This is a genomic window from Bradyrhizobium sp. 190 (assembly GCF_023073415.1).
GTDB lineage: Bacteria > Pseudomonadota > Alphaproteobacteria > Rhizobiales > Xanthobacteraceae > Bradyrhizobium.
The window spans coordinates 433780-491450 of the sequence record NZ_JADPJL010000012.1; the positions used below are offsets into that span (position 1 = coordinate 433780).

Sequence of the window (57671 nt, forward strand, 5' to 3'; positions counted from 1 at the left end):
AGGCTGGAATGATCGCGCTCTTTGTGCCCTCGGCGCACGCGCAGAAACTTTATGATCCTGGAGCAAACGACGCAGAGATTAAAATTGGGAATATTATGCCGTACAGTGGTCCCCTTTCGGCGTTGTCCGTCATCGCCAAATTCGAGGCTGCCTATCTTACGGCATTGAACGAGCGGGGAGGAATTAACGGCCGAAAGATCAAGTTCATCAGCTACGACGACGCTTACTCTCCGCCCAAGACCGTGGAGCAAGCTCGCAAGCTCGTGGAAAGCGACGAAGTTCTCTTCCTGTTTAGCGTCTTGGGAACGCCAACAAACTCCGCAATTCAGAAGTACACGAACGCAAGAAAGATACCGCATCTTTTTGTTGCATCAGGCGCAACGAAGTGGGGCGATCACAAAGGCTTTCCCTGGACCATTGGCTTTCAGCCGTCGTACCAAACCGAAGCTCGAATTTTCGCCAAGTACGTAAGCGAGGTAAAGCCGGGCGCCAAGATTGCCGTGTTCTATCAGAACGACGATTTCGGCAAGGATATGTTGAATAGCTTCAAGGAACGCCTGGCCGCGGGCGGCCCTACAATCGCAATTGAAGAGAGTTATGACGTCTCGGAGCCCACGATCGATACCCATGTCGTCAAGATGAAGGCATCGGGAGCAGACACGCTGATGATATTCGCAAGCACCAAATATGCCGCGCAAACCATCAAGAAAACAGCCGAGCTCGATTGGAAGCCGCTCAGGTTTTTAACGTACTCCAGCTCCTTCATTGAAAGCGTAATAAGGCCTGCTGGCTTTGAGGCCGCGCAGGGTATCATCTCCGCATCATACCTAAAGGATCCGTCCGATCCTCAATGGAACGAAGATGAAGGAATGAAGACCTTCAAGAATTTTTATGCAAAGCACGTCTCCGATTCAGTCAGGATGGACGACCAGTTGGCGGGAGTCGGTTACTCCTTGGCCCAAACGCTTGAGCAGGTAGTTCGGCAATGTGGCGACGACTTAACCCGGGCCAATATCATGAAGCAGGCAGCAAATCTCAAAGACTTTTCATTCGATCTCCTTCTGCCGGGCATCAAAGTCAACACCAGTCCAGTCGACTTCTATCCGATAAAGCAGATGAGACTGATGAGACTAGAAGGCGAAACCTGGAAGTTGTTCGGGCCTGCCATCAGCGAATGAACTTCGCTTTGGTCCTGGTGCCGGCGTGTCTATTGCAACCGTCACCTGCTGGAACGGCGGGGTAACGTCTTCCTCCTTGGGAGGGAGGCGGTCATAGGTTTTTGACAAGGATACTCAGTCGCCAAGGCGCTCGCGCCATCGGAACGTGGAGCTCAAGCTGGTCGGTAAACCGAAGCTCTAACTCCCCGGTGGAGGATGATATCCCGAAACGCTCTTCCGGCTTGTTTCCTGCTTGCGCAGAATTCAGCACATCCAAACCAGGAAGGCTTAGCTAAAATGACCGCAATGGATTTCCACTACTACGAGCCGTCCAAGGGCCATGGTCTGAAACATAACCCGCTCAACGCCCTGATCGCGCCGCGCCCGATCGGCTGGATTTCGTCTCGCGACGCGCAAGGTCAAGTCAATCTGGCGCCGTACAGCTTCTTCAACGCCTTCAACTACGATCCGCCCATTATCGGATTCTCGTCCAGCCCCTGGAAGGACAGCGTGCAAAATGCGTCCGAGACCGGCGAGTTCGTCTGGAATCTCGTAACGCGAGAACTCGGCGACAGGATGAACGAGACGTCCGCGCCAGTTGCCCATGACGTCGATGAATTTCCGCTGGCCGGGCTCACGGCCGTGCCGGGGCGCGTCGTCAATGTCCCACGCGTTGGTGAAAGTCGGGCAGCAATGGAGTGCAAAGTCATCGACATCGTCCAGCTTCGTAACCAAGCAGGCAAGAAGGTCGACGCTTGGCTGGTGTTGGGAGAAGTGGTCGCCGTGTACATCGATAAGCTGCTACTCGAAGACGGCGTCTACCAGACCGCCCGGGCCTATCCGATCATGCGCGCCGGAGGTCTGCACGACTATGTGCAGGTTTCGCCAGAAAACGTGTTCCGAATTATGCGGCTGGCTGGCGTCGGCAGCAAAGAGCACCACGGCACCTAGCTTGCGCCGGTGTTGAGGCGGCCGCGCTGCATCGAGGGGGCGAGTCCATCCCGTTGCAATACCGAACCACACGAGTTCGAATGACCAAGTGACTCTGCTGATCGCTGGATATTCTTCGAGGGCTAGCTAGGTCGTGAACGCATAAACGGGAACGTCCGCAACTGGTTGGTCGCGGACCGGCGCCTTAGGCTGGAGAGCGCGTATAGCCGCCGGCAGCTTGTGGAGCCGGCTTTCCCGAAAACGATGGTACTCTGGAAGTCGGAGGGCTTCTCACGTTCCAAGATAGTGCCGGGCAGGCTGAGAGCGACGAACGCGCGGCACCCCCGCTCAGGCTGCTGCCCCGCTCGCAATCACATGCCTAATCTGACGAACGTCACGCGCGGGCGGAGCGACGAATTGACGCTGATACTCTCGGCTGAATTGTGAGGCGCTTTCGTAGCCGACCGCAAACCGAGCGTCTGAGGCATTACTGCCGCCAGCTAAGAGTAGGTGACGAGCCTCCTGCAAGCGTGCCGCTACTTAAGTTAAGTCAGGCGGATGGGTCGGACGCCGTCCTCTTGGCGAACCTAACTCTTTGTTCACTGACTTCGGGCTTTATCGGGGAGCTGGCATCGGTTGAGCTTTCGACGACCTGCTCAGAGGCCGACGGCGGTCTCATCAAAAAACAGTTATGCGGGAACCTTCGAAAGGAAGGGCGTCAGGTGACGGGTTATCAGCTCACTCTGGGCCATTGCTCCAATATGATCGCACTCCGGCAAACTGAAGAAAGTCGCGTTCTGAAGCTCGGAAGCGCATTGCCGAACTTGTTCGAGACGCGGGTCGAGCTCTCCCGCAAATAGCAGGCAGGGCATCGTCATCGACGGTAAGAGGTCGGCATTGGATTCTCGATCTTGAGTCAGCGCGCGCAAGGCGTCGATGTCGTTAGCAAGCAGACGGGCTCGTCTCGCCGGTTTAAGGCCGGTGCCGTGGAGCCGATCCACCAACTTTGCAAACGCATCTCGGTCCTGAGGGAAACGATCACGGAAGGGCCGCATATCCTCGGCGTAGGGGTGAGACCCTCCGACAATAAGTGACCGGACCCGCGTCGGCGCATATCTTGCGAGACCAAATCCGATCCAGCCCCCTAGCGAGTACCCAAAATAGTCTACCTTCTGAAGACCGAGATCATCCAATACCGCGACGACGTCAGACGTACGCAGCGAGAGTTCATACGCTGAGGAATCGTGCGGCTTGTCGCTGTCGCCATGCCCCCTCGAGTCGAGCATGATCAGTTGATGATCAGCTTTCAACGCATCTGCGTAGCCGAGGTCAATCCAGTCTGCGCCACTGCCGGTGGTGCCGTGATGCAATACAAGCGCAGGACCATTTCCCATGGTCGCGTAATGAATGCGCACACCCCGATTATCAGCAAATGGCATTCCAAGCCTCCTATACCGCCGTTTCATGCATTAACAGGCCGGTACCATAACAAAAGGCTTACTTATCGGCTAAAGGAATGCGGCAAATTCGGATGCGCAGCCATCGCGATAATAGCCGCTGCCGGCTTGCACATGGTCATCGACGGCGCTGCGTCTCGCATTGTCCGCCTCGCGGATAGCGGGGATGGGGATGGCGGCTCGATCGATTTCTCTACCCAGCTGACGGGGCGCAGGTCGACCAGGCTTTGAAAAAGGTCACGAGGAAGCCGCGTGCGATCGCGTGAACGAATTTCATAAAAACGTTGGAGACTTGAGGCAACGACGCTCCGCCACGCAACTCCGGAATGGTGCGCATCGAAATTTTCGGTTATCTTTTCGGGCGCTCGATCGAAAGACGACGCGTAAATTCGAAAAGTTGGTTGCGAATATCCTTTTGGACGAGCATGTCACGTGTCGTTCCTACCAAAGAAACCGCGACCTCCACTTCCCCCTGCCAATTGGTTACGGGTGCGGAAAGAGCAAAAAGTCCAGGTATTACTCTTTCGTCCATTTCAGAAATACGATCCGTCCTAATCTTGGAAATTAGACGGTCGACGCTGTCGGGTTGGAGATCAAGGTCGGGCAATGCCTTTCCCGACTCTAGCCAATGCTCCATTTCAAGCCTAAAGCGCGCCGCTGTAAGACGGCGAGGCAAGAATGAAAGAAAAATCCTCCCACTTGAAGAAGTGAGAAGAGGCAGGGTGCTTCCGAGTCCGAAAGATGTGATGGTGAAGTTCGGGCTCCGTTCCCACCTAACAATGGTGGCTCCATGTGTTCCCCAGACGGCAAGAAGGGCGGTGAGGCCTGTGGAGGCACTGAGTTCTTCAAGTCCATCTGCGGCGCGGTTGACGAAATCGTTTCGTCCTAGGGAGGCGAGACCGATTTTGACAGCCAGCGGTCCTAAGTCGTAACGCCCCAATTTACCTTGCTGGACGGCCAATCCGGCTCGCAGAAAACTTGCGAGGTAGCGATGCGCCTTGCTCGTCGGCAAGTTTGCTGCTCTCGCTAATTCTGTAAGGCTTACTGACGTGGGAAACGATGCTAATGTTCGTAACATCAAGAGCGCTGCATCGAGGGATTGAATTCCTCGCCGGGCCTTCAGATCAGGATCGGAGCTAATTAGTTCGTCGTCTCCGTCCAGATCTTCGTCCATCCGCAAGTGCTCTCCAGCGTCCTTGGCAACCTTCGCAACTGCGCGTTTCTTCATGGCAACCCTTCGGGGTCCGAGCACAAGTAAGTATGTAAAGTCTCGCTCATCAGCGTCTGGTCTTGATTCTGGACGCTGGGGCCACAATAGCGGAACGCTAGGATTGCCGCCAGAACCTTGGTCCTGCTTAAAGTGGCGGAGCAGGCGGGCATTAGTCTCGCGCCAGGTGCTGGACCCCCTCCATCTCTCGAAGCAGTTGGAGGTTGAGATCTGAACAGCCAATTGCCGGTTTAAGCGATTGGAGGGGCGGCCCGACGTTACCTAGGCGCGGTGGTCGTTGCCTTTTCTATCCGTTTTAGTTGACCGCATTCGCCAGGCCTCGGCTCGCCCCTCAGTCGCTTCACGTCGTCTCGGACAAGCAATCGCGGCGGCCGTGTTGATGATGGAACGCCATGGTTGCAAGGTGCCATGGCACGTTCATGGCTTGCTATTCGCGCTTCCACCGATCGAGTGGCACATCAAAATATTGATGCCGCGACTGAGCGCTTCGACAAGTCGCTCGCGTCGCCAAGCAATGCCGCGGGTTTCGCAGCTGGCTTTCGACGATGCTGCGCGGCATTCCAACGTCGTTTCAACAAAGTTTGCGCCGCGGCCAGTTCTCAAAGTTCTTGCCCGGCCAACCCGAGCTGCGCGTAGTCTCCCTACTACAGTCTTATTGCATATGATGCAATAGTCCGTCCTGCAAATACCGCGCCCCTCCGGTCTATTCGGCATCCGCGGCTCTCAATACTTGCCTGATTTTCGGCCGCGTGAGCCCTTCCGGGTTCTAAGCTAGCGGTGACAAGGATGCTATTGCGTTCGTCGGCAATTTTGTTCTATGGTGCAACTACTATGCTATTAGGCAATAATCCTAGCTGCTGAGCCGCGCAAAGATAGCGGGTTAGGCGTTGGAAAACTCAAGGCACGGGTCGTCTTCGGTCCTGTCAGGGATCACGTACCCACCGCTCAGTTGCGCTTCGCCAGCTCGGAAGGTTCAAGATGAAACTAGAGTTCGAGGGGCGGGTTGCGGTCGTTACGGGCGCAGCACAGGGTATCGGTCGCCAGGTTGCGGCCGACCTACAAGAGGCCGGAGCAAAGGTGCATGCTGTCGATTCCGACGCTGAGGGTGTTCGTGCCGTTGCCGACGAGTTGGGTTGCGCCGGTCATGTGGTCGACATTGCGAACCGCCAAGCATGCCACGATCTCGTTAACGGGATCGTAGAGACTTCTGGCAAGCTCGACATCCTTGTCCTAGTCGCCGGAGGCGTCTGCGGGCAGGTCGGTCTCAGTCTTGATGAGATCACCGAGGAAAGTTGGGCGCAAGTATTTCGCGCAAACGTCCAAAGCATTCTCTGGATTACTCAAGCCACCGCTCCTCACCTAATAAAGAAAGGCTGGGGCCGCATCGTAACGATCAGTTCAAACGCCGGCGTCCGGCCGGGACATGCGGTCGGCCTGTACTCGTACACATCGGCTAAGCATGGCGCCGTCGGACTAACGCGTCAGCTATCGGTTAGCCTGGCGCGTTTCGGCGTGACGGTAAATTCGATAGCCCCGGGGCTCGTGCTCTCAAGTCCCGCACCACGCAAAGTTTGGGAAGGCCTGGGATCGGAAGGACAGCAGCGCTTTCTCGAAGGCATGCATGCGGGTCGACTGGGTACTCCCAAGGATGTTTCCGCTGCCGCAATCTTCCTAGCGAGCGATCAAGCGAGCTGGATCACAGGTCAAGTTCTCTCAGTGGACGGCGGCAGACCTTAAATCGCTGACGCATTTCATTCATCGGCATGCGGCATGACACCAATCTACGATCAACACTCCCTCTTGATCCTACGTGAGGCCTACTATCACGTGCGCTCCTTCGAGAGCTTTCTGACTCGCCTCAATATTTCGAATTCGGTCTTGCAGGACAAGCTATGCGAGTTGATAAGTTTAGGGCTACTACGAGCGCTAACAGATCGCGAGCATTCCGCAGATCGAGAATTCGTCTTGACAGCGAAAGGGTTCGAGTTTCTTCCGATCGCTTTTTCGATACTGCGTCTGTTCGGGGAAGATGTGATGAATCGATGTGTCGGCGACATATCAAATGGAACGGTGTTTGACGGTGTAATGATCTGCGCGGATTGCGGCGAGACGCTCGCACGAGAAACCGTTGGGGCTCGGCATCAGCAGCGATGGAATGCGCAGTCCGATCGACAGCTGACGCAAGTTCCAGTTACGCCTTGCTGCGCAGCTCCTGACAGTGAGAATGTTGGGTCTCCACATTCATCGCCGGGATGTTAACGCTGGTCATACCGAATGCACGAGAAGACGAAGGTTCTGTCCCAGCGCTGCGGCCGTGAAGGCAAAGCAAGCTCTGCAGGACGTGCGAGAGCTCCTCGTAAGGTTTCTTTTCTCCCAGACTTGCCCGAGATCGGCGATCTCGGGCATTTTTTTGAATCAATTGAAGCTGGGTACGGATCATCGAACGGCGACCGTGAGAGGAAAAGGTCGCTCGCCGAAACGCTCCGTTACAACTGTTCCTGCAATTTCGATTCAGATCTCTTGCCTTCGAGATTGACAGTATACATTCAATCTGTATACGGTCGATCTAACTAGGGAGGTCGTTATGGATCACGCTATTCGAAGGACCCCGGAACGCGAGGCGTTCTACAAGAAGATCGACGGTGAAAATCTCTCCGCGCTCTGGAACGTGATGGGAGACCTGATCACGCCGGAGCCGAAGAGCGCCTGCCGGCCGCATCTGTGGAAGTTCGACGTCATCCGAGACTACATGACCGAGGCCGGCAAACTCATCACCGCCAAGGAGGCGGAGCGGCGCGTACTGGTGCTGGAGAACCCAGGCCTGCGCGGGCAGTCGAAAATCACCACGTCGCTCTATGCCGGCGTCCAGATGGTGGTGCCCGGCGATATCGCACCAGCCCACCGTCATAGCCAGTCGGCGCTGCGCTTCGTACTGGAAGGCAAGGGCGCCCATACGACCGTCGACGGGGAGTGTACCTCGATGGAGCCGGGCGACTTCATCATCACGCCTTCGATGACCTGGCACGATCATTCCAACGAAACGAATGAACCGATGTTCTGGCTCGACGGCCTCGACATTCCCGTCGTGCAGTTTTTCGACTGCTCCTTCGCGGAAGGGTCCAAGGAAGACCTGCAGATGATCACGAGGCCCGCTGGCGATAGCTTTGCGCGCTACGGCCACAATCTGCTGCCGGTGGACGTAAAGCGGACGTCGAAGACATCGCCGATCTTCAGCTATCCCTATGCTCACACCCGAGAGGCGCTGGAGAAGGCGAAAGCGCGCGATGAGTGGGATGCCTGCCACGGGCTGAAGCTGAAATTCAGCAATCCCGAGACTGGCGATTTCGCGATGCCGACCATCGGAACCTTCATCCAAATGCTCCCCGCGGGATTCAAGACTGCGCGCTATCGCTCCACCGACGCTACCGTTTTCGCTGCGATCGAGGGCAAAGGCCGCACCCGGATCGGCGACCAGACGTTCGAGTGGGGCCCCCGCGATGTGTTCGTGGTGCCGAGCTGGCAGTGGGTCACGCACGAAGCCGACGCGGATTCAGTGCTGTTCAGCTTCTCCGACCGGCCCGTGCAGCAGAAGCTGGATTTGTTCCGCGAGGATCGCGGCAACGCATGAAGGGGTAACCGTAAATGACCGACTATGTTTTCGCGCCGCCGGCTATCTCATCCGTTGCCGTTGAAGGCGAGCAGGCGCGCTTCCCCGTGCGCCGAATTTTCTGCGTGGGCCGAAATTATGCGGCGCACGTTCGCGAAATGGGCAAGGATCCCGACCGCGAACCGCCATTCTTCTTCACCAAACCGGCTGATGCTGTTGTCGACAGCGGCGCTGTAGTCCCGTATCCGCCGGAGACGAGCAACTTCCACTACGAAATAGAGCTTGTTGTTGCGATCGACAGGGAGGGCTTCGACTTGGCGCCAGCGGATGCACTCAACTACGTGTTCGGCTATGGCGTGGGGATCGACCTCACGCGCCGCGATCTTCAGTTCGAAGCGCGCGACAAGGGGCGACCGTGGGACTGGGGCAAGGCCTTTGATTTATCAGCTCCGATTGCGCCGCTGCGTAGAGTCAGTGCGGTATCCCACCTGAGCGCCGGCCGCATATGGCTCGCTGTCAACGAATCGTTAAAGCAAGACGCAGACCTAAAAGAACTGGTCTGGTCCGTTCCGGAAATCATTTCGATCCTTTCGCGCTCAATGGTTCTCAGGCCTGGCGATCTGATAATGACTGGTACTCCCGCGGGGGTAGGGGCGATCGTGGCGAATGACAAGGTAACCGGCGGTATAGATGGCCTTGGTAAAATTGAAATCACCATCGGATCGGCTCGCGCCGCAAGCTGATGTCGGCCCTTCCTTTGAAAAACAATCTCATATTGTTCGTACGTTGCGCATCGGCGGCTTAGCCGATACCTGGACCAGTCTTGCACGCATCCGAGTGACTTGGTTGCGTGCTGACTGAGTCTTGCGCTTTCGGCATCAGGTCGCGGTTACGGTGCTCAATGGCACTGGCGATCAGATTCCGATCTCATCTATTCGTCTAGAACGGCAAGAGGGGTCGCAGTAGCGGCCCTATCCGCCGCTGGCTCTGTTGCCCGGTCTACGTCACCGTTTATGCTCCAATGAATAGTTGATTGCATGTCATGCAATAATTCGTCCTCGATCCGGATAGCCGAGATCTCGCCGCTGCCCTGGATCGAGAGCGGTTAGTTTTCACCTAAAAATCCATTCAAAAAAAGCGCATTCCCATTTGCCCGAGCCCGCCGCGCTTTGGTCGTTTCGACCATTTTGAGCGCAACTGTGACGGCTATTGCCTGCCGCCAGTTATATGCTAATATGCAAACGATGGCCCATTATGCAACTCCGTAGAGGCGCGGGGCGAAACGACATGCACGTGCAATTCCAGGCTCTTGTCAGCCTGAATTCGCGTTGATGCATCAAATGATGGAGGGGACTTGGATGACGCGGGACAAACACCATGGGTCAATGCCGAAGTTCGAAAGGTCTAGGCCGAACCTTGGAGCATCTTCTGTGTGCATGAACGCCGTTCGAACCTGCGACATAGCGCTGAAAAGGCTAGGTCTCGTCAGAGTGACGAGCGTAATCGTCAGATTTGCACGCGCTGTCCGATCCTGCACTCTCGCCTTTGCCTTTCCTCGCGCAACAGACCAATCGATGTCTATGAACGAGCTGGCAACGGTAATAACGGCTGCAATACTCGCCCTCCTTGTGTCGTCGGCGCACGCGCAGAAGCATTATGATTCAGGAGCAAACGACGCAGAGATTAAAATTGGGAACATTATGCCCTACAGCGGGCCCCTTTCGTCGCTGTCCGTCATCGCAAAGGTCGAGGCGGCGTACTTTGCAGCATTGAACGAGCGCGGAGGAATTAATGGTCGAAAGATCAATTTCATCAGTTACGACGATGCTTTCTCTCCGCCCAAGACCGTAGAGCAAGCTCGCAAGCTCGTGGAAAGCGACGAGGTACTCCTGGTGTTCGGTGCCTTGGGGACACCTACAAACTCCGCGATTCAGAAGTACCTGAACGTGAAAAAGGTGCCTCATCTGTTTGTTGCATCCGGAGCAACAAAATGGGGTGATCCCACAGGCTTTCCCTGGTCCATTGGTTGGCAGCCGACGTACCAAACCGAGGCTCGCACTTACGCCAAGTACTTGAGCGAGGTAAAGCCGGGCGCGAAGATCGCGGTGTTCTATCAAAACGACGATTTCGGCAAGGAAGCCCTGAAAACCTACAAGGAAGGCCTCGCAGCGGGTGGCCCGACGATCGCAATTGAAGAAAGTTACGAGGTGTCGGAGCCCACGATCGATACCCATGTCGTCAAGATGAAGGCATCGGGTGCCGACACGCTGATGATATTCGCGAGCGCCAAATATGCTGCGCAAACCATCAAGAAAACGGCTGAACTCGATTGGAGGCCACTCAAGTTTGTAACGTATGCCAGCGCTTTGATCGAAAGCGTTATGAAGCCGGCTGGCCTGGATGCGGCGGAAGGCATCATCTCCTCGGCATACCTAAAGGATCCGTCCGATCCTCAATGGAAAGAGGACGAAGGAATGAAGACGTTCAAGAGCTTCCTTGCAAAGCACGTCTCTGACTCAGCCAAGATGGACGATCTGTTAGCGGCATTCGGCTACTCCATGGCTCAAACGCTCGAGCAAGTCATTCGCCAATGCGGCGACGATTTAACACGGGCCAATATTATGAAACAGGCGGCAAATCTCAAAAATTTTACATTCGATCTCCTCTTGCCTGGCATCAAAATCAATACCGGTCCAGCGGACTTCTATCCGATAAAGCAGGTCACGCTAATCCGACTGGAAGGTGGGACCTGGAAGTTGTTCGGGCCTCCCATCGGCCAATGACTGCGGTCTGATCGTGGTCCTGGCGTGTCAATCGTTCAACCGGGAAGCGGGCAGGGCTGCCTGCGGTCGAACTATAGTGGCCTGCTAATGCGTCGAAATGTCAGCCAGCCCGACTGGCATGTGAAGCAAGAACGCTGATCGACCTAAGCGCACGAGCGACGATGGAAGACTCGAGGCAATCAGGAGAAGAGACTTTTATGATTTGTGAAATTACTACGACAACCTGCAGGCCCGGATCCGTTGCCCAAGTGATCGAAAGCGATTACGTGCCTGGAACTGGTATCCGAGAGGACGCTTGCGGTAAGCTCGAAGGCTGTTGGACGACTGAGATCGGTCCACTTAATCAAATCATCCAACTGCGGAGCTATGTTGATCTCGACGAACAAAAGCGCGCGGCCGGAAACCGCAATCACCAGCCTCGCGCTGAGGATTTGGCGACGACGCCGTCGGACATAGTAAATCGAGAAGTTAGTGTTTTCCGCTTAATGCGAGGCATTCACAGGCCCGCGACCGGTCCCAATACGTATGAATTGCGCCGCTATCGCTTTAAGCCTGCGCAGGTCGAACGCTGGACCGGGTTGTTTCTTGGTTCAATCGAACATCGAGAGAAGTACTCCAAGCTTTCGGCATTGTTGAGTGGCGAGGGCAATTCACAGGATGAAGTCTGTCATCTTTGGCCCTATCCAGACTTGAATTCTCGGACGGCGGCACGCGCGGCGGCTGTAAACGACCCTGAATGGAAGAAGTTCATTGGCGCGAGCGGGGGACACTTGGAGTCGATGCAGTCGATGATCATGATTCCGGCAAACCGTTCTCCATTGAAATAGCTTAAAACAGCTGATTCGTCGATACAGAGAGCGAACCGTCAATGATGCCAAGGGTCGAGAACGGGATAGGCTCATAAGTAGGACTTCAAAAAAGCGGAGGCGAAAATGCAAGACCATACCTACAAAATCATGGAATTGGTTGGCTCGTCGGAAAAGAGCATCGAGGACGCCATCCAGAATGCGATTACGCGTGCAAACGCCACAATCCGCGGCATGCGATGGTTTGAAATCGTCCAAACGCGCGGTCATATCGAGAATGGCAGAGTCAATCACTATCAGGTCGTGATGAAAGTTGGCTTCACGTTGGAACACGTGTAGCCGGACGCCTCGCGTGACTGCGGGTCCAGGAACCTTGCTTGAGCAGTTCTGTCGCGGTCACGAAGACCGCCACAGCTGCAAGCACTCTTGGGGGGCATAATCTGGCATTAGGCTGGAAGTCTCCGCTCGGCGATCGCAGCGTGCGTTAACAGGGCTCGGCCAGGCCTGCTTGCTCACGGCGGATCAAAGCGTCCGGATCTGCCGCGAAGTGGCGGCATCTCCGGGTCGTTCAAGCGGTGGCACCTCCACGGGCCTCCAACTCGGCTACGGCCGGCCCAACACTCGTCCACTGAGCTCGAAATCAACCATCAAGCGTGCTCCGAGGTGCATTCCATTTCTCAGCGGGTGGCCGCGGGCCGGTCTTTTCGATATCCCAGACGTTGAGATAGTTTATCGGCAACTGCCATTAGCCGCTCGATCGCCGGATCGGATTCGCCAAATGTATCCGCATTGTCCATCATCGTGACTGCTAACACGATCTCGCCCTCGGCGTCGAAGACGGGAACGCTGACCGAGTTAACCGGATCATCGGTGATGCCGGGATCGGTCAGGTTGTACGAGGCGGCAAAGCCGGTCTTCCGCACTTTCTCCAACCAGGCCGCGAACTCGCTGCGCGAAGAGAACCGCAACGGGTCGCCACGTTTCGCCGCGGCGGCCAGTTCCTCATCGATGAAGGGCGCCGTGACCACGCTCGGTGCGAAGGCCGCGAATACTGAACCGGTAGCGGACTCCAATAACGAGACGACGAGACCACACCGGAGCCGGGTACGCAAAGGTCTAGTCCCTTCCCACCACCAGATCATTGTGGGACCGAAGTTGCCCCACACCGCGAGGCCGATGCTCCGGTCCATCTCGTGGCCTAGCTCGTCAATCACTGGTCTGGCGGCGTGCACCGCCTTCAACGTCGCGATGTTGCTTTCATCTGTCTCCGAGGACAGCAGGGGTGCGTGCGGGTGCACGATCATGTAGGCGCCGCTGCGCAACGCAAGCGGCTTGCGATCGGTGTTGCGCACCCGTAGCACGCGCCCAACGAACACGACGTGATCGCCGCCCGGGTAGCTGAACTCGCGCCGGCACTCAAGCTGCGCGACCGCGCCGTCGATGAGTGGCACGCCGTCTCCGCCGCGTGTGACCGCGACGCCCTCAAAGCGGCCGGGACCTGACTTGGCAAAGCGATTGGATATCTCGATCTGGTCTTCAGCAAGAATGTTGACGGCAAAGGTCTCCGCAGTGCTGTAGATCTTGAAGTTGGTGGCGTTAAGCCTGAGACTCCAGAGGATCAGCGGCGGATCGAGCGAGACGGAGCTAAAGGAATTCGCTGTCAAGCCGTACGGTGTGCCGTCCGGCGACACCGTCGTAATCACGGTAACGCCCGTAACGAACTCGCCCAGGCAGCGGCGGAAGTCCGTCGCGGTAAACTCCACCATCGAAGGCGCGGCGGGGCTGGTTGGTTGCTCTGCAGGGGACTGGCTCATGAAGAAACCTCGGCTGGACAGAGGGCGCAATTCGGGAGAGCACAGGATCACTGGTCAAACGATCCGGCTTGGCCATGGCGACAATCGAATTTAGCCAGCCCAGCCGCAATTCTCGGCCGCCTCGATATTCGGCGGCGCGATTACTCATGAGAAATGCGGGATGACCTTCTCGGCGAGGGTCCGCATGATGCGGCGCTGAAGGTCAAGGGACATGCCCGCCATTCCCACCGCGAAGCTGAGCTCCGTGATACCCACCACATCTCTCAGATAAGTGATGCGCTCAATCGCGGCCTTCGGATCGCAGAATATGGAAAATGATTCCTGATGCTCGAAGTCATACCCCCCGCTGATGTTGCGGTCCTTCCGGTACTGTTCGGAGCCGTAGTGCTCGTAGCTCTTGCCCGGTGGCGGCTTGTACGCGACTGCGCCGGAAAAAAGCGACTGGAAGCGTCGCATCAACTGATCTGCCGTTTCTCTGGCTTCACTCGTTTCGTCAAGAACGACCGTCATCCGGTCCATTCGAATACGATCGCCGGATTGAGGCAGCCCGGCCGCACGGCGGGCCGCCTTGTACGTTTCGACCTGCCCCTTGCAAACGTCGAGATTGTCCAACGGGTTTTTCAGAAAGCCATGGTCCTGGCGGCCAATTTTCTCCAGGGAATGAAAGCTTACTCCGGCGACCCAGATCGGGGGGTGCGGTTGTTGGGTAGGCTTTGGATAAACGGCGATCGGTTCGACGTTCGAGTAGTAAGTCCCCGTGAATGAAAACGGATCCGGAGAAAATGCTTGCTTCACAACCTGCAAATACTCGTCAAATCTCTCAGCAGAGTCCTCCATATTGATGTTGAGGCCGTCGTAGGCGCGGCGCTGATAGCCTCGTCCAATGCCGATGTCGATTCGTCCTTCGCTCATGATATCGAGCATCGCGACGCGTTCGGCGAACTGGATCGGGTGATGATGGGGAAGCACTGATATGCCAGGGCAAAATCGAATCTTCTTCGTTTTGGCCGAAAGGTAGGAGAAATATTGCAAGCAGTCGGGGTTGAGCAGGTACGGAGTGAAGTGCTGCTCCCCGATCATAAAGTGAGAAAAGCCAAATTGTTCAGCCGACACGCACGATTCGATGCTTCGGTGAAACGCAGCGGCGATCGTCTCGTTCTCCTGCGACTGCGCAAAATAGGTGATCCCGAACTTCATTTTTCAGTTCCTTCTAACTTGTTTGTCGATGGGAGCGTTCATGATTCAAAGAAGTCGATCAGGCGGCGAAAGAATTGTTCGCGTCCGTGATGCAAGTGGAGCGCGTGTCCTCCGTTTGGGAGGAGCGCCAGATGCTTGTCGGTTGACGCGATCGCTCCAAAGTACCTGAGCAGGGAGTCCTTCTCTTCCCACATGAAATCACCGGCCCCCAACACGATCAGCGTCGGTATTGTGAGTTTCGCTGGATCCGAGAGAGGCATTCGGGTTTGGAAATCAACAGCGACGCCGTTTGGCGATTGCGCGTCCCATTTTCGTCCTTCGTCCCACCACGGCTTGAGAGCCTTTTCTTCACCGTATTGGGACTGAAACGATTGATCCGAGCTCAGCTTCGTGCTCGTGAAAAACTGCTCTCGTAAATCAACGTCGATTGGGCCGCCGGAGCCTGGGATCACGCGCTCGATCTTCGGGCCATACAGCACCAACCTTCGCACGCGACTGTCCGATGACTCCGCATAAATGCTCGCAACCGTCGCACCCCAGGACCAACCCAAAAGAACAACATCCTTGGCAGCCCGCTCGGCGCAGAGATAGTTGACGACGTGCCTGATGTCGTTGGCCGCGACTTCGGTCGTAACCTTGAGCCCCGAGGGATGATGGTCCGATCGACCATAATTTTGTATATCCACACAGAAGACGTCGAAGCCCGCGAGCGCGAGAACATCCATCAAGGAGAAGGGTACTTCGTTTGATTCAGTCGGAACAGGCAGATCAAACGCCACCCGCGCCGAGCGCCGGGAGCCATGGGCGAGCACGACGATCCGGCCATCTGCCGAGAGACGGTAGGGGTCGAGATCTGCGCGCCGCTTCTCCCAAACGTGGATGTTGATCGGCGCGCCGTCATGCGCGGATACGCTTTGAACCCGATGCTCCGTACCCAAAATGGACGTTTCGGTCAGCTCTGCGCCTCCGAGTGAACGATCCCTGATGTCGAACTTACTTTTTTGCTTCACTGACTTAACTCCCCGTCTCGGCTGCAGAAGCTTTCCCGCATCGCCGATCGTCCTGTTGTCCAATATACGAACGATGGCAAGATACGAGAAAGAATGAACCTTTAGCTTGGAGAGACTTGGATCCTACTTCTCGCGATTGTCTTGAAAAGACGAGATAAGCGCGCAATAAGAGCCTCTCGGACCAAACTGCGTCGTTGGCTATTATGCGCAGAATTTCAGATAGTGCAATAAAAAGTATGAAAAGTGTTGCACTGTGCGAAAATCGTTTGTACGATGCGAAATTGAAGGGCGTCGGTGTGCTTTGGGGCCGGCTGCGAAGAAGCAGACAACAAGTGGATCACGCCGCGAAGTACCTCGACCGATTGCTTCGTATCCCTCCGCTGTGGAGAGCTGACATGAACAAGACCAAACCGTTTATTGTTGGGATTGGAGGAACCACGCGCGAGGGCTCGTCGTCGGAAAAAGCGCTGGCCGTAGCCTTGGCTCATGCAAGCCGCCGAGGAGCCGAAATTCTAACGTTCGGCGGAAGCGACCTCTTGTCCTTGCCGCTTTACGATCCGTCGAATCCGGTTGAGCGCCTCGTGCCCAAGGCGAGGCATCTGATTAATGCTCTTCGTCGGGCTGACGGTGTTGTCTTTTCCTCGCCTTGCTATCATGGCGGTATTTCCGGCCTGATCAAGAATGCCGTCGACTATATGGAGACTATGCGCGCGGATGAGCGCGTCTATCTCGATGGCCGGGCCGTCGGCGTAGTCGGATGCGGATTTGGCTGGCAAGGCCCAAATGCCGTCGTCTCATCGCTACGTTCCATCACGCACGCATTGCGGGGTTGGCCGGTCCCGCTCGGGGTCGCAATCAATACGGCCGCGGTAAAATTCGACGACGACCTCTGTTCCTCCGACAGTGTGACGCAGCAACTCGAAATCATGATCGATCAGATCATCACGTTTGCCGAGATGTCCATTGATCGCGACCTGCGCGAGATGCACAGAATCGCCGTTTAATTCTTATCCTTGTTCATCAGTTTTATGGAGCCGCGAGCGAACTACCGTCAACTCGCAGCGACGAACAGCTGGTCACCACTTCTGCGGCGCTGTCCGCCTTTGGAGACCGCTTGTGCTTGCGAGAACAAGCGAGAGCGGCGGCAGCTCAACGACAAGTCTTGAAAGAACGAAAGAGGGTCTGATGTCCGAGAATGCAAAGCAACACGCGCGGGAGGCTTGCGAATACGACGTGATCGTCGTCGGGGCCGGTTTCGGCGGGCTTTATGCGCTACACAAACTGCGGTCGGAAGGTTATTCCGTACGCGTGCTTGAAGCCGGGGAAGCTATCGGCGGCACCTGGTATTGGAATAGGTATCCCGGCGCGCGCTGCGACATCGAAAGCTTCCAGTATTCCTATTCCTTCTCGGACGAAATCCAGCAAGAGTGGGAGTGGTCCGAACTCTACGCGGCACAGCCCGAGATACTCCGGTACATCAATTATGTCGCCGACAAACTCGACCTGCGTCGGGATATAGAGCTGAACACGCAGGTGGTCGCTGCAACTTTCGATGACATCGAAAAGAAATGGCACGTTGTTACTAGGGCCGGTGAACTGCTGGTAGCACCATTCTGCGTCATGGCCTCGGGGTGCCTGTCGGTCCCGCTTTCCCTGTCCCTGAAAGGACTCGAAGCATTCGAGGGTCAGGTATACCGCACCTTTAATTGGCCAGAGGGCGGGGTCGATCTTGCCGGCAAGCGCGTTGGCCTCATCGGGACGGGCTCTTCCGGTATCCAAGCCACGCCCCGCCTGGCGGAACAGGCTGACCATCTGACCGTTTTTCAGCGGACCCCGAATTTCAGTATTCCGGCCCACAATCGGAAGATGGAGCAGAAATACGCCCGTGATTGGAAGAAGGCGTATCGAGAACGTCGCCTTCAGGCGCTGGAAACGAAGAGCTTAATTCTCTTGAACGCCGGACTGAAACCCGGGAGCGCTGTTACGCGCGAAGAGCGTCAAGAGGAATTCGAAGCGCGTTGGGCCGTCGGTGGTTTTGGCTTCATGAACATGTTTACGGACATATCTACCAACAAGGAAGTCAACGATCACGTGGCCGAATTTGTTCGGTCGAAGATAGTCGAGATCGTGCGGGATCCCGTCACTGCAGACAAGCTTTGCCCGAAGGATTACCCCATCGGCTCAAAACGCATATGCGTTGACACGGACTATTTTCAGACTTTCAACCGACCTAATGTGAAGCTGGTCGATATACAGACAGACCCCATCGTCACGGTTACGCCGACGGGCGTCCGGACACAGTCCGCAGAGCATCAGTTTAATGTGCTGGTACTGGCTACGGGTTTTGACGCGATGACCGGAGCAATGCTTCGGATCGATATCACCGGCGTCGGCGGGCAGAAATTGAAAGACAAATGGGCCGAGGGCCCCAGGACCTATCTTGGAATGGCAATCTCAGGCTTTCCAAACATGTTCCTGATCACGGGTCCAGGCAGTCCTTCGGTGCTTTCGAACATGGTCACTGCCGTCGAGTTGCACGTCGATTGGATAGCCAAATGTATCGCCTATTTGAAGCAGAACGAGTATGTGGCGGTTGAAGCGGAGCATCAGGCGGAAGAGAAGTGGGTGGCACGGGTGAATGAGCTGGGAAACGGCACACTCATTCCGAAGGGGAAAAACTCCTGGTATATGGGCGCGAATGTGCCCGGCAAGCCGCGGGTAATCCTGCCATTTCTGGGTGGCGCGGCGAACTATGCGAAAATTTGTGAAGAAATTGCGAACGACCGATATTCCGGATTTCGCTTCATCTAACGGTACAACGAGCAAGGCGTCACAATCGACGCGAAACATATTCGCTCTTTTGCCAAATGCTAGGCCGGAAATCAGACGTCGGTAGAAAGGCCGAACGTACCAATGAGCTTGACTGCGCTACGCTAGGGGGAAAGATCACTCCCCATAATGACGCAATCGGTCGACATCGAGCACTGTGATGCCACCATATTCCAGGCGAAGCACACCTTCCTGCTCGAGCCGGTTGAGACAGCGATTGGTGTTCTGGCGCGAGATGCCGGAGAGCGCGCCAATCTCCTCCTGCTTGATCTCAAGATGCGCAATCAAGTTCGGGTAGAGCACTGGATTGAACAGCGAAGCAATACCGCGGGCGACACGAGTCGTCATGTCCCTCGTGCGGCTATATTCGACCTGTCCGATGACTTGGCCGAGCCGCTCGTTGAGCTGCCGTACCAGAAACCGGTTAAATGCCACACTGTTCTCGAACAGCCAAACGAAGGTGGTGCGGTCCATGAGCGCCAGACGGGAATCGCGCAGCGCGACGACGTCGTGCCGGCGCGCTTCGTTCTTGAGCACGCTGCCTTCGCCAAACCAGGCTCCGGACGTGAGGCTGGCGAAACTGGCTTCCTTGCCGTCCCGGGAGACGACGCCCATCCGCGCAAGCCCAGAGACCACTCCGGCCCAGTAATCGAAGCGGTCCCCGCGCATGAAGATGCATTCCTCGGCACCATAAGATCGCTCGACGATACCAGTGCGGGCAACCTCGCTCTCGCGGACATCAAGCTCCTGCGACCAGGCGGCGACCCGCCTAAGGTGGTCCTGCGCAATCATTCATGATGCTCCGAAAGTCGTCCGTTCCTAGACAGCTGGACAGTAAATCGCAACAGAACAGCGTCGCGCGTGACTGGTTCGGGCAGGGGCGGAGCCTGACACCAAGCTCCGACGGCAATAATGCGATCCGGTTTGACCACGTCACGGCGTATCGCGAGAGGGCCGCGATTCGGGGTAGTTACATCAGGGGTTGATCAGAAGATCATTGGCGTTTCGCTCGAGAATTTCAATAACCCGGAAAGCCTCCTGCTGGGAAAGCCCGGAAAGCAGGCGGTTTTGGCGCTCCCAGGCAATCGGCGCCAGCTTTTGGATCATCTCAACGCCGGCCGCCGTCAGTGAAATAAGAGTCATCCGGCTGTCGGTCGGATGGCCTTTACGGCTCACCAAGCCGCGCTTGTGCAGGCCGTCGATCAATCGACTTACCCAAGCCTTGTCTATCCGTCCGCGGCGGCTGAGTTCCGCCACGGTGAGCGGTTGTTCCTCGCGCAGAACGATGAGTGCGCGGAGTTCGGAGTTGTTGATGTCAAACCGCCGTTCAAAAACAGCAGTTGCCGCCCGGCTGATGACATCGGCGAGATGGATCACGCGGAAAGCTACCAGGTCCGTTAGCGGAAACTGATCCTCTTGCCTTGCTGGCCGGAGGCCGCGGGCTTTGCGCGCCATAGTCGTTGAACTCCGCTTGCTCTTAGTTCGCTAGGCATAGACGACTCGGAGCCCTTTACCAATCGCTGTCCCGCCGCATGGGCTAAATACTATATCGGAATTTATCGTTGTTTACACATCGTTGTCTTGACATCGATATGGTGGCGTGGTTTGGTGCGCGAAATAATGGATGGCGCCAAAGGCCGACTTGGCCTGCGCCTTAGAAATACCGGGCAGGATCGTCGCGATGGATGAAGGGCATGATCAGCTCAAATCACGCATGATTTCATAGCTCCGGAAGGCGCTAGAAGGCTACAGAGCCGATCGGAGGACCCATGCTAGAGCAACCAATGGTTGACGTTTCGCGGCTGATCGACGAGCGCCGGATCAACGGCTTCAACATCAAGTTGGTGCTGTTCTCATTTCTGCTCGTCCTCCTCGACGGATACGACATCACTGCGGCGGCGTTTGCCGCGCCATTCCTCGTGAAGGAGTGGGGCATCACGAGTATGGCTACGCTCGGGCCGGTCTTCAGCGCGAGCCTGGTTGGCGTTCTCGCCGGCTCGCCGATCTTCGGCTATGTGGGCGACCGGTTCGGCCGGAAAGTCGCGATCGTCGGCTCATGCCTTATGTTCGGCATCTTCACGCTTGCGTGCACCAAGGCGGGCGCGGTGACCGATCTGATTTATTTGCGCTTGCTCGCCGGCATCGGGATTGGGGGACTGCTCCCGAACATCACCGCATTGAACGGGGAGTTCGCCCCGCGCCGGATCCGCGCGACGATGATCATCGTCATGTTCACCGGCATCACCTTCGGCGGCGCGCTCCCGGGCCTCGTCTCCGCGACGCTCGTGCCGCAGTACGGGTGGCAGGTCCTCTTTCTCATCGGCGGCGCGATCCCGACCGCAGTTGCGATCCTTGCGATCTTTCTCCTGCCCGAGTCCTTGAAGTTTCTCGTGCTGAACAACCGCAGGCGCGAGGCTATCGTTCGTATCGTGCGCGCCCTCGACCCGGCGCTCCGTATCGGTCCGGAGACGCGCTTCGTGGTCCAGGGAGAGCCCGCATTTTCGGGGTTCACGCCAAAGCTGCTGTTCGCGGGCCGCCTTGCATATCTCACGCCACTCTTGTGGGTGATGTTCATATGCTGCCAGATGACTTTCTACTTCACCAATAGCTGGCTGCCCACGGTGCTTGCGACTGCGCAAGTGCCGACCTCGCATGCAGCGATCGCCACCTCGATCTTCCAGTTCGGCGGCACGGTCGGCGGTCTGGCGCTCGCCCGACCGCTCGATAAGTACGGCTTCACGCCAGTGGCGATGCTGTTCGCGCTATCGCTTCCGATCGTTGGCTCATTGGGCTTCCTCACCGGCATCGAGCCGCTGCTGATGACCGCCGTTTTCTTCGCCGGATTCTGCCTTCTCGGCCTGCAACTCGGGCTTAATGCAGCATCGGCGCTAATCTATCCAACCGCTTTCCGCGCCAATGGGTCCGGCTGGGCCTTCGCTGCCGGGCGCGTCGGTTCGGTGAGCGGTCCCGTGCTCGGCGGCATTCTGATCGCGATGAAGCTTCCGCTCTATGAGATCTTCCTGCTGCTGCTCATTCCGCTCGGCGTCGGGACCGTCGCAAGCGTCGTCATCGCCCGGCTGTTCGGAACGGGATTCCAGGACGACGTTCCCGTCGCACCGGGTACCAAGACCCCCGCGTTACCTGCCCACGACGCGATCGGTGGCAAAGCATGATCGCAGCCGCGCATCGACGCTGGCTCGGTAGTTAGCCTGAAGCGATAAAGCGCGGCGGATCGGAACGCGGGCGGCGCGGCGGTGAGCGGGCCGTCGCACTCCACCGTACGTGAATAAATTGAAGAGATGGCATAAGGAGTGAGCAGCCGATGGGTATCGCGGAGAAAACCGAAGAGCATCGGGATATGGCCGTCACGAAGTGGCTCGCCGATTTCGAAACCACGCTGGCTGGCGACGGCATGTCCACTCTCGCGGACCTGTTCCATCCCGACGGATACTGGCGCGACCTTCTCGCGCTGACCTGGGAGCTCAAGACGTTTCACGGTCTCTCCGAGGTGCAAGGCGGCCTGACGGGCGTCGGCTCTACGACACGCTGCCGCAACTTTCGCCTTCAGGGCCGCACCACGACGGGCGTACTCGGTGAGTTTGGCCCGACGGTCGAAGGCTTCTTCACGTTCGAGACCGAGCTTGCCTCCGCGCGCGGATACCTGCGCCTCGTCCCCGTCACTGAGGCGGGCCGGGCCGGCTTCCGGGCCGTGACGGTTCTCACTGCCATGCTTGACCTGAAGAACTTTCCCGAACGCGGGCGCGCGAACCGCGACGAGACTTTCATGAGAGCCGTGGAGGCCGGGGCCGACAATTGGCTCGATCGTCGGGGCGCGGCCGTCGCCTATCGCGATCGGGACCCCGAGGTCCTCATCATTGGCGCGGGCCAGGCGGGGCTCATGCTGGCGGCACGGTTGCGGCACCTTGACGTCGACGCGCTGGTGGTGGATCGCGACGAACGGGTCGGCGACGTCTGGCGGAAGCGATATCACTCACTCACGCTGCACAACGAGATCGCAAGCAACCACTTTCCATACCTGTCATTTCCCGACAGTTGGCCCGTCTACCTGCCCAAGGATAAACTCGCCAACTGGATGGAATTCTACGCCGACGTGATGGAGCTCAACATCTGGACGCGTACGGAATTCCTTGGCGCGACCTACGACGGCGCCGACCGACAGTGGACCGCGCGGCTCAGGACATCCGATGGCAGCGTGCGCGTCTTGCGGCCGATCCACCTTGTCATGGCGATCGGTGTCAGCGGTCTTCCGAACATTCCGCACATCGAGGGTCTTGAGGCGTTCAAGGGCGCCATCATCCATTCGAGCGGGCGGACGGACGATGTGGCTACCCAGGGCAAATCGGCGCTGGTCGTCGGCGCCGGCACCAGCGCCCACGACATCGCGCAGGACCTCTACATGCGAGGTGCCGAGGTCACAATGCTGCAGCGCTCCTCGACGACGGTCGTCAGCATCGTACCCAGCGCGGCGAAGGCCACCCAGCTGTTTCGCAGCAATGAGGGCGTCCGGCCGATCGAGGACATCGACATTATGGGCGCGTCGGTGCCCTACGACCTCGTTCGCCGCCTCCACGGACCTCTGAGCCGGCAAATGGCATTCGAGGACCGTGACCTGCACGACCGCCTGCGAAAGGTCGGCTTCGCGCTCGACAATGGCGAAGACGATACCGGCTTCTTCCTGAAGCTATTGCGACGTCTCAGCGGCTATTATCTCAACGTCGGCGCGTCCGACCTCATCGCCGACGGTCGCATCAAGCTGAAGCCGGGAGTTGAGATCGATCGGCTCGAGGGTGCGGAAGCCGTGTTCTCCGACGGCTCGCGCATGAACGTCGACCTGCTCGTTCTCGCGACGGGCTGGAAGCCTCTACAGGAGGCCGTCCGCGCACTGCTCGGCGACGAGGTGGCCGAACGGGTCGGACCGATCTGGGGCATCGGTGCGGACGGCGAGCTCCGCAACATGTTCGGCACCACGTGCCAGGACAATTTCTACGTCGTCGGTGGGACCATCACGATGTGCCGGTCCTTATCACGCTACACCGCGTTGCTGATCAAGGCTGCGCTGGAGGGCCTGATCCAAAGCGTCGGCGCGCCGGAGGGCGCAAGCAATCACGGAGAGGTTTCCATCGCCGGGAGGCAGGCTCCGGCACGAGCAATGACCGGAGTGGACCGGTGACGAAGGTACGGACTTGCGTTGCGCTCGTGACCGGGGAGGCGACAGGTTAGGCCTGATGTTTCGGGGCAAATGAGGTGTCTCGCCCGCACACACCTCACAGAAGCCGACGATCGCAATCGCTTGTTGGTGTCGGTCGTCGTCGCTGGACAAGGCATCGGATGCGAGCGGCCCTAACAGACCCTCGAAGAGCGAACCGACAATGCACGCGGCAGACGCCTGGAGATCCTGCCGCGGCATTTCCTGCCCGCGAATGCCCTGCTCGGTGATCGTCTCGAAAACCCGGGCTAATTGGCGCCGGTATTTCAACCTGGCGGCTTCGATCTCTGGCTCAACGGCCGCAAGCTCATGGACCTCATCCGGGGAACAGATAGCGCTCTCGAGAAGCTGCAGGTAGCACTATCCGAGATCATGTCCCCAACTGGAGGAAGCTTCCGCGTCAACCGCATCATAAACAGGGATTTTCGGGTCGACACAACCGTCCCCGCCGGCGTTCAGGTGATAGATGCAGTGCTCGAAGTCTTCCTAGCCCGTGAAGTAGGGGAAACATTCGACGAGACTGCCTCCATAGAAAAATCAGCTGGCATTAATGTCATTGGCGCATATGAAGTCAGCGAACACGTGATTCTTCCTCTGTCGCCAGAGAGGGGCGCAAAGTCATAGCCACGTCGTTAGGGTCTTCACGGCTTGCGATTTGAATTGCACTAACGTCGGTTTGCTTTCCGATCACCGGATTCGGATACGGAAAATCGGGGACAAAGTAGCCGGGACAGGATTGATAGACGACTGAAGGCGGGTCATCGGGGGGACTTCGTTGCTTGCCGCTGATGGCGGAACTGAATCCTGCGCCAGTGCAGCTGGAATAATTGCGTAAATGTCTCCGAATAGTGAAGATCGTCCGGACGCCCTCATGCTTTCGATGCGTGATCCCTAGTCGGGTATATCCCTGAATGCGCTGCGTCGCTCCGTGCCCGGAGGAAGGCGAACCGTTGCCTCGACTAGGGCAAAGAATCGCTCAGATTGGCTGTCTAGCTCGCCATAGCTCACCTTCTATCCTTCTCAATCTGCGGGAAAACGGAGAGAGGTGCGGGCGATCCCACACTCGTTACCTCGGTCAGCTCTTTACCGCAGAGGGACAGACGACAATGGTTGGGTCTCCCAGCGCCGCCTGCAGCGACGCCGCGCACGGCTTGTGAGGGAGGTCTGGCGGCCTAATCTATTCTCGGCTGGCCTCGCACGTGGCTTACCAAACGTCTCGAGCTTCAACGTTCAAATCCACATTTGGCATGACGATAATCAATCGAGAATAGAGTCTCCTCCGCCAGGAGTTCGCCGGACGGCACTGAACTCCAACTTGGTTCGTCAAAATATTTGACCGACGAGTAAATACGTGTATTCTCTCGTAAAAAAGTCAGCCTATTGCGGATATAGTCATGAACGAGCATTTCAGCGACATGAAATCAGACATGTTCTTGTCTGACCAGCAACGCATGATCCGCGCCTCAGCTCGCAAAATCGCGCGCGACGTTCTTACCCCAACCGCTGCCGAACGAGATCGCACGTCAACGTGGCCGGCCGGAGAACTCAAGACGCTTGCGGCTCAGGGTTTCATGGGCATGACAATTCCCGAGGAATTTGGTGGATCGGGGGCGGGGTTTCTCGCCTACTGTCTCGCGATCGAGGAACTCTCCGCTGCGGACGCCGGCGTTGGAACGATCGTTCATGTTCATAGCCTCGGCCCGGGGCATGTCATCGTAAGAAACGGTACTGCCGAGCAAAAGAAACGACTTCTTCCGGCGATGGCTTCTGGCGAGAAGATCGGCGCCTTCCTGATTACTGAGCCACAGGCGGGTTCAGATACTTCGGCGCTCCGGACCTCAGCGCGCCGCGACGGCGACGATTTCGTGATCAACGGAACCAAGCAGTTTATCTCCAACGGCAGCGAGGCTGGCGTGGCGATCATCGTCGCGCGCACCAATCCCGATGCAGGCAAGCAGGGCTTCACCACGTTCTTGGTCGAGCCGCCCGTCAAAGGCTACGTCGTCAGCCGCGTCGAGGACAAACTGGGGCAGCGGACCGCGCACATCGCCCAAATTCAGCTCGACGACCTTCGCATCCCTAAGGAAAATATCCTTGGCCCGCTTGATGGTGGCTACGGCATCACGATGTCGGGTCTTTCCGATGGGCGCATCGCAATCGCTGCGCAGGCGGTCGGCATCGCTCAGGCTGCATTGGGAGCCGCCGTACAGTATGCGCGCGACCGCGAAGTTGCAGGTAAATCGATCATGGATCTACAAGGCGTCAGTTTCACCCTAGCCGATATGGCGGCGCAGATCGACGTCGCCAGACAATACTATACTTACGCTGCACGCTTGCTTGAGGCCGGCGTGCCCTGCTTCAAGGAAGCTGCAATTGCGAAGCTATTCGCGAGCGAAATGGCCGAGAAAGTGTGCTCCGAAGCGCTACAGATCCACGGTGGGTACGGCTATCTGAGAGATTTTCCGGTGGAGCGCTATTACCGTGATGTCCGCGTCTGCAAAATCTATGAGGGTACAAGCAACATCCAGAAGCTCATTATAGCCCGCAGCCTTTGACTACGATGTATATTCGCGGTCATAAAAGACGTCTAAATCAGTCCAGTTGTATCGGGATAAGGGCTCCCGTATTCGATATGAAAATTTAGGAGTGGTGCAGTGTCGCCTCGAAATCGCCAGCTTGCAACATGGAACGAGACCGTTCAAACGCGCGATCAGCAATTCAACTTAAAGCGCACGGCAGTGCTGAAAGAGGCGGCGCGCGCGTTCAATTCGCTAGGCTACCACGCGACCTCGCTCGACGATGTCGCGAAGACACTCGGCGTGACCAAGCCTGCCCTCTATTATTACGTCAAGAACAAGCAGGAAATCCTATTCGAGTGCCACATGTTATCGCAAGATCTGGGCGATCGCGCTTTCGAACACGCGTACAAGACCGGTACGACCGGCCGCGAAATCTTGTTGTCGTGGGCGACAAAATTCATCGAATCGTATAACAGCGAGATCGGCGATTGTGCGGTGCTAGTCGAATTTCAGGCACTCGATCCCGCCAATCGCAAGATTGTCGCCGCCCGCCGCCACAAGGCCCAGCATCAAATGGAGGCAATTATCGAGAAGGGTATGGCTGACGGCAGTATCCGCCCGGTCGATCCGAAGTTGACGGTCTTTTTCTTCATGGGCGCGTTAAACTGGATGGCGCGCTGGTTCGATCAGGGCGGACCCAAGAGCGGCGCTGAAATCGCAACGGCTTTTACAGATCTTCTCGATCACGCTGTCTCGCCCTAGGCAAATTCCAAGGGCCTTAAGGGCGGCGCTGTCGGTGCGCTGGCCACGAGCTAACTTTTCGCGACCGAAGGAAGGTCGCGAGCGAACCGTTGCTTCGCTACGGGCTTGAAGCCGCTGCGTTCAAGGCTTTTGCGCAACATGTTGGCGGGTATTCCAGTGACTTCAGCCGTCAGCTGAATATCCTCAGCGTTGCTGTCCAATCGGCATCTGCCCGTAGTCGTCGGCGGCTATGCTCGCGGGTCGCCGCAATGAAGGGTGTATCGACATAGGCGAAGTCGGCGCCAAGTTCTTCCGCAACATCGATCACGCGCCCGTTCGAGATCGCTCCAGCGAGCACGAGGGGTCCGGCGAAGAATACGGAGGGCGGTGACCAACGCGAACAGGTTGAGCCACCCGGTGTTGCCCCCGGAGCCGCCGCACAGCAAAATCAGACCATCCACTCCGGCTTCTGCCACGCGTCGGGCATGTTTGACGAGGCAACGTCGGAGAAAACCACGCCGACATAGCCCCTTATCGCATCGACGACGCGCGCCGGATTTCCGACGCCGGCGATTACCAGCGGCGACTTGTGCTTGACAACTAGATCGACATCCTCCGCCAGCCTCGCGTTGGTTGGATGGACGATCACGTTCGCCGCGTAAGAAGCAGAACCCTCTTCAATTCGGCCCTAATCTTGACGAGGCATCGATCGCAGGGTGCCGTCGAATGATTCAAAAAGCATTTGACTTTGTAGTAAATAGTATGCCTGATGGGTCATCAAAAGCAAAAATAAGCACGCTCTCAAGCGATTGCGGGGTCCCGGAGGAAACATGCAGGCCGAAGCGGCGATCAGAGCACGGTCGGGTTTGAAGGGCATGCAGCCGGTTCTGACTGCAGACCGGCTGCGCATGTCATTCGGTGGCGTGGTTGCCCTGAATGAGGTCTCGATAGAGATCGGACGCGACGAACTTATCGCGATCATCGGCCCCAATGGGGCTGGCAAAACTTCGCTGATGAACTGCATGAGCGGCTTTTATCGGCCGCAGGAAGGCCGCATCGTCTTCGATGGCGAGCAGATCGTTGGTCGCAGCGTTCATCACATTGCGCGATCCGGATTGGCGCGAACCTTTCAGGGAACGCACATCTTCCCCGACATGACCGTGGTCGAGAACATCATGATCGGACGACACATGCATATGCGCAGTTCGATTTTGCAGGCCTTCGTGCATTTTCACTGGGCCCAAAAGGAAGAGATGCAGCATCGCGAGATCGTCGAGGAAATCATCGAATTGCTGGAAATCGAGGCGATCCGCCATCAACCCGTGGGTGCCCTCGGATACGGCCTGCGCAAGCGCGTCGACCTTGGACGCGCGCTCGCGCAGGAGCCGAAAATCCTGCTGATGGACGAGCCGATGGCCGGGATGAACAACGAGGAGAAGGAAGACCTCGCCCGTTTCATCCTCGACGTACGTGAAGCGCGCGGTATTCCAGTGGTTCTTGTCGAGCACGATATGGGCGTCGTCATGGACCTCGCGGACCGCATTTACGTGCTGGACTTCGGAAAAATGATTGCGACCGGAACGCCGGCGCAGATCCAGCGCGATCCGCTGGTCATGAAGGCTTACTTGGGCGAGAAATGACAGTGGCCGCCGAAACGATGAAGACATTGCCGCAAACATTCGTCGAGCGGGCCACCGCGGAGCCTGACCGGCTGATCGCGCGGCACAAATACCGGGGCATTTGGCGCAAATTTCGCTATGGCGACGTGCTGGAAAGGGTCCGCAATCTGGCGCTCGGCTTGCAGTCGATGCCGTTAGCGCGGGGTGAAACGGTCGCCATCATCGGCGAAAACGAGCCCGAGAACTTTTGGGTCGAGCTAGCCGTGTTAGCGATCGGAGGCAAGGTCGTCTCGCTCTACCCGGACTTAACCGTCGGCGAAATCGAATACCTGCTGAACGACAGCCAGGCGGTCTATCTCATAGGTCAGGACCAGGAGCAGATGGACAAGGGGCTCGCAATGCTCGGCAGCGTGCCGACGCTGCGCCGGTTGATCTACTGGGATGATACCGGCATGTGGTCCTACCGGCAGCCGAGCCTCATGAAGCTCGAGCTGGTGGAAGATGCAGGACGCATACGGCATGTCGCGGAGCCCGGGCTGTTCGACAGCCTTCTCGAATTGGGCCGACCGGACGACATCGCCGTACTGTCCTACACCTCCGGTACGACGGGGCGACCCAAGGGCGTGGTTCTGACCCATCGTTATCTGATGGATAACGCGCATCGATTGGTGAGTGGCACCGACATCGCGCCGGGCATGGACTATCTCACCTACATCGCGCCGGCCTGGGCGACCGAACAACTGTTCGGAATCACGATCGGCGTCACGTTGCCCCTGATTGTCAACTTTCCGGAATCTCCGGAGCAGGTTCTGGCCAATCTCCGCGAAGTCGCTGTCGAGGTGATGATGTTCGCGCCCCGACAGTGGGAGAGCCTGGCCTCAACGATCCAGGCGAAAATGCTCGACGCGGGGCCGATCCGCCGCCGCATCTACGAATGGGGCGTCGATATCGGACGCAAGGTCAACGTCGGCCGCCTTGATGGCAAGCCGGTGCCGCTTGCCGCCCGCCTGGCGTTTCCGCTGGCAGAGGCTTTGGTTCTGAAGCCGTTGCGCGACAAGCTCGGCCTGACGCGCCTAAAGGTCGCGCTGTCCGGCGGCTCCACTATGGCGCCCGATGTGTTCCGGCTGTTTCACGCCATCGGCGTGCCATTGCGCAACCTTTACGGCTCGACCGAGATCGGCGTGATGACGATCCACCAGGGCAATCGCTACGATCTGGAAACCGTCGGCCACTGGCTGGACGCCCACCCCGAGATGCCACCGCTGCAGTGGCAGGTTTCATCGGCCGGCGAGTTGATGGTACGCGGCGGATCGTTTTTTCAAGGCTATTTCGGCAAGCCCGACAAGACCGCCGAACGAATCGACGGCGGGTGGTACCGCACCGGCGATGCAGTGTCCGTGACCAGTTCCGGCGAACTGGTTTTCCTCGAGCGAATCGAGGATCTCGCCAAACTGAGCTCCGGGCAAAGTTACCCGCCGCAGTTCATCGAAACGCGGCTGCGCTTCAGTCCATTCATCAAAGATGTCATGACGCTCGGCGATACGTCGCGCGATTACATCGGGGCGTTGATCAATATCGACATGGAGGTCGTATCGCGGTGGGCAGAGGAACGCAGGCTCGGCTATTCAACCTTCGTCGACCTGTCGCAGATGACGGCGGTGGCTGACCTGATCCGGGAAGAGATCGTTCGCGTCAATAAATTCCTGCCCGACCACGCCCAGATCCGCCGCTTTGCGAACTTTCCCAAGGAACTCGATCCGGACGAGGGCGAATTGACGCGCACCCGCAAGCTGCGCCGCGAGTTCCTGTTGCAGCGCTATGCCGAACTGATCGACGGCCTTTACGCCGGCAAGGATCGTGTGACGTTCGCGATCCCCGTCACGTACCAGGATGGACGTCAAGGGACGATGGCAGCCAACGTGCTGGTGCACTCCATCGACGCGTCACCGCCAGTTGCCACGCCGGCCCCAACGCGGCGCAAAATGAGCGGGGTGTCATGATCGACTTTCTCAATTATCTTATCAACGGTTCGTTGGTTGGGTTGCTCTACGCCCTTATCGCGATGGGCTTCATCGTCATCTACCGCGCCTCGAAAGTTTTCAATTTCGCGCAAGGCGAACTCGTGGTGTTCGGCGGCTTCATCGTCTGGTGGATGGTGATTGAGACCGGACTGCCGCTGGTCGTAGCCCTTCCGCTGGCGATGTTACTGTCGGCGCTGTTCGGCCTAATCATCGAGCGCATCTTTTTCTCGCGTCTGGTCGGCGAATCCGCCTTCGCGATGGTAATGGTGACGATCGGCCTACTGATCCTGATCAGAGGTCTCATCCTTGTGATGTTCGGGCCGCAGGTCAGGCCGTTCCCGGTCATTTTCTCGCTGAAACCAGTTATCATCGGCGACGTCCTGATTCCCCGGTCGCTGCTGGTCGGCGCTGTCATCACGGTGGTTGTCGGACTGGGTCTGTCGTGGTTCTTCAACAACACACGCGCCGGACTCAAGATGACCGCGGTCGCGGAGGATCATCAGGTCGCATTGTCGATGGGCATCTCGGTAAAGCGTTCCATCGCCTTCGCCTGGGCGTTGGGCGCCGTGTTGTCGACCCTCGGCGCGATCATCTACCTCAGCGGCAAGTCTTTGAATTTCCTGGCGTCGGATATCGGACTTGCCGCGTTGCCGGTAGCATTGCTGGCCGGATTCGAGTCGATCGCCGGCGTCCTGCTGGCCGGACTGATCGTCGGCGCCATACAGGGACTCGTGACCGCCTATGTTGACCCGGTGGTCGGTGGAGCGGTCGGCTCGGTATTTCCGTTCGTGATCATGCTTGTCATCCTGTTTATCCGCCCGACCGGGATGTTCGGGTGGCGGACGATTGAAAGGGTTTGAGCGATGGATCCAGCCGGCATTTTCGCGACGAGCTTTGCACGCGACGCGGCGTTGGTGCGGACGCGCCCGCAGCAGATCGCGCTCGCCTTGTTTCTGGTCTTCCTGCTGCTATTGCCCGTCTTGTTCGGACCGCGGTTGCTCGCCATCTCCACGCTGATATTGATATTGTCGGTGGTTACCCTCGGCCTTCAGATCACCACTGGTTATGCCGGCCAGATCAATCTCGGCCAAGCCGCCTTCATGGGCGTCGGCGCCTACACCACCGGCTTCCTGGCGACAAAACTGGGACTGCCGTTCTGGTTGACGATCCCGCTGGGTGGATGTTCCGCGGCTGTATTCGGCTTCATTTTTGGATTGTCGGCGGTGCGCATCAAGGGTTTCTACCTGGCGCTGACGACGATCGCCGCGCAAGCGCTGTTTCATTTCTTCGTCCTGAACCTGCCCTGGTTCGGCGGCTCGAACGGGTTGACGCTCGACCCTGCTACCCTGTTTGGGTTCGCCTTCGTGACGGATACCTCGATCTACTATCTCTGTCTTGCCGTCGCAGCCCTCATGACTTATGGCGCCTACGGCATCGTGCGCGGCCGGTTTGGACGCGCATTTGTAGCCGTGCGGGACGACGATGTAGCAGCCGGAATTATGGGCATAGACATCGTGGCCACCAAGGCAACCGCGTTCCTAGTCGGCGCGTTCTATGCCGGCGTCGGTGGCGGATTGTGGGCCTATTTCGTTCGCTTTGTCGCGGTCGATCAGTTCACGCTGTTCAATTCGATATGGTTCATTGCGATGATAATCGTCGGCGGCATGGGGGCCATCACGGGCGCTCTCGTCGGCGTCGTCGTCATCAAATGCATTCAGGAGGGATTTGTGTCGTTGGGACCATCCGTGGTCTCGCAATTTCCTTCGATCGGCGGCGACGTCGTGTTTGCCCTGATGAATGTGTTTCTCGGGAGCGTCATCGCGGCGTTTCTGATTTTCGAGCCACGTGGCCTGATGCATCGATTTGATATCCTGAAGCGGTCGTACCGAATGTGGCCGTTTCCCTACTAAGTGCGACGAAGCCACCACAGCATGACGGTGTCTCTTATCACAAATATTACGGGAGGACTTGGACATGAAAAACAGACTTTTGAAATGGATCGCAGGCCCCGCAGCTGCGGCAGTCATCGTGACCGCGACGCCGGCATCAGCGCAGACAACTTACAATATTGCCTCGCTCGCCGATTTCACCGGACCCTACGCTGACATCATGAAGGATCTTGTCGGCGCCCGACGAGCTGCCATCGATTGGTGGAATGACGAAGTCGGCAAAGGACTGGGCATCAGGATCGGGATTAAGGACTATGACTGCCGTTACGACGCGGCGCAGACCGCGAGCCTTTGGCCTGGCATCAAGGCCGAGCTCAATCCGGTGGTCATTCTAGGTGTCGGCGGACCCGATGTCGCGGCCCTGCAAGGTCGGCTTCCGGCGGACAAGGTACCGATGTTCATGTCCACCGGGTCTTACGGATACGTCTGGAAGCCCGATCCTTGGGTCTTCAACCCGCGTCCGACCTACGGCCACGAGGCTTCGGCGTTCTACGAATGGTTTCGAGGCGCCCGCGGCATCAAGGGTCCGCTGAAGGTCGCGATCATTTCGTCGGAAGCTTCGCCCGCTTATGTCGATATCGCCAAGGGCTCGGAAAAATTCGCCAAGGATAATCCCGACAAGGCCGAGATTGTCGAGACGATCTACACGGAAGTTCAGCCGACCGACCTTACGACGCAGGTCGGGCGACTGATCCGTAAAGGCGTCCAAGTCATCAACATCCAGACAAACACGGCAGCGGTCGTGGCTACAAGGCGCGCACTCCAGGCGCTCGGCAAAACCGACATCCCAATCATGATGAGCTCGCACAACGGCCTGATTGCATCGGGCAAAGCAATTGGCGGAATGAAGGACCTGGAAGGCGATTACGAGGTCTATGGCATGGCGGTGCCAACCGACCAGAAAAGTAGGGCTCACGACTTCCAGCAGATGCTGGTTGCGAAGTACAAATCGCAGGCGAATTGGACGCTCGCGAGCATCCAGGGGTTTAATCAGGCGCTGGTTGCGCTGAGAGCGATCGAAGCCGCGGCGCGGAAAGTCGGCGCGGACAAGGTCACCGGCGAGGCTGTTCGCAACGCGCTCTTGGCCACGCCACTGACGAGCGAACAGACATTCGGAATTCTGCCGAACCTGACCTATACCAACGAAGCACCGTTTCCAGTCTCGGGCCTGACGGTTAACGTCGCGACCATCAAGGACGGTAAGTACGTCATCGCCGGCGAGAATGCGCCGGTGCCGGTTATCAACAAATGGTAACTCCTTTTGGCAAGCCGGAGCGCGCGAGTGCTCCGGCTATGGGGATGATCGATGCTTCAGCTTAGCAATGTCGAGGTTCTCTATAGCGACGTCATCCTCGCGGTGAAGGGCATCACCCTTGCCGTGCCCAAGGGATCATGCGTCACGCTTCTGGGCGGCAACGGGGCAGGCAAGTCGACCACGCTCAAATCAATCTCGAACGTGCTGATGACAGAAGACGGCAAGGTAACATCGGGTGCGATTTCCTTTGAAGGTTCGCGAATCGATGGCGGCGATCCAGCGAGGATTGTCCGCACCGGAATTGTGCATGTCATGGAGGGGCGCCGCGTCCTGAGCCACCTGACGGTCGAGCAGAACCTGATTGCCGGCGGGCACATGGAGAAGTCGACGCAGGCCATGCGTCGGCGTTTGGATGGCGTCTACGATCGTATCAAGCGCCTCGCCTCGTTGAAGGCGCGCACTACCGGATATCTGTCTGGCGGCGAACAGCAGTTGGTTGTGATCGGACGCGCCCTGATGGCCAACCCGAAGCTCATCATGATCGACGAACCGTCGCTGGGGCTCGCGCCGATGATGGTCGACGAGGTTTTCGGCGTTCTGCGCTCCCTGAAAGACGAAGGCCTAACGCTGCTGATCGTCGAACAGAATACTCGCGTGGCGTTGGACCTCGCCGATTTCGGATACGTCATGGAAGACGGGCGTATCGTCTTGGAAGGCAAAGCGGCGGACCTTCGCACAAACGAGGACATCCGCGAATTTTACCTCGGCCTCAACCTTGAAGGCGAGCGCAAGAGCTATCGCAACATCAAGCACTATCGGCGCCGCAAGCGGTGGCTCGGGTAGCAAGGGCGCCGAAGGTAGTTCAGCGACCGATGAACAACGGCTTGCGCTTTTCCTCGAACGCGGCAAGTCCCTCTTTCAAGTCGTGGCTGCGGGCATGAACTTCGCAGGCGAGCAATTCGAGCCTCAGCGCAACGTCCTTTGGCTGCTCGAGACCGTCGGCGACCAGCGCCTTCATGCGGCGCAGCACCAGCGAGCTCTTGGAACCTAGCTTGGCGACTAGGCGTTCGACCGCCCCTGTCAGTTCGCCATCGTCGACGACCTCGTTGACCAGACCGCAGGCAACCAAGTCGTCGGCCGGTATGAAATCGCCGGTGAACAGCAGGTACTTCGCGCGGGTTGGACCGATCTTCCGCGGCAATCGCACTGAACCGCCACCGCCCGGCAAGATGCCGAAATTGGCATGCGCGTCGCCAAGCTTGGCGGACCGCGCTGCAATAACTAGATCGCAGCACAACACCATTTCCAAACCGCCCGCCAGGGCCAATCCATTGACCGCGGCGATCACCGGCCGCGGACAGGTTTCAAGACGGGCCATCATGTCGAGAATGGTGTCAAGGAATCGCGCCCCACTGGCTTCGTCGCTCTGCGTCGCGCTGTTGACGTATTTCAGATCGGCGCCTGCGCAGAAGGCGCGGCCGGTGCCGATTAGCACCACAGCCTTAATTGCCGGATCGTCGGCGAGCGCCAGCGCGGCGGTAATGCCAGCTACCATGTCGGGCGTGATGGCGTTGAGCGCCGCGGGCCGATTGAGCATCACCCATACTGCGCCGGCACGTACGTCTACCAGAACGCTTTTCTCCGACATCATTTTCTCCGATACCATCGCTGTTTCCCTTACTGAAGAAAGTGTTGACCGGCGAGTCAATAAAGTATTTATTGAGTAAGACTATAGACCAACAATTGCAGTTCACAAGCTCAAGCTCTGCGCATCCAGAAAGAATGTCGTTATGTTGCAGCTTGATGGCATCCGTATTGTTAGCCTGGCGGGGCAATATCCTGGGCCCTACGCGACGCTTCTGTTGGCCGATCTGGGAGCCGACGTCATTATGGTCGAACGGCCGGGGGTCGGCGATCCCGCCCGGCAATTTCCGGCATTCCATGCCGCACTCAATCGCAACAAGCGCTCTGTCGCGCTCGATCTGAAGGCCGATGGCGACAAGCAACGGTTCCGGGATCTCGTCGCCAGCGCGGACGTGCTGCTGGAAGGTTTTCGCCCCGGCACCATGCAGCGCTTGGGCCTGTGTTTTCAGTCAATGGCCTCGATCAATCCCCGTCTCGTCTACGCGTCGATCTCCGGCTTCGGACAGACCGGCCCCTACCGCGACCGGCCGGCCCATGATCTGTCCTATCAGGCGCTCGCCGGATTCCTGTACGTCCAGGCCGCAAACCGATCGACCCAGGCGCCAAGCGACATTGCGGTCGGAGATCTTTCGTCGGGCATGTTCGCGGCGCTCGGCATCCTGGCAGCGCTGCTGGCACGCACACGCACGGGAAAGGGCGCCTATATCGACGTCTCGATGACCGACGGATTGCTATCGTGGATGTCGGTCATGGTTGGCCCGGTAATGAACGGCGAACCGCTCGCCGACATTGCGGCTGAGCCTGCCTACGGCCTGTTCGAATGCCGGGACGGCAAGCTGCTCTCGCTGTCGATCGCGCATGAGGACTGGTTCTGGCGACCGCTTTGCGAGCTGATCGGTATGGAGGACGTCGCCGATTTGAAGCGCGCGCAACGAACCCAGCGGGAAATCGAGCTGGTCGCGCGCATCGGCAAGGCCATCGCTGCCGCACCGCGCTCGCAATGGGCTGAAAAGCTCGATGCCGCCGGTATTCCCTGGGGTCCCGTCAATACTATCGACGAGGTCGCGGCCGATCCGCACTTTCTCGAACGCGGGCTGTTCCGCGAACTGGCCGATAGCAACGGCAGGCGCCGTCGCTATGTAGCCCAACCCCTGATTTTCGACGGCCGTCATCCCGGACCGACGCGAGGCGTACCCGCGCTCGGCGAACACACTGATGAGGTGCTGGCGGAACTGACGCGCACAACATGAAGCCTGACAATGGGAGCCGTAGGCATGGAAGAGATTTACGCCGTGGGAGTTGGCATGACGCCGTTCGGCCGCCTGCTCGACAAGGACATCAAGACGATGACGAAAGAGGCGGTCAGCGCGGCGCTCGCTGATGCCGGCATCCAGGCGACCGCGTTAGAAGTGGCTTATTTTGCCAATGCGTCACAAGGGCACATGGAAAAGCAGCATATGGTTCGCGGCCAAGTCGCATTGCGGTCGATGGGAATTGGGCAGATCCCAGTCGTCAATGTGGAAAATGCTTGCGCCAGCGGCAGCTCCGCACTGAACCTTGCTGCCATTTTTTTAAAGGCAGGCGAGGGAGACATCGCGCTCGCGGTGGGCGCCGAGAAAATGTTCTCCAGGGATCGCGAGCTGATGCTCGGCGCTTTTGATGGCGCGTGGGACGTTAGCCACAAGGACGAAATTGGCAAGCGGCTCATGAAGCTCGGCGAAGGCATCGATCCGCCGCCGGGCACGACTTCTGATAAGCCCTATAGTGTATTCATGGATGTCTATGCGGCCTTCTCCCGCTACCATATGGCGACGTTCGGAACAACCCAGCGCCAGATTGCCGCTGTCGCCGCCAAGAACCACCAGCACTCTGTTGAAAACCCGTTGTCGCAATATCGTGCGCCCTATTCCATCGAGGAGGTACTGAGCGCTCCGCCGATCACCTATCCGCTGACGCTGCCGATGTGTTCGCCGGTTTCCGACGGCGCAGCCGCGGTCGTACTAGCAACCGCATCGGGACTGAAGCGCTACGGCATCGACCGGTCGCGCGCGATCCGGGTCCTTGCATCCGTGGTCCAGACGGGCAGCGATCGCGACCCATCGGACTTCGTAAACCATTGCACCGCGCGTGCCGCCAGACGCGCTTACGAAATGGCGGGGGTCGGTCCTGCCGATATCTCGGTTGCCGAGGTGCACGACGCCACCGCCATGGGTGAGATCATTCAGATTGAAAATCTCGGATTGTGCGCTTTCGGCGACGGCGGCGCCATCAGCGAGCGCGGCGAAACCACCATCGGAGGTCGCGTGCCGGTCAATCCGTCCGGAGGGCTGGAATCCAAAGGGCATCCGGTCGGCGCCACCGGCCTCGCACAAGTCTACGAACTTGTCGCGCAGCTGCGCCATGAGGCCGGTCCCCGCCAGGTCGACGGCGCGCGGCTGGCGATCGCGGAGAATGGCGGCGGATTGCACGGCATCGAAGAGGCGGTGGCCTGCGTCACCATCCTGGGCAAATAAAAGAAAACGGAGATACTTATGGAGCTTCATGGCAAAGTCGCCGTCGTGACCGGCGCAGCCTCCGGCCTGGGACTCGCGACCTGCAAGGTGCTGGCCGCTGCCGGCGCTCGGATCGCCGGTTTCGATCGCGACGAGAATAAGCTGCAGGCACTTAAGGCGAACCTGGGCGAGGCGTGCCTGACGCGTATCGTCGATGTGGCCGACGAGGCCAGCGTGAGGGACGGGATCGCAGCAGCCGTCACTGCGTTCGGCGGTGTTCATGTCGCGGTGAATTGCGCCGGCGTCGCGGATGCGGCCAAAACCGTATCAAGGGGCGAACCGTTCCCGATCGCGACCTGGAACAAGGTGATCGCAATCAACCTGACCGGCACCTTTAATATCATCCGGTTTGCCGCGCTTGCGATGGGTAAGAACACGCCTGACGCCCAAGGCGGCGAGCGCGGCGTCATCGTCAACACGGCTTCGGGCGCGGCGTCCCAAGGACAGATCGGTCAAGCCGCCTACAGCGCCAGCAAGGCCGGCGTGATCGGTCTGACCCTTCCAGTGGCGCGCGATCTGGCGCCGCTGGGCATCCGCGTCGTCTCGATCGCACCGGGCCTGTTCGACACGTCAATGGTCGCAGGCATGCCGGACAACGTGTCAGAGCCCATTATCAATCGCATGATCCTGTATCCGAACCGGATGGGGCAACCGTCGGAATTTGCCAAGCTGGTGCAACATATCGTCGAGAACTCGTACCTAAACGCGACGACACTCGCTCTCGACGCCGGTGCCCGCATGCAGGCGCGCTGAAAACCCTTTCTTTTGGCAACCGGTACCCTAACGTGCCGCCCGGTGGACTGCGCAGATATCTCTCACTCCTCTTCATCGCGACGCATGAAGCATGGCGCCGGCTAGCAGAAAACCATGATTTGCGAATCCGATATCGACAATGTCATCTATCCTGCGGAGGTCTTCGGAATCGGCGCAAGCCTTCTCGCCCAGACACTCGACCGTCCTTACGAGAATCCCAATGACCACGGCGGCTTCAACGCCGCCCGTGAGATCAGTCCGAAGCTATAGAACGATATCTGGAGCGCGGGATGGGGAGTCTGTGGTGTCAAGGACATCATTCCGGTCGCAGAGCTATGCGCATGGCTGCAGCGAGATTGAACGAGGGCATTCACCATCTTCCGCTGAAGCAAGATAAGGCAACTTGCCGGACCCGATGCGATGATCTTTACTGTCACGCCCGCCCGTGCATCGATTTGACCGCCGCCCGGTCGATCTCGCCTTTCGCCGTCCTGGGTAGGTCATCAACGAACACGATGTGCTTCGGCCGCTTGTAACGGGCGATCTTTTCGCCCACGAAGTCGATAATCTCGTCGGCTGTCGCGTTTCTCGAAGCACGCCGCACGCAAACCGCCTTGATCGCCTCGCTCCATTGCGGATCCGGTACGCTAATGACCACAACGTCGGAGATCGCCGGATGCTCGCGTATTACGTTCTCGACTTCGGCAGGATAGACATTTTCACCCCCGGTCTTGATCAGTTCTTTTTCAGGCGCGCGGCCGACGTACCAAAGATAGCCGTCGGCATCGAAATAGCCGATGTCGCCGGTATGGTGCCAGCCGTTGCGGAATGTCGCGGCCGTGTCGGCCTCTCTGTTCCAGTATCCCTTGAACACGGTCGGGCCACGCAAGACGATTTCACCGGTCTCGCCGGTTGGCCTCGGTCGGTCGTCGCCATCGACGACCTCGATGTGGTGCCAGAACAGCGGCCGGCCCGCGGATTTTGGACGGTCACGATACGGCGAAAGCGTTGCAAGCCCCGAGGTTTCCGATTGACCGAACGCCACCCAAAACGTTGCGTTTGGCCACTCAGTCTCGAAGCGCTCGATGGTCACCGGGGTATCAAGACCAGTCACGGCGCGCAGCGATGCCAGTTGCCCTGGTTGGGCCTGATCTAGAATATTACCTAGCATCGGCGCGAACTCGGACATCACGGTCACTTTTTCGGACGCGATATCGCGTGCGGCCTGCGCGGCCTCGAATTTTGCGGTGATGAGGCTGGCGCCGCCCGCCTGTTGCACTGCAAGCATCAGACCGAGCCCAGCGAGATGAAACAGCGGCAGCACGCCGAGATTGACATCACGCTCATCGAGCTTCCATGCCTGCACCAGTGAACTCTGTGCCATCAGCATGCCTGTCTGCGAGAGCAGCGCGCCGCGTGGACGGCCGCCAACGGCCGCAGTGTGAATGATGGCGAAGACATCCTCGCCGCTGATGGCGGCCTCAGGAAGGCAAACATCGGTCTCCGACAGTTCCGAAAACGGTATCAGCGAGCTGTGAACAGGCCCTACACCGACGAAGTATCGGACCGAAGGCAACGATCCCCTCAGGGCCACGATCGCATCATGATATTCAGCGCCAGCGATGACAACGCACGGAGCGCCGTCGGATAGTACAAAGGCGATCTCATCCGGATTAAGACGGAAGTTAACCGGAAGCAGGATCGCGCCGAGCAGCGCGACCGCACCGATCAGATCCACCATCTCGAGTGAATTCTGAGACAGAACGCCGATGCGATCGCCGGAACTTACACCGAGGCGCGCAAGACCCGCCGCCAATCTCTCGACGCGTCGCAAGTATTGCGCATGCGTTATGCGCTCTCCTTTAAACAGGAAAGCAGGGTAATCGGGAAAACATTCTGCGTTGCGGCGATAAACATCGCCCAATGTGAAGTTCCGCAAAGCCATGAGTTCGTCCTCAAGAATATTTCTGTCTGGCTGATTGGCGTTTCGACCAACGTATTACGCGCGAACCTTAGTCACCCATACAATACTCCCTATCATTTCGCTTACTTGCGATAATTGTGTCCTCCCCTCGCGGAAAGTAGGTGGGCCTCGTTCCCGCCCTTTTCATTGGCAAGCTCGGCCGATAATTGACTTCATGGTATATCAATTGACTTTTGAGTAATATATTTATATTTTTATGACGCGGCGATCAGATGATTTCGACTGCGATCGTTTCGGGAGGGCTAATGACGACGATTTGGACGCCGGAGCTGCGCGCCTTTCGCGACGATGTGCGTGCCTTTTGCGAGGAGAACCTGCCGGCGGACATCCGGCTCAAGGTCCTCGCCGGCGTTCCGCTCACAAGGCCGGACCACATGCGCTGGCAGGACATCTTGGCTGGGAAGGGCTGGCTGGTGGGATTCTGGCCCCGCGCCTACGGCGGCTGCGACTGGAGTGCCGCGGAAACCTATGTTTTTCAGGAAGAAACGACCTCTTCCGGCGCGCCATGGCTCCTGCCTTTCGGCGTCAACTACGTCGGGCCGGTCATCTACACGTACGGCTCGACAGATCAGAAGGCGGAGCATCTACCCGGCATTACCTCCAACGAGGTATTTTGGTGCCAGGGTTACTCCGAACCTAACGCGGGCTCCGATCTGGCAGGGCTGAAAACCCGCGCTGTGCGTGATGGCGAATACTACATCGTCAATGGAACGAAAATCTGGACCACGATGGCTCATTGGGCCGACTGGATCTTCTGCCTCGTGCGAACCGACGCCGCCGCCGTCCCGCAGCGGGGCATATCGTTCCTGCTGATAGATCTCCGAACGCGGGGAGTAACTATTCAGCCCATTAAGTCCATCGAAGGCGACAGCCATCTCAATCAGGTCTTCTTTGAGGATGTACGCGTGCCGGCGAGGAACCTGGTCGGCGAGGAGAACAAGGGCTGGACTTACGCCAAATTCTTGCTTGGGCACGAGCGCGTACTCTCTGCCGAGGTCGGCAAGGCGCGACGCTATCTGAGGCGGATCAAGCGGCTTGCCGCGCGCAACGGCAAGAACAACAGCCCCCGCTTGAAGGACCGGCTCTCCCGCTTTGAAGTGGACCTCCTCGCGCTTGAGCAAACGACGTTGCGGGTCCTTGGCGCGATCCTCGCCGGGGAGGCGCGCGGTCACGAAGCATCGGTCCTAAAGATCCGCGGCTCGGCAATTCTGCAGCAGATTTCTGATTTCGCTGTCGACGTGCTGGGAACCGAAGCGCTCTCCTACGATCCCGAATGGCTGCGAGAGAACGCCGGCATGCCACTCGAGGAGATCGAGAGCATGGGTGTAGTTTCGGAAGCTCTTTATACGCGTGCCCCCACGATCTGGGGCGGCAGTAACGAAATACAGCGCAATATCCTGGCCAAGCATGCGCTCGGTCTCTGAAGGTTCACGAGCATGGTATTCTCACTCACTCCCGAGCAAGCGATGCTTCAAGAATCGGCCAGCCGCTTCTTAGGCGACCGGTACGACGACGCGGCTCGCCGCCGCTTCCGCGCGGAGGATGCGGGATTCAGCCTCGACATCTGGCAAGAGATCGCCCGGCTCGGCTGGCTCGGCTCAGGTTTCTCGGAACAACGCGGCGGCTTCGGGGGCGGGCCTATCGAGACGATGATCCTCATGGAGGCGGCCGGCAACGCGCTGATGTCGGAGCCCCTTCTCGGCTCCATGGTGCTGCCCGGGTCGGTGCTCGCCGAAGCCGGCAGCTACGACGATCTCGCGCATCTCATCGAGGGCAAATCGCTGTTTGCCGTCGCCTGGGATGAGCCGGAGCAACCTTCCGCGCTCGAACCTGCAACGGTCGCTGAGCCGTGCGGCGATGGCCTCGCGATCCACGGGGAGAAGAAGCTGGTGCTCGGCGGCCAAATCGCAGACGTACTGCTCGTGACTGCCAAGCTCGACGGTCGTCTTGCAATACTGCGTGTTCAGTCCGATGTCGGCGGCGTCGACGTGCGCACCCATCGGACCCTCGATGGCGGCAAGGCCGCGAACGTACGTTTCGACAGTGCCCGCATAGATCGCTCGGATGTCCTCGCCAGCGGGAACGAGGCTCCGGCGGTCGTCTCGGAGATGCTTGCCCGCGCGATTGCGGCCGCCTGCGCTGAGTCCCTAGGCGCCGCCCGCAACCTGCACGACCGCACGCTTGATTATCTTAAGCTGCGCGTCCAGTTCGGCCGCAGGATCGGAGAATTCCAAGCGCTGCAGCACCGAATGGCCGACATGTTCATTGCGCTGGAGGAAGCCCAATCGCTGTCGATGATGGCAACGGCGGCCCTGGAAGAGCCAAATGGCGATCATCGCGACCGCATTCTGTCGGCCGCCAAGATCGGCGTCATGGGGCGCGCCATGCACATCGGACGAGAAGCCATCCAGCTTCACGGCGGCGTCGGCATGACTGACGAACTGCCGATCGGTGACGGTTACAAAAGGATCAAGTCGCTGAGCCTGATGTTCGGCGACGAGGATTTTCACCTTGACCGCATGAATTCGCTCGCTGTCTAAGCTGCGAGCACAAGAACAACAAACGGAAGGAAAGACGAAATGAGCCTGTTCGACACCTACAAATGTATCAGTTTCTCGCGTGAGGGTCGAATCCTCACCATCACACTCAATCTTCCCGAGACCCTGAACGCGGTAAATGCCGAGCTTCACACCGAGCTTGCGCGTGTCTTTATTGACGCGGCGGACGACCCGGATTCTGATGTCGTAGTTCTCACCGGCGCGGGACGCGCCTTCTGCGCCGGCGGCGACGCTGATTGGATGCAGTCAGCGATTGACAGGCCTGCCGGTTTCGAGCGCACGGCCATCGAGGCGAAGCGCATCATCTTCAGCCAGCTCGACCTGGAAAAGCCGCTTATCTGCCGCATGAACGGTCATGCGATGGGCCTGGGTGCTTCCCTGGCCCTGACTTGCGACGTGGTTATCGCAAACGACAAGGCCAAGATCGGCGATCCCCACGTCTCGATCGGTCTCGTAGCCGGCGACGGTGGGGCGGTGCTGTGGCCCCAGATGATCGGCTATCTGCGTGCCAAAGAATACCTGCTGACCGGCGATCCGATTCCCGCTGTCGAGGCGGCGCGCATGGGCCTGATCAACCGGGCGGTCCCGGCCGAGGCGCTCGACGAGGAGGTTTATTCGCTCGCGCGGCGCATCGCAGGCGGGGCGCGCAAGGCGATCCGCTGGACGAAAGTCGCGACGAACATTGGCCTCAAGCAGCTCGCCCATTCGATCATGGATACCGGCGTCGCCTACGAGATCAATTCCAACATCTCGCGGGACCATGCGGAGGCCGTCGCGGCCTTCCGGGAAAAGCGCAAGGCCCTCTTCTCGGGCGACTGAGGGGACCATTCGCATCACCGCTTCAATGCCAGGCGAGAGGATCAAGACACTGACAAGCGAATCTTATGTCGTCTTACAGGCTGGTGAAACGCAGTCCCAAGTTGTTGTGAGGAGCACCTAGGGCTGGGTGAAAACGCCAGGTGCGGCGCATGTCTATGCTCAGCAGGTGCATTTCGTGGAAGCGTTACCAAAGACGCCAAGCCGGAAGTTGCGGCTCTTCATCCTGCGCCAAAGGCGGCGCGATGAACGGGTTGCTTCCGCCAACGGAGGCAGTGAATGAAGGGCGATATTCCGCTGCACATTTTGTCAGGCTCATCACCGGAGATCTCCAAGCAACATCCAAGCGCGCCGGTGATCGAGGCCGTGGTGAACCGACGGTCAGTGCGGCGCTTCCAGTCAACGCCGATTCCCATGAACGTGATCAAAGCAATCCTGTCTGCTGCCTCACGCGCTCCGTCGGGTACCAACTTCCAGCCTTGGCACGTCCATGTCGTGACAGGGGCGACCCGGGAAAATCTTACCCGCGCCGTTACGCGAGCAGCGGAGGTCGGAGACCATTCCCTCGAATACCATTATGCTCCTGCGCCCGTGCCGGAGCCCTATCTCTCGCGCCGGCGGAAGGTGGGATTTGAATTGTATAAACTGTATGGCATTGCACGCGACGATTTCGGCGCACGCAAGCGGGCCGTGCTGCGCAATTTCGAATTCTTTGGCGCGCCGGTTGGTCTGTTCTTCACCATGGACAGAAGCCTTGTTCTGGGATCCTGGCTCGACTGCGGGATGTTCATGCAGAACGTAATGATCCTTGCCCGAGCGCATGGACTGGAGACCTGCGCGCAACAGGCTTGGTGTGAATACGGGCGCGTCGTACACGAGCAGCTCCGCATCCCCGATACTCACATCGTGCTCTCTGGAATGGCGCTCGGCCATTCCGATCCCGATGCGCCAGAGAACACGCTGATCAGTGATCGCGTGAGTACCGAGGAATTCGCTGTCTTTCATCAGTAAGCATTCGAGAGGCCTGATGGCGCCGTTGATAGGAATGACGGCCGTTCCACGATGCCGAAGCCAGCGTGCCGCCATTTTGCCGGGAAGAGCGTAGGCCCGCATGGCCGGGAATATGCGATGGGTCTTCTTAGTGAAGGCCAGGCGTCATAGCTTCGCCCGTTCAAATATGGACTGGCGAAATCACACCGCAAAGAACGGAAACCTCGGGAGAAGTGCTTCATCGGCGCAAAGCCGCATTTGCCGGCAGAAACTCATCTCCAGGCGGCCCGAGACAACAGAGTTGAGGGGGATGCATGATAAGGCAAGGGGGCTCTTTGCAGGGGTTTGACCTCCGTGCCATGGATGACCGTACTTGGAGTGGTTCTGCAGTCACCGGTTCTGCCGTTCATGATCGTCCCTGTGCATTATTAGGACACCAATTCCCGATAGCGGCTTGGCAGCAAGCGCCCCATGCCGCCGGTCATGTTCCACCCGCCGCAGCCGAAACGATGTCGCTCAGGCACCATTTTCCCGGTGGAGTCGTTGCAAGGAAGCAGCCGAGCAATTTCGATCTTCATTACTGCCCGCTGCCTTTTCGCGGACAGTTCATTCGAGCCATCCTGGCGTATGCGGAAAAAGCTGGACCGAGCCCGACCCGTACCCCAATGCCGATTTGATGAGGCGCGAACTACGCGATCAGCGAATCGCCTTTTTCGGGCCGCCGGTGCAAATTTGCAGCGCAGCGGATTTCCGACGTCTCAGTTGCCAGTGATCGTCCCTATCTGAGCAACCAGACCTGGTGTCCGGCTCGATGAAGAGCGGACGCGGACTGCCAAGGTGGTAAACGGCACCAACAACGTCCTCGATGAAGTGCCCCTGAACGGTGGCCGCGCGTCCGGTCAAACTGCGCCGGCAGTGTTCGAAAGACTGCTTCAACAACTCCCACGTGGGCAGCCGCGCGCGGCACCGGTTTTGAGGACCCGTTGGTAGAAAGCGTGAGCGCGCAACGTCTCGCGTACTGCAACGCGAACCTAGCAGACCGACGCGTTTGGCGGAGTGGTGCGGCCGCTGTTAATCGCCCCTTGCTCTGGGGTGTTGAAACTCAAGAAAGATCTGGATCATCTGACGCGAACGCTTTGCAGCGACGAGTGCCAGGCATTCCGGTCCGAATTTTTAACAAACTTGACATACAACCAACAAGAGACAGAATGGGGGAGAGCCCTGACCACCAATGGGCCAAAGAGACATGGACTGGCGAAATCACACCGCAAAAAACGGAAACCGCGGGAAACACTGTAAGGAGGAAACCAAAATGCCCAGATACAATCGCATATCTTTGCTCATAAAAGCCTGCGCGCTGACGATAGTGTTGTGCTTAACGCCCGCGGTGGCAGACGCAAACGACTATCCGACAAGGCCAGTCAAGATTGTCTTGGGTTTTTCTGCAGGCGGTGGAGTGGACCTAATCGGCCGAATAATTGCGGAGCGACTGTCGACACTACTTGGACAGCAGTTCATCGTGGAGAACAAGGCAGGAGCCAGCGGTACAATTGCAGCGGCTACCGTCGCAAAGGCCGATCCTGACGGCTACACCATCCTGCTTGTTATCGAAAGCCATGTGATCAGTCCTATAACGTTAGCGCCGTTAGCGCCGTTGGCATACGATCCGGTGAGTGACTTCGTGCCGATCGGTCTGGTCGGACGCTCGCCGCTCCTTATGGTCATTAATGGGAAGGTGCCAGCCAAGGACTTCGCGGAATTCATGAAGTTTGCGAAAGAGGTGCCTAACGGACCCACGGTTGCTCATATCGGTCCAACGTCGTCGAACTACCTGGCTGCAGTCAGTCTTTCTCAAAAATCCGGCGTTAAGTTCTCCTTAATCCCCTATCGAGGAGGCGGGCCCGCGATCAGTGACCTCGTGGCTGGGCACGTCCAAGTCTTGTTTATGTCGCAGGGATCGGCGCATCAGTATACCAAAGGCGGCGAACTTCGGGCGCTTGCGGCGGCGTCGACTAGGCCTGTTCCTCTGTACCCTGAGTTACCGACACTGCGCTCGCTGGGATATGATGTCGTCGCAGAGCTTTGGTTCGGATTTGTCGCTCCGGCCAAAGTGCCGAAGGAAGTAGTCAAGCGACTGGAAGATGCACTTGCCGACGTCCTCGCGCAACCTGCAGTGCAACAGCGTCTAGCCGATCTTGGAGTCGTCCTCACCCCAATGAAGTCAGCGGCCTTCGGCGAATTTCTCGCAGAACAAACCAAGTTTTGGGAAGAGAACAAGGGTGTTATGACGGAATCGGAGAAATAAGAGCCGCGCGTGTAAACGCTGCCTTTCAGGCAAGGTCAACCTTGCTTCGCACTTCGGCGGTAAGTCGGCATCTTGCGCGCGATAAATCTTGGCTTCACATAAGAAAAAATGGATTTGGATCATGAAAACACGCGCCGCTCGCGAACTACGAGCGAGTAAGAAATCTGATCTTTAAGACTCTCAGGAGCGAAGACCGAGGGAGCGAACCGCGCGGCGACATTCAAATGGCTGGCTCAAGGCTGCGTTGAGAGAGGATCTTAGCGTGTTCGCCCGGACGACCACTCCAAGTGTCTATTAGAGCGCCCTTCAGTCGGGGAGTTTCGATTTGTTGTCCGTAGGGCTAATCGCTTTTGAACGTCGTCGGGATCAACGCGGTTGGCGGCAACGCGAGATTCATCACCTCTCGATTGGCAAAGCTCGACCGAATGCGCGCCACGCGCGGTAAGCGCGACAGCTGGCAATCGGGGATGAGATCGTATGGCGTCTCCATCGATCGAAAGGGGAAGGATCAGGCCATGACAATCAAGCGGTTCGATCGCAGACCTGAATGGGCTTATCAGGAAATACCCTGATATCGAGAAGTCTCATATCAAGCTTGGCTGTCAGGCGTGCGTGTTTTGGACCGCGTCCTGCGGCCGTGGCCGGCAAAACGGTTTGCCAGCGCACAACACTAGACCCGCTGGCGTTGACAAACCCGAAGTTATGCTGGATTATTTCAGCGAAAAGATTTCGCCTAGCGAAAAGTTATGATTGTACAACCCATGCTCGCTGCGGGCCGTCAGCCATCACCGCGCTCACGCGCAAGGTTCCGATGAACCGCAAGAGGTCGCATCCGATGACCGGATGCGTTTAACGAAAGGCTACGGAATGTCTGAATCGGAAGTCGTCAAGGTTGAACGCTACAACGGCGTGTCGACGATCATCATGAACCGTCCTCACAAACGTAACGCGATGAGCCCCGAGCTCCATGTGGCTATGGATAGCACCCTGAAAGAACTCGAGAAGGACAACGATACCAAAGTTGTGGTGATCCGCGGCGCGGGCGGCACCTTCTCGGCGGGTCAGGACCTGAAGGAGTTCTTCCGCGCGATGGAAGACAAGCCGGCAGAAGCCAAGCACATTCAGGAGATCGCCAATCGCTGGCGGTGGGAGCGTCTCTACAATTACGAAAAGCCGACCATCGCGATGGTGGAGGGCTACTGCGTCGGCGGCGCGTTCATGCAGTTGCTGGCTACCGATTTCGCGATCGCCGCCGACAACGCGACTTTCTCTTTGTCGGAAGTTAACTGGGGCATTCTGCCTGGTGGCCTTGTCGGCAAGGTTGTTGCTGACTCCGTGCTGTACCGGCATGCGTTGTACTACGCTTGCCTGGGCGATGCCTTCGACGGCAAGGAAGCCGCGCGCGTCGGGTTCGTAAATTTCTCGGTTCCGCAGGACAAACTGGAAGCCGAAGTCGATAAGCTCGCGCAAAAACTCATGGCCAAGAGCCCCGCGGTGTTGACCGCGACGAAGCAGGCCATGCGGGCGGTGCGCACCATGGATTTCGGTCAGGCGGCCGATTATCTGTACGCCAAAAACGCTGCCATCCGCGCCAACGACCCTGAACAGTCCTACAAGACCGGCATGTCGCAGTTTCTCGACAAGAAGACGTTTCGGCCGGTGTACGAGCCCTTCAAGCTTGGTACGCTCCTGACCGATCAGAGCGTAAAGAAATAGATATGCCAGATGTGACAGCCCCGCTGAAGGGGATTAGGGTCGTCGAGCTGACGACCATGATCACCGGCCCCATGACGGGCCAGATGCTAGCGGATCTCGGTGCGGATGTCGTGAAGGTCGAACAGCCGGAAGGGGGAGACCCCTTCCGCAGCTTTCGCGGCGGCCTTTATAGCCCGCATTTCTGTGGCTACAATCGTAACAAGCGCAGTATCACCCTCGATCTCCGCGCGGAGGCGGGGGCGGGGACGTTTCGAAAGCTCATCGAGAGAAGCGACATCCTCATCGACAATGTTCGCGCCGGTGGCCTCGAGAGATTGGGTTTCGGCGACGTGGTCGTCCGGTCGATCAACCCGAAGCTCGTGCATTGCTCGATAACCGGTTTCGGCGCCGACGGGCCATATGCAAATCGACCGGCCTATGACGCCATCGCGCAGGCTCTGAGCGGCATGTCGAGTCTGTTCCTGGATACGGCTACTGCCGATATCACGGGGCCGACGACGGCCGATAACGTTACTGCGCATGTCGCCTGTCAGGGGATTCTTGCTGCGCTCGTGGGGCTCGGTCGTGGGCACGCTCCGCTTCGCGTTGAGGTCAACATGCTCGAGGCGACCATTGCTTCGTTCATGGCAGACCCTTTCGGATATCTGCATCAAATGGGTCTGGTTTCCGATCCGAAACTGAGGCCGCGAACGTCTCAGTCTTACGCGTTCGTCTGCAAGGATATGAAGCTCATCGCAGTCCACCTGTCTTCGCAGGAGAAGTTCTGGAAGGCGTTCGCTACGAGTATGGGGCGCGAGGAACTTCTTTCGGACACGCGCTTCGCCACGCGGCCCGACAGAATAGAAAACTATGCAGCGCTTCATCTTGCGCTTGCCAAAGATTTCCTCTTGCTGCCGCGCGCGGCATGGTTTGAGCGTTTGTCCGAGGCCGGATTGCCGGTTGCGCCGATCTACGACGTGAGCGAAGTGGAGAGCGATCCGCAAATCAGGCATTTGCAGACGTTCTGCGACGTTGAGCATCCAACGGAAGGGCGCGTGCGGACGATCAGACGTCCACTGCGGTTCGAGGGCCAACGCGACGATCAGCCGCTCAGCGCACCGCCGACGCTTGGCGAACACACGGCGGAAATCCTTTGCGAACTCGAAGAAGACACGGACAGCGCGCGGCTCTAGCGCGCTGTTTTGCTGGCGTTATGCGCGCCAGTAGATGCCTTTGATCCCGAAAGCAAAGCTTGCTAAGGAGCCAAAAGTGAACCCGACCTACACGCGTTTCTACATCGACGGTGCATGGGTAGACCCCATCGAGAAGCGGCCGTTCGAAGTTGTTGATCCGGCTACAGAAGAGGTTGTCGCGTATACCAGCCTTGGGAGTGCGGCCGACGTTGACCGGGCGGTACGCGCGGCGAGAACCGCTTTCCCCGCATATTCGCAAGCAAGCCGCGAAGAAAAGCTTGCACTTTTCGACCGGATCATCGCGGCCTTCGAAGCGCGCCTCGACCAGTTCGCAGAAGTGATTATGCAGGAGATGGGATCGCCCCTGTGGTTCGCGAAGTCAGTTCAAGCAATCACGGCGCTGGAGCATTTTCAGGAGCTTCGCAAGGTACTGGCGACCTATGAGTTCGGGCATATGCTGGGAACGACGCGTGTTGTGCGCGAGCCAATCGGGGTCTGTGGCCTCATCACGCCCTGGAACTGGCCGGTCAACCAGATCGCCTCAAAGCTCGCTCCGGCCCTGGCGGCTGGTTGCACCGTGCTGGTGAAGCCAAGCGAGGTGGCGCCCCTGAGCGCGATCGTGTTGGCGGAGGTTTTACACGAGGCGGGGGTACCAAAGGGCGTCTTCAATCTGGTTAATGGCGACGGGCCGACAGTAGGTGAGGCCATCTCCACTCATCCTGACGTCGATATGGTTTCGTTCACCGGATCGACCCGCGCCGGCATCATGGTCGCCAAGAGCGCGGCCGATACAGTGAAGCGCGTGCACCAGGAACTTGGAGGCAAGTCGGGAAATATCATTCTTCCCAGTGCCGACCTGCGGACGGCGGTGAGGGCCGGCGTGCTTCGCTGCTTCACAAATACGGGACAGTCTTGCCAGGCACCGACGCGGATGCTGATCCAGAAAGATAAGATGAGCGAAGCAGTTGCCTGCGCCAAAGAGGTTGCTGCAAAGGTCGTCGTGGGTGATCCGCGCCGTCCGGACACGGAAATGGGCCCGCTCGTTAGCAAGGCGCAGTTCGATCGCGTACAGCATTTCATTATGGTCGGAATGGAGGAGGGTGCGGAACTGGTGGCCGGAGGCCCCGGCCGGCCGGCAGGCGTCAACCGCGGCTACTATGTGCGCCCGACGATCTTTGCCCAGGTCGATCCGCAGTCCACCATCGCACAGCAGGAAATCTTCGGGCCTGTTCTGTCGATGATTGCATATGACGATGTCGAAGACGCCATCGCGATTGCGAATGGCACGGTTTACGGCCTGTCCGGTTATGTCTTCGCCGGCACGATCGAAGAGGCACGGGCGGTGGGTATGCGCCTGCGAGCGGGGCGTATTTATCTGAACGGCGCGCCGCACGGTAAGCTGCAGGACGTCTCGGCGCCATTTGGCGGGTACAAGCAGTCCGGCAATGGCCGCGAGGCAGGCTTCTATGGCCTTGAGGATTTTATGGAGATCAAGGCCCTTCTTGGTTTTGTACCGGCTTAGTGCCGCGTCCCGCCAATCCGGTTTGGTGGGACGTCGCCTATGCGGAAGACGCGCTGCGCTAGTTGCTTGCGTATTGCGCAAACACGTGCCGCGCCAAAGTAGTTTTGAGAACCTCTTCCGGCCCTTCTGTGATCATCATGCTGCGTGAATCGCGCCAGAACTTTTCGATCGGGAAGTCCGTGGTGAAGGCGAGGCCGCCGAACACCTGGATGCACCGGTCAGCTGCCATGAAGGCCATCCGGTCGCCGAGCAACTTCACCATATAGGCATCGGTGCGGACGTCTTCGCCTCGGTCGTATTTCCATGCCGCGTGATAGACCAGTGGCCTTAGCTGCCGCAGGTCGAGATAGGAATCGACGATGGGCCACTGAATGGCCTGCCGCTCTGCCAAGGGCTTTCCGAAGGTCTTGCGCTGTTTGGCGTAGGTCGCGCTCAATTCGAGACAGCGCTCGATGACCCCGATGGCGCGCGCGCCGTGCCGAATGCGGCCCGCGTTGATCCAGTCCTGCGCCAGCTTAAATCCCTCTCCTTCTTCGCCGATCCTCTTCCATGCCGGTACCCGCGCGTTGTCGAAAGAAATCTCGCAAGGCGCGTCGTCCATCATCATATGTTCGGTCCGAACGATCGACACTCCGGGCGTATCCATGTCGACGAGGAATGCCGTGATGCCCTTGCTGCCCTTCGAAGGATCGACGGTCGCGAGAACCTGCGCGAAATCCGCTTCATGCGCGTTTGTAATGAAGCGTTTGTAGCCATTGATGATGTAGTCGTCGCCGTCGCGCACGGCCCTCGTGCGAATGCCCGAGGGATCACTGCCCGCATCGGGCTCGGTGAGCGCAAAGCAACAGTCCTTTTCGCCGGCAATGACGGGCATGAGGTAGTCGGTTCTTTGACGCTCGTTCAGCTGCAGCAATATGGGGCTCGGTTCAGGGCCGAAGATCTGCGTTTTGCGCGTCGGCAACGCGATAGTACGCCCTAACTCTTCCCAGAGGACAACGCGCGCGAGCAGGCCCATGCCCAAGCCGCCGTATTCTTCAGGGGTGGTGATGAGCCAATACCCCATTTTCTTCGTCTGAACCTCGAGCATTGCTCTGACGTCCGGCTTCAGGCTCGCCCCCTCGTAAGCTTCTCTCTCGATAGGAATTATTTCGCGATCGACGAAGCGCCTTATCTGCTCCTTCATGAGACGAAGGTCGTCGGGCAGTTCGAAATCCATGAGCGAACCTTTCTTGATCGATAGTCGATAACGTGAGGCGATCGACGTCAGAGCGGTGCTCGAAATAGCGGCGCTCCAGCGTTTTTTTAAGCAGAGTTCAGCGCTGTCGCGCGGTTGACATAACTCCACCATTTTGCAAGCATCATCAATAGCGAAAAAGTTTCGCTAGGCGAATAATTGCGTTGTCGCTTTGGAGTGTAATTCTGCGCGGTCAACTTTGGTGATCGCGGTCGCCCGTCGCCTTCAGGCACGCCTGTACTTCGCTTCGCTTTCGATAGGGGAGCGATTGGCGGGTCGGTCGGGGGTCGGGATGAAAGTCTGGAAGGAGCTTGCGACATGGAGCCCACGAAAAGGAACGCGCCGACCGGTGCTTCATGCTGCGGTGAAGTCGGGATGACGCGCCGGCGGTTTATCGCTTCGGCATCAGCATCGGCCGCTGCCGGTTTGACGCTGTCGTTGCCCGTGGCCGTGGCAGAAGGATCGACTACCTTTCCTGACCGTACGATTATTATTCAGGTGCCATACGCTGCGGGCGGCGGCAGCGATACGATTACGCGCCTAGTCGCACGCAAGATGTCCGAGAACATAAGCCTGCCGGTCGTTATCGAGAACCGCGCCGGGGGCGGAGGGAGCATTGCGTCATTGGCCGTCAAAGTGGCGCGCCCGGACGGGTACACGATCCTTATGGGACATACAGGAACGCATGTGTTCAATCCCGTCATGTTTCCGAAGGACATGCGTTACGATCCCATAAATGACTTCTCGTTCATTACGCCGATGGTCCGCTTCGATACGGCGTTGGTCGTGCCGTACGATCATCCTGCCAAGTCGGTGAAAGATCTCATCGAGCTCTCCCGAACGAAGCCCGGCGGTCTTACGTTTGGGTCGTCCGGCGTCGGCGATACGGCGCATCTGATTGGTGAGATGTTCAAGGCTCGCGCCAGGATCGCTACGGTGCATGTTCCGTACCGCGGACTCGCGCCCGCGTTGACCGACCTCATCGCGGGCCGTCTGGACTTCATCTTCTCGTCGTACCTCTCGGCGGGGCCCTATCTCGAGTCGAATAATCTTCGCGCGATCGCTTGGGCGGGTGAAGCGCGTTCGCCGAAGCTTCCCGACGTCCCGACGATGGCCGAGGCGGGAACACCCGGCGTCGGGATCGAGACGTGGTTCGGATTCATGGCTCCGAAGGAGACGCCGCCCGAAATTATTGACAAGCTCAACGCCGAATTCGTCCGCGCGATCAATTCGGAAGGGGTCAAGACGTTTGTCGAAGCGCGCGCCGCGTCGATCTTCCCGTTGACGCCGGCAGTGTTCGCGGCGCGCGTTGCAAGCGATATCACGCGTGTGCGCCAGATCGTCCAGGAGGCGAAGATCGACACCACGACCAGTGTGGCGCCTTGACCGCAGACCGAGACGCTATACGATCGCCGTGGTTCGCAGCGAGTTGAGCAGTAAGGGGTGACTGCCGATGGTCCGGCTGAGACCGGCAGCTGCCTGTTGCAGGGGCTTGAGGCGCTCGGAGACGATCTGCTTTTCGGTGAAGTGGCCAGAGTAGGCTGAGGTGTTAAGGGCAGCGATCGTCTGGCCATTGGGGTCGAAAACGGGTACAGCGAGCGCAGTCATGCCGAGATAGCGTTCATCGCGGACTGTTGCATAGCCCTGCTTTCCCGCCTTAACGATGATCGCCTTCAGTTTCTGCGGATTTGTTTCGGTGAATTCGGTGCTTTTGGTGAGCGGTGCTTGGGCAAGCCATTTTTCCAAATCCCGTTCGGCGAGATCCGCGAGCAGTATGCGCCCTGCGGCTGTCGTGTGCGCAGGGGAGGTCGAGCCTGTGCTGGCGACCTGCTGCAGGTTGCCCGGCAGAAAATAATGGGCGATGTAAAGGACGTTGAAATCGACGCGTACACCGAGACCGGCGTTATCGCCCACCAGTTCGACCAGTTGCCGGATGGGGGGAAGAAGAAGCGCTCCGATATTCGAAGACCGCAGATATGATGCGCCGAGAGCCATGATACGCGCGGATAACAAGTATCTCCCCTTTTCTGATCGCACATAGCCGAGCGCTTCAAGCGTCAGCAGACTCCGGCGAGCCGTCGCAGGCTTGAGACCGGTTTTTGTGGCGACCTCGGTGAGCGTCATTTCGGTGTCGTTCTCATTGAATGCCTCAATCACGCGCAGCCCGCGTTCCAGTCCCTCAACTATTTCGCTGCGTGGACTTGCCATCTTCTTCCCAGCCATCCGGAACCCGTCCTGACGATACGATGAATTCGCGTGCGCCTGCCGAGAGGTAGACTCCAACGTCTGCACCGGCGGCTATATAGGCATTGGAGAGTCGCTGCCGTCAACGGTTTGATATCGTGAGAGAAAGCACGAGCGCGCGCTGCGGCCGGGCTACGTTTCAAAGTGGCGTCGCGCGGTTACAACGATCGGTCCGCGACAACGAATTCTCCGAGAATCCAGTCCCGGAATGCACGTACTTGGGGATTTTCAGCGCGTTCCGGCTTGATGACAAGGCGATAGCAGGAGCCTGACGTCAGTTTCAGCCTCAGAGGGGCAATCAGCGCGCCTTCTGCCAGGTCGTTGGCGACCAGAACGTCTCGGGCCATAGTTACACCAAGACCACTAACCGCAGCCTGAACAGCCGGTAGCAGGTGTCCGAACGTGAGTTGTCGCTCGAACGCGAGCTCGGGCACTTTGGCGGCGTCGAGCCACATCCTCCAATCGTTCTGTGTAACGAGCGACGAGGTCATGATCGCGCAATGGTGGCGAAGGTCTGCTGCGTGACGGATGCTTCGCTTCTTCACTAGAGCCGGACTGCAAACGGGAAAGAACGTCTCGTTGTTGCACAAAGGATAGGTGATCAGCCCTGGCCAGTCTCCTTCGTTGCCGTACTGAATGGACAAGTCGTAATCGATCTGCCGAAATCGCAGAAACGAGACCTCCGTCTCAATCGACAGAAGAATGTCCGGGCGCTGCTGCAGGAACCTCGGGAGCCGCGGTACGAGGCAGCGCATGCAAAAACCGGTCAGCGAGACGAGTGACAGGGCTTTCTTGTTGCTTCTCTCGACGATACGCGTGGTCGCATTGGCGATTTCGATGATTTCCGGTTTGATTGAGCTCAGGTAGTCGCGGCCAACGGGCGACAGTTGCACTTGATTGTTCTTACGAACGAACAGCCGGGCGCCGAGAAGGCTTTCCAGTTTCCCAATCTGATGGCTGACGGCCGTCTGCGAGAGGCCAAGTTCTTCGCCGGCACGTGTGAAGCTGAGATGACGCGCGGTCGCCTCAAATGCGCGGAGGCTGGTCATCGACGGTATCCTGTTACTTGGCCCGAGATGTGAAATTGCGCGATCCTCCGGGCGGCAGAAAGAGCCCGTACGTGTGGGCCATAATCGTACAAGCCCGGCCGCATGAGATGCAAGGCGCGCGCCGGCCCGCGCCAGAAGCCCGACTCGCTGCCACTACTTCGATCATGCGCAGTATCCGCTCATATTGCAGGCAGAGAAATCGATCATGCGGCAATTGAAAAAACTCATTTGATTGTAATGCGGATGTGTCCCAGCTTAGCCTTGCAGTGTCTGTCTTGGGAGCGCGAATGTATTACGACACTCTATCTTTCGAAGGCAGCCATCCGCACTTCGACCATCGTCAGACGCTCGCCATGAACCGGTGCCCTCAGCGTGCCGACAAAGGCATAATGGTGCTGCGATGAGGCTGGGACTCTCACGGCGCGATGATGCCGTTTCCAAGACCATCGTGGCCGATGACGGTTGTTCGCTGCGGGTTGAAGTCGAGGGCGACGAAGCTGCCCCGGTTCTTATGCTCTCGCATCCTCTCGGCGCTACGCTCGCGATGTGGGATCTGCAGGTCGAAGAACTTTCAAAAATCTTTCGTGTCATTCGCTATGACACTCGTGGGCATGGAAAATCGGGCGCGCCCTCGGATCCGTATTCGATGGATCGTCTGGGACGCGATGTTCTGAACATCGTCGATGCGCTTGGTGTCGGGGTCATGCACTGGTGCGGGCTATCGATGGGAGGCATGGTCGGACAGTGGCTGGGCGCAAACGCCCCCGGCCGGGTTCGCAAGCTTATCCTATCCAACACGGCGTCCTATTATCCGGATAAGGACTTCTGGCGTCAGCGGATCGCCACGATAGAAAGGACAGGATTGGCGCCGCTTGCGGCCAGCAACATGCCGCGATGGTTCAGCGAAGAGTTCCTCGCGCACTCTCCGGATGTTGTTTCCCGGATGAGGGAGATATTTTCGTCGCACAGTGTCAAAGGCTACG

Annotated in this window: 48 protein-coding genes and 1 pseudogene (1 of these 49 running past the window's edge); 35 read left to right on the forward strand and 14 right to left on the reverse strand. The window is 58.3% G+C overall.

Features of this window, described 5'->3' with window-relative positions:
* Positions 1-8 precede the first annotated feature (8 nt).
* Together IVB22_RS11190 and IVB22_RS11195 are read left to right on the forward strand one after the other, a co-directional pair.
* On the forward strand, positions 9-1178 hold the full coding sequence (locus IVB22_RS11190) for an ABC transporter substrate-binding protein (protein ID WP_247517373.1): 1170 nt from the start codon (positions 9-11) through the stop codon (positions 1176-1178).
* A 276-nt stretch (positions 1179-1454) separates the two neighbouring features.
* Entirely contained in the window at positions 1455-2108 is a 654-nt protein-coding gene (locus IVB22_RS11195; protein WP_247517374.1) for a flavin reductase family protein, read from the forward strand.
* Positions 2109-2435: 327 nt separating this feature from the next.
* On the opposite strand, the pseudogene IVB22_RS11200 reads toward IVB22_RS11195, so the two are convergent.
* The 3 genes and pseudogenes from IVB22_RS11200 to IVB22_RS11210 form a co-directional block, all read right to left on the reverse strand.
* Positions 2436-2618, reverse strand: a pseudogene (locus IVB22_RS11200) (helix-turn-helix domain-containing protein); the annotation flags it as partial.
* 158 nt (positions 2619-2776) lie between these two features.
* Positions 2777-3526 carry an alpha/beta fold hydrolase gene (locus IVB22_RS11205; protein WP_247517375.1) on the reverse strand — a complete coding sequence of 250 codons (750 nt, stop codon included), beginning with the start codon at positions 3524-3526 and terminating at the stop codon, positions 2777-2779.
* A gap of 367 nt (positions 3527-3893) precedes the next feature.
* Positions 3894-4772 carry an IclR family transcriptional regulator gene (locus IVB22_RS11210; RefSeq protein ID WP_247517376.1) on the reverse strand — a complete coding sequence of 293 codons (879 nt, stop codon included), beginning with the start codon at positions 4770-4772 and terminating at the stop codon, positions 3894-3896.
* Between the two features lie 978 nt (positions 4773-5750).
* Here IVB22_RS11210 and IVB22_RS11215 point away from each other — a divergent pair.
* From IVB22_RS11215 to IVB22_RS11240, 6 genes are all read left to right on the forward strand, one after another.
* The gene (locus tag IVB22_RS11215) at positions 5751-6509 is read left to right on the forward strand and encodes an SDR family NAD(P)-dependent oxidoreductase (protein ID WP_247517377.1); all 759 of its coding nucleotides are present in this window, start codon (positions 5751-5753) and stop codon (positions 6507-6509) included.
* 847 nt (positions 6510-7356) lie between these two features.
* On the forward strand, positions 7357-8400 hold the full coding sequence (gtdA, locus tag IVB22_RS11220) for a gentisate 1,2-dioxygenase (RefSeq protein ID WP_247517378.1): 1044 nt from the start codon (positions 7357-7359) through the stop codon (positions 8398-8400).
* A 14-nt stretch (positions 8401-8414) separates the two neighbouring features.
* Positions 8415-9122, forward strand: a complete 708-nt coding sequence (locus IVB22_RS11225) for a fumarylacetoacetate hydrolase family protein (protein WP_247517379.1) — start codon at positions 8415-8417, stop codon at positions 9120-9122.
* Positions 9123-9953: 831 nt separating this feature from the next.
* Entirely contained in the window at positions 9954-11162 is a 1209-nt protein-coding gene (locus IVB22_RS11230) for an ABC transporter substrate-binding protein (protein WP_247517380.1), read from the forward strand.
* Positions 11163-11359: 197 nt separating this feature from the next.
* Positions 11360-11989 (forward strand): NIPSNAP family protein, encoded by a 630-nt coding sequence (locus IVB22_RS11235; RefSeq protein ID WP_249805171.1) that lies wholly within the window; start codon positions 11360-11362, stop codon positions 11987-11989.
* A 105-nt stretch (positions 11990-12094) separates the two neighbouring features.
* Complete coding sequence (locus IVB22_RS11240) at positions 12095-12307, forward strand: dodecin (protein WP_247517382.1); 213 nt, start codon at positions 12095-12097, stop codon at positions 12305-12307.
* Between the two features lie 338 nt (positions 12308-12645).
* On the opposite strand, the gene IVB22_RS11245 is transcribed toward IVB22_RS11240, so the two are convergent.
* From IVB22_RS11245 to IVB22_RS11255, 3 genes are all read right to left on the reverse strand, one after another.
* Positions 12646-13782, reverse strand: a complete 1137-nt coding sequence (locus IVB22_RS11245; RefSeq protein WP_247517383.1) for a flavin reductase — start codon at positions 13780-13782, stop codon at positions 12646-12648.
* Positions 13783-13926: 144 nt separating this feature from the next.
* On the reverse strand, positions 13927-14979 hold the full coding sequence (locus tag IVB22_RS11250) for an LLM class flavin-dependent oxidoreductase (RefSeq protein WP_247517384.1): 1053 nt from the start codon (positions 14977-14979) through the stop codon (positions 13927-13929).
* 38 nt (positions 14980-15017) lie between these two features.
* Positions 15018-15989: an alpha/beta hydrolase gene (locus IVB22_RS11255; RefSeq protein WP_247517385.1), complete on the reverse strand. Its 972-nt coding sequence runs from the start codon at positions 15987-15989 to the stop codon at positions 15018-15020.
* Positions 15990-16384: 395 nt separating this feature from the next.
* Here IVB22_RS11255 and IVB22_RS11260 point away from each other — a divergent pair, with 395 nt between their 5' ends.
* Positions 16385-16993: an NADPH-dependent FMN reductase gene (locus tag IVB22_RS11260; protein WP_247517386.1), complete on the forward strand. Its 609-nt coding sequence runs from the start codon at positions 16385-16387 to the stop codon at positions 16991-16993.
* 181 nt (positions 16994-17174) lie between these two features.
* Positions 17175-18800, forward strand: a complete 1626-nt coding sequence (locus IVB22_RS11265; protein WP_247517387.1) for an NAD(P)/FAD-dependent oxidoreductase — start codon at positions 17175-17177, stop codon at positions 18798-18800.
* Positions 18801-18935: 135 nt separating this feature from the next.
* On the opposite strand, the gene IVB22_RS11270 is transcribed toward IVB22_RS11265, so the two are convergent.
* Complete coding sequence (locus IVB22_RS11270; protein ID WP_247517388.1) at positions 18936-19610, reverse strand: Crp/Fnr family transcriptional regulator; 675 nt, start codon at positions 19608-19610, stop codon at positions 18936-18938.
* Positions 19611-19793: 183 nt separating this feature from the next.
* Positions 19794-20273, reverse strand: a complete 480-nt coding sequence (locus IVB22_RS11275; protein WP_247517389.1) for a MarR family winged helix-turn-helix transcriptional regulator — start codon at positions 20271-20273, stop codon at positions 19794-19796.
* A 329-nt stretch (positions 20274-20602) separates the two neighbouring features.
* Here IVB22_RS11275 and IVB22_RS11280 point away from each other — a divergent pair, with 329 nt between their 5' ends.
* From IVB22_RS11280 to IVB22_RS11300, 5 genes are all read left to right on the forward strand, one after another.
* Positions 20603-21991, forward strand: coding sequence for an MFS transporter (locus IVB22_RS11280; protein WP_247517390.1), 1389 nt, complete (start codon positions 20603-20605; stop codon positions 21989-21991).
* Between the two features lie 149 nt (positions 21992-22140).
* Positions 22141-24009, forward strand: a complete 1869-nt coding sequence (locus tag IVB22_RS11285) for an NAD(P)/FAD-dependent oxidoreductase (RefSeq protein WP_247517391.1) — start codon at positions 22141-22143, stop codon at positions 24007-24009.
* Positions 24010-24297: 288 nt separating this feature from the next.
* The gene (locus IVB22_RS11290; RefSeq protein ID WP_247517392.1) at positions 24298-24669 is read left to right on the forward strand and encodes a hypothetical protein; all 372 of its coding nucleotides are present in this window, start codon (positions 24298-24300) and stop codon (positions 24667-24669) included.
* 803 nt (positions 24670-25472) lie between these two features.
* Positions 25473-26600: an acyl-CoA dehydrogenase family protein gene (locus tag IVB22_RS11295; protein WP_247517863.1), complete on the forward strand. Its 1128-nt coding sequence runs from the start codon at positions 25473-25475 to the stop codon at positions 26598-26600.
* Between the two features lie 183 nt (positions 26601-26783).
* Positions 26784-27326 carry a TetR/AcrR family transcriptional regulator gene (locus IVB22_RS11300; RefSeq protein ID WP_247517393.1) on the forward strand — a complete coding sequence of 181 codons (543 nt, stop codon included), beginning with the start codon at positions 26784-26786 and terminating at the stop codon, positions 27324-27326.
* 427 nt (positions 27327-27753) lie between these two features.
* Here the strand turns inward: IVB22_RS11300 and IVB22_RS11305 are convergent, their stop codons facing one another.
* Positions 27754-27954 (reverse strand): hypothetical protein, encoded by a 201-nt coding sequence (locus IVB22_RS11305; protein ID WP_247517394.1) that lies wholly within the window; start codon positions 27952-27954, stop codon positions 27754-27756.
* 181 nt (positions 27955-28135) lie between these two features.
* Here IVB22_RS11305 and IVB22_RS11310 point away from each other — a divergent pair, with 181 nt between their 5' ends.
* The 6 genes from IVB22_RS11310 (at position 28136) to IVB22_RS11335 (ending at position 34992) form a co-directional block, all read left to right on the forward strand.
* Positions 28136-28945, forward strand: a complete 810-nt coding sequence (locus tag IVB22_RS11310; protein WP_247517395.1) for an ABC transporter ATP-binding protein — start codon at positions 28136-28138, stop codon at positions 28943-28945.
* A 2-nt stretch (positions 28946-28947) separates the two neighbouring features.
* Positions 28948-30924 carry a long-chain fatty acid--CoA ligase gene (locus IVB22_RS11315; protein ID WP_247517396.1) on the forward strand — a complete coding sequence of 659 codons (1977 nt, stop codon included), beginning with the start codon at positions 28948-28950 and terminating at the stop codon, positions 30922-30924.
* Complete coding sequence (locus IVB22_RS11320; protein WP_247517397.1) at positions 30921-31805, forward strand: branched-chain amino acid ABC transporter permease; 885 nt, start codon at positions 30921-30923, stop codon at positions 31803-31805. The genes IVB22_RS11315 and IVB22_RS11320 overlap by 4 nt, the downstream gene beginning before the upstream one ends.
* A 3-nt stretch (positions 31806-31808) precedes the next feature.
* Positions 31809-32855, forward strand: a complete 1047-nt coding sequence (locus IVB22_RS11325) for a branched-chain amino acid ABC transporter permease (RefSeq protein WP_247517398.1) — start codon at positions 31809-31811, stop codon at positions 32853-32855.
* Positions 32856-32919: 64 nt separating this feature from the next.
* Positions 32920-34149, forward strand: a complete 1230-nt coding sequence (locus IVB22_RS11330) for an ABC transporter substrate-binding protein (protein WP_247517399.1) — start codon at positions 32920-32922, stop codon at positions 34147-34149.
* A gap of 51 nt (positions 34150-34200) precedes the next feature.
* Positions 34201-34992 (forward strand): ABC transporter ATP-binding protein, encoded by a 792-nt coding sequence (locus IVB22_RS11335; RefSeq protein ID WP_247517400.1) that lies wholly within the window; start codon positions 34201-34203, stop codon positions 34990-34992.
* Positions 34993-35011: 19 nt separating this feature from the next.
* Here the strand turns inward: IVB22_RS11335 and IVB22_RS11340 are convergent, their stop codons facing one another.
* Entirely contained in the window at positions 35012-35797 is a 786-nt protein-coding gene (locus IVB22_RS11340; protein WP_247517401.1) for an enoyl-CoA hydratase/isomerase family protein, read from the reverse strand.
* Between the two features lie 142 nt (positions 35798-35939).
* On the opposite strand from IVB22_RS11340, the gene IVB22_RS11345 reads away from it, so the two are divergent.
* The 4 genes from IVB22_RS11345 (at position 35940) to IVB22_RS11360 (ending at position 39368) form a co-directional block, all read left to right on the forward strand.
* On the forward strand, positions 35940-37043 hold the full coding sequence (locus tag IVB22_RS11345; protein WP_247517402.1) for a CaiB/BaiF CoA-transferase family protein: 1104 nt from the start codon (positions 35940-35942) through the stop codon (positions 37041-37043).
* Between the two features lie 24 nt (positions 37044-37067).
* Positions 37068-38306, forward strand: a complete 1239-nt coding sequence (locus IVB22_RS11350; protein WP_247517403.1) for a thiolase family protein — start codon at positions 37068-37070, stop codon at positions 38304-38306.
* Positions 38307-38324: 18 nt separating this feature from the next.
* On the forward strand, positions 38325-39098 hold the full coding sequence (locus IVB22_RS11355; RefSeq protein WP_247517404.1) for an SDR family NAD(P)-dependent oxidoreductase: 774 nt from the start codon (positions 38325-38327) through the stop codon (positions 39096-39098).
* 114 nt (positions 39099-39212) lie between these two features.
* A complete protein-coding gene (locus IVB22_RS11360; RefSeq protein WP_247517405.1) occupies positions 39213-39368 on the forward strand; it encodes a hypothetical protein in 156 nt (51 codons plus the stop codon).
* 163 nt (positions 39369-39531) lie between these two features.
* On the opposite strand, the gene IVB22_RS11365 is transcribed toward IVB22_RS11360, so the two are convergent.
* The gene (locus IVB22_RS11365; RefSeq protein WP_247517406.1) at positions 39532-41043 is read right to left on the reverse strand and encodes an AMP-binding protein; all 1512 of its coding nucleotides are present in this window, start codon (positions 41041-41043) and stop codon (positions 39532-39534) included.
* A 284-nt stretch (positions 41044-41327) separates the two neighbouring features.
* On the opposite strand from IVB22_RS11365, the gene IVB22_RS11370 reads away from it, so the two are divergent.
* The 8 genes from IVB22_RS11370 to IVB22_RS11405 all read left to right on the forward strand — a co-directional run bounded on the left by IVB22_RS11370 (position 41328) and on the right by IVB22_RS11405 (position 52161).
* The gene (locus tag IVB22_RS11370; protein WP_247517407.1) at positions 41328-42506 is read left to right on the forward strand and encodes an acyl-CoA dehydrogenase family protein; all 1179 of its coding nucleotides are present in this window, start codon (positions 41328-41330) and stop codon (positions 42504-42506) included.
* 12 nt (positions 42507-42518) lie between these two features.
* Positions 42519-43622 (forward strand): acyl-CoA dehydrogenase family protein, encoded by a 1104-nt coding sequence (locus tag IVB22_RS11375; protein WP_256467400.1) that lies wholly within the window; start codon positions 42519-42521, stop codon positions 43620-43622.
* Positions 43623-43661: 39 nt separating this feature from the next.
* Entirely contained in the window at positions 43662-44459 is a 798-nt protein-coding gene (locus tag IVB22_RS11380) for an enoyl-CoA hydratase/isomerase family protein (RefSeq protein ID WP_247517409.1), read from the forward strand.
* A 276-nt stretch (positions 44460-44735) separates the two neighbouring features.
* Positions 44736-45467 carry a nitroreductase gene (locus tag IVB22_RS11385; protein WP_247517410.1) on the forward strand — a complete coding sequence of 244 codons (732 nt, stop codon included), beginning with the start codon at positions 44736-44738 and terminating at the stop codon, positions 45465-45467.
* A 1291-nt stretch (positions 45468-46758) separates the two neighbouring features.
* Positions 46759-47751, forward strand: coding sequence for a tripartite tricarboxylate transporter substrate binding protein (locus IVB22_RS11390; protein WP_247517411.1), 993 nt, complete (start codon positions 46759-46761; stop codon positions 47749-47751).
* A gap of 867 nt (positions 47752-48618) precedes the next feature.
* Positions 48619-49467: a p-hydroxycinnamoyl CoA hydratase/lyase gene (locus IVB22_RS11395; RefSeq protein WP_247517412.1), complete on the forward strand. Its 849-nt coding sequence runs from the start codon at positions 48619-48621 to the stop codon at positions 49465-49467.
* Positions 49468-49469: 2 nt separating this feature from the next.
* Entirely contained in the window at positions 49470-50639 is a 1170-nt protein-coding gene (locus IVB22_RS11400) for a CaiB/BaiF CoA-transferase family protein (protein WP_256467401.1), read from the forward strand.
* 34 nt (positions 50640-50673) lie between these two features.
* A complete protein-coding gene (locus IVB22_RS11405; protein WP_247517413.1) occupies positions 50674-52161 on the forward strand; it encodes an aldehyde dehydrogenase family protein in 1488 nt (495 codons plus the stop codon).
* A 58-nt stretch (positions 52162-52219) separates the two neighbouring features.
* Here the strand turns inward: IVB22_RS11405 and IVB22_RS11410 are convergent, their stop codons facing one another.
* Complete coding sequence (locus IVB22_RS11410) at positions 52220-53377, reverse strand: acyl-CoA dehydrogenase family protein (protein ID WP_247517414.1); 1158 nt, start codon at positions 53375-53377, stop codon at positions 52220-52222.
* 393 nt (positions 53378-53770) lie between these two features.
* Here IVB22_RS11410 and IVB22_RS11415 point away from each other — a divergent pair, with 393 nt between their 5' ends.
* On the forward strand, positions 53771-54781 hold the full coding sequence (locus IVB22_RS11415; protein ID WP_247517415.1) for a tripartite tricarboxylate transporter substrate binding protein: 1011 nt from the start codon (positions 53771-53773) through the stop codon (positions 54779-54781).
* A 15-nt stretch (positions 54782-54796) separates the two neighbouring features.
* Here the strand turns inward: IVB22_RS11415 and IVB22_RS11420 are convergent, their stop codons facing one another.
* Together IVB22_RS11420 and IVB22_RS11425 are read right to left on the reverse strand one after the other, a co-directional pair.
* Complete coding sequence (locus tag IVB22_RS11420; protein ID WP_247517416.1) at positions 54797-55618, reverse strand: IclR family transcriptional regulator; 822 nt, start codon at positions 55616-55618, stop codon at positions 54797-54799.
* A gap of 179 nt (positions 55619-55797) precedes the next feature.
* Positions 55798-56688 (reverse strand): LysR substrate-binding domain-containing protein, encoded by an 891-nt coding sequence (locus IVB22_RS11425; RefSeq protein ID WP_247517417.1) that lies wholly within the window; start codon positions 56686-56688, stop codon positions 55798-55800.
* 400 nt (positions 56689-57088) lie between these two features.
* On the opposite strand from IVB22_RS11425, the gene pcaD reads away from it, so the two are divergent.
* Positions 57089-57671, forward strand: partial view of a 3-oxoadipate enol-lactonase gene (gene pcaD, locus IVB22_RS11430; RefSeq protein ID WP_247517418.1) — the 5' portion only. It continues 236 nt past the right edge of the window; the window shows 583 of its 819 coding nt (coding positions 1-583); its start codon is at positions 57089-57091; its stop codon lies beyond the right edge, outside the window.

Bases quoted from the DNA above. Each gene is read 5' to 3' on its own strand.
- IVB22_RS11190 (WP_247517373.1), top strand. From the start codon at position 9: ATGATCGCGCTCTTTGTGCCCTCGGCGCACGCGCAGAAACTTTATGAT.
- IVB22_RS11195 (WP_247517374.1), top strand. From the start codon at position 1,455: ATGACCGCAATGGATTTCCACTACTACGAGCCGTCCAAGGGCCATGGT.
- IVB22_RS11205 (WP_247517375.1), bottom strand. From the start codon at position 3,526: ATGCCATTTGCTGATAATCGGGGTGTGCGCATTCATTACGCGACCATG.
- IVB22_RS11210 (WP_247517376.1), bottom strand. From the start codon at position 4,772: ATGAAGAAACGCGCAGTTGCGAAGGTTGCCAAGGACGCTGGAGAGCAC.
- IVB22_RS11215 (WP_247517377.1), top strand. From the start codon at position 5,751: ATGAAACTAGAGTTCGAGGGGCGGGTTGCGGTCGTTACGGGCGCAGCA.
- gtdA (WP_247517378.1), top strand. From the start codon at position 7,357: ATGGATCACGCTATTCGAAGGACCCCGGAACGCGAGGCGTTCTACAAG.
- IVB22_RS11225 (WP_247517379.1), top strand. From the start codon at position 8,415: ATGACCGACTATGTTTTCGCGCCGCCGGCTATCTCATCCGTTGCCGTT.
- IVB22_RS11230 (WP_247517380.1), top strand. From the start codon at position 9,954: ATGTCTATGAACGAGCTGGCAACGGTAATAACGGCTGCAATACTCGCC.
- IVB22_RS11235 (WP_249805171.1), top strand. From the start codon at position 11,360: ATGATTTGTGAAATTACTACGACAACCTGCAGGCCCGGATCCGTTGCC.
- IVB22_RS11240 (WP_247517382.1), top strand. From the start codon at position 12,095: ATGCAAGACCATACCTACAAAATCATGGAATTGGTTGGCTCGTCGGAA.
- IVB22_RS11245 (WP_247517383.1), bottom strand. From the start codon at position 13,782: ATGAGCCAGTCCCCTGCAGAGCAACCAACCAGCCCCGCCGCGCCTTCG.
- IVB22_RS11250 (WP_247517384.1), bottom strand. From the start codon at position 14,979: ATGAAGTTCGGGATCACCTATTTTGCGCAGTCGCAGGAGAACGAGACG.
- IVB22_RS11260 (WP_247517386.1), top strand. From the start codon at position 16,385: ATGAACAAGACCAAACCGTTTATTGTTGGGATTGGAGGAACCACGCGC.
- IVB22_RS11265 (WP_247517387.1), top strand. From the start codon at position 17,175: ATGTCCGAGAATGCAAAGCAACACGCGCGGGAGGCTTGCGAATACGAC.
- IVB22_RS11270 (WP_247517388.1), bottom strand. From the start codon at position 19,610: ATGATTGCGCAGGACCACCTTAGGCGGGTCGCCGCCTGGTCGCAGGAG.
- IVB22_RS11275 (WP_247517389.1), bottom strand. From the start codon at position 20,273: ATGGCGCGCAAAGCCCGCGGCCTCCGGCCAGCAAGGCAAGAGGATCAG.
- IVB22_RS11280 (WP_247517390.1), top strand. From the start codon at position 20,603: ATGGTTGACGTTTCGCGGCTGATCGACGAGCGCCGGATCAACGGCTTC.
- IVB22_RS11285 (WP_247517391.1), top strand. From the start codon at position 22,141: ATGGGTATCGCGGAGAAAACCGAAGAGCATCGGGATATGGCCGTCACG.
- IVB22_RS11295 (WP_247517863.1), top strand. From the start codon at position 25,473: ATGTTCTTGTCTGACCAGCAACGCATGATCCGCGCCTCAGCTCGCAAA.
- IVB22_RS11310 (WP_247517395.1), top strand. From the start codon at position 28,136: ATGCAGGCCGAAGCGGCGATCAGAGCACGGTCGGGTTTGAAGGGCATG.
- IVB22_RS11320 (WP_247517397.1), top strand. From the start codon at position 30,921: ATGATCGACTTTCTCAATTATCTTATCAACGGTTCGTTGGTTGGGTTG.
- IVB22_RS11325 (WP_247517398.1), top strand. From the start codon at position 31,809: ATGGATCCAGCCGGCATTTTCGCGACGAGCTTTGCACGCGACGCGGCG.
- IVB22_RS11330 (WP_247517399.1), top strand. From the start codon at position 32,920: ATGAAAAACAGACTTTTGAAATGGATCGCAGGCCCCGCAGCTGCGGCA.
- IVB22_RS11335 (WP_247517400.1), top strand. From the start codon at position 34,201: ATGCTTCAGCTTAGCAATGTCGAGGTTCTCTATAGCGACGTCATCCTC.
- IVB22_RS11340 (WP_247517401.1), bottom strand. From the start codon at position 35,797: ATGTCGGAGAAAAGCGTTCTGGTAGACGTACGTGCCGGCGCAGTATGG.
- IVB22_RS11345 (WP_247517402.1), top strand. From the start codon at position 35,940: ATGTTGCAGCTTGATGGCATCCGTATTGTTAGCCTGGCGGGGCAATAT.
- IVB22_RS11350 (WP_247517403.1), top strand. From the start codon at position 37,068: ATGGAAGAGATTTACGCCGTGGGAGTTGGCATGACGCCGTTCGGCCGC.
- IVB22_RS11355 (WP_247517404.1), top strand. From the start codon at position 38,325: ATGGAGCTTCATGGCAAAGTCGCCGTCGTGACCGGCGCAGCCTCCGGC.
- IVB22_RS11360 (WP_247517405.1), top strand. From the start codon at position 39,213: ATGATTTGCGAATCCGATATCGACAATGTCATCTATCCTGCGGAGGTC.
- IVB22_RS11365 (WP_247517406.1), bottom strand. From the start codon at position 41,043: ATGGCTTTGCGGAACTTCACATTGGGCGATGTTTATCGCCGCAACGCA.
- IVB22_RS11370 (WP_247517407.1), top strand. From the start codon at position 41,328: ATGACGACGATTTGGACGCCGGAGCTGCGCGCCTTTCGCGACGATGTG.
- IVB22_RS11375 (WP_256467400.1), top strand. From the start codon at position 42,519: ATGGTATTCTCACTCACTCCCGAGCAAGCGATGCTTCAAGAATCGGCC.
- IVB22_RS11380 (WP_247517409.1), top strand. From the start codon at position 43,662: ATGAGCCTGTTCGACACCTACAAATGTATCAGTTTCTCGCGTGAGGGT.
- IVB22_RS11385 (WP_247517410.1), top strand. From the start codon at position 44,736: ATGAAGGGCGATATTCCGCTGCACATTTTGTCAGGCTCATCACCGGAG.
- IVB22_RS11390 (WP_247517411.1), top strand. From the start codon at position 46,759: ATGCCCAGATACAATCGCATATCTTTGCTCATAAAAGCCTGCGCGCTG.
- IVB22_RS11395 (WP_247517412.1), top strand. From the start codon at position 48,619: ATGTCTGAATCGGAAGTCGTCAAGGTTGAACGCTACAACGGCGTGTCG.
- IVB22_RS11400 (WP_256467401.1), top strand. From the start codon at position 49,470: ATGCCAGATGTGACAGCCCCGCTGAAGGGGATTAGGGTCGTCGAGCTG.
- IVB22_RS11405 (WP_247517413.1), top strand. From the start codon at position 50,674: ATGCCTTTGATCCCGAAAGCAAAGCTTGCTAAGGAGCCAAAAGTGAAC.
- IVB22_RS11410 (WP_247517414.1), bottom strand. From the start codon at position 53,377: ATGGATTTCGAACTGCCCGACGACCTTCGTCTCATGAAGGAGCAGATA.
- IVB22_RS11415 (WP_247517415.1), top strand. From the start codon at position 53,771: ATGACGCGCCGGCGGTTTATCGCTTCGGCATCAGCATCGGCCGCTGCC.
- IVB22_RS11420 (WP_247517416.1), bottom strand. From the start codon at position 55,618: ATGGCTGGGAAGAAGATGGCAAGTCCACGCAGCGAAATAGTTGAGGGA.
- IVB22_RS11425 (WP_247517417.1), bottom strand. From the start codon at position 56,688: ATGACCAGCCTCCGCGCATTTGAGGCGACCGCGCGTCATCTCAGCTTC.